General features: G+C 42.3%; 50 protein-coding genes, 1 pseudogene and 2 riboswitches. Of the genes and pseudogenes, 26 read left to right on the top strand and 25 right to left on the bottom strand.

Translation table 11 applies throughout. The features are described 5' to 3' along the window. Positions 1 to 247: 247 nt before the first annotated feature. From ABD734_RS09895 to ABD734_RS09875, 5 genes are all read right to left on the bottom strand, one after another. Positions 248 to 1,744 carry a phytoene desaturase family protein gene (locus ABD734_RS09895; protein ID WP_344703844.1) on the bottom strand — a complete coding sequence of 499 codons (1,497 nt, stop codon included), beginning with the start codon at positions 1,742 to 1,744 and terminating at the stop codon, positions 248 to 250. A 13-nt stretch (positions 1,745 to 1,757) separates the two neighbouring features. Beyond that, entirely contained in the window at positions 1,758 to 2,645 is an 888-nt protein-coding gene (locus tag ABD734_RS09890) for a phytoene/squalene synthase family protein (protein ID WP_344703842.1), read from the bottom strand. A 12-nt stretch (positions 2,646 to 2,657) separates the two neighbouring features. Further along, complete coding sequence (locus tag ABD734_RS09885) at positions 2,658 to 4,160, bottom strand: phytoene desaturase family protein (protein WP_344703840.1); 1,503 nt, start codon at positions 4,158 to 4,160, stop codon at positions 2,658 to 2,660. Position 4,161: 1 nt separating this feature from the next. Continuing rightward, positions 4,162 to 5,232 (bottom strand): type 2 isopentenyl-diphosphate Delta-isomerase, encoded by a 1,071-nt coding sequence (fni, locus tag ABD734_RS09880; protein WP_344703838.1) that lies wholly within the window; start codon positions 5,230 to 5,232, stop codon positions 4,162 to 4,164. 286 nt (positions 5,233 to 5,518) lie between these two features. Continuing rightward, a complete protein-coding gene (locus ABD734_RS09875; RefSeq protein WP_344703836.1) occupies positions 5,519 to 7,123 on the bottom strand; it encodes a BCCT family transporter in 1,605 nt (534 codons plus the stop codon). A 230-nt stretch (positions 7,124 to 7,353) separates the two neighbouring features. On the opposite strand from ABD734_RS09875, the gene ABD734_RS09870 reads away from it, so the two are divergent. Further along, the gene (locus tag ABD734_RS09870; RefSeq protein ID WP_344703834.1) at positions 7,354 to 8,571 is read left to right on the top strand and encodes an MFS transporter; all 1,218 of its coding nucleotides are present in this window, start codon (positions 7,354 to 7,356) and stop codon (positions 8,569 to 8,571) included. A gap of 58 nt (positions 8,572 to 8,629) precedes the next feature. Here the strand turns inward: ABD734_RS09870 and ABD734_RS09865 are convergent, their stop codons facing one another. Further along, entirely contained in the window at positions 8,630 to 9,094 is a 465-nt protein-coding gene (locus ABD734_RS09865; RefSeq protein WP_344703832.1) for a TspO/MBR family protein, read from the bottom strand. Positions 9,095 to 9,189: 95 nt separating this feature from the next. On the opposite strand from ABD734_RS09865, the gene ABD734_RS09860 reads away from it, so the two are divergent. Beyond that, positions 9,190 to 10,395, top strand: a complete 1,206-nt coding sequence (locus ABD734_RS09860) for an iron-containing alcohol dehydrogenase (protein ID WP_344703830.1) — start codon at positions 9,190 to 9,192, stop codon at positions 10,393 to 10,395. 51 nt (positions 10,396 to 10,446) lie between these two features. Here ABD734_RS09860 and dhaM read toward each other — a convergent pair whose 3' ends face one another. From dhaM to ABD734_RS09835, 5 genes are all read right to left on the bottom strand, one after another. Continuing rightward, on the bottom strand, positions 10,447 to 10,809 hold the full coding sequence (gene dhaM, locus ABD734_RS09855; protein ID WP_344703828.1) for a dihydroxyacetone kinase phosphoryl donor subunit DhaM: 363 nt from the start codon (positions 10,807 to 10,809) through the stop codon (positions 10,447 to 10,449). Further along, positions 10,802 to 11,386, bottom strand: coding sequence for a dihydroxyacetone kinase subunit DhaL (gene dhaL, locus ABD734_RS09850; RefSeq protein WP_344703854.1), 585 nt, complete (start codon positions 11,384 to 11,386; stop codon positions 10,802 to 10,804). Before dhaL ends, dhaM begins: the two co-directional genes overlap by 8 nt. Positions 11,387 to 11,399: 13 nt before the next feature. Then, complete coding sequence (gene dhaK, locus ABD734_RS09845; protein ID WP_344703826.1) at positions 11,400 to 12,365, bottom strand: dihydroxyacetone kinase subunit DhaK; 966 nt, start codon at positions 12,363 to 12,365, stop codon at positions 11,400 to 11,402. Between the two features lie 37 nt (positions 12,366 to 12,402). Next, positions 12,403 to 13,830 (bottom strand): aldehyde dehydrogenase family protein, encoded by a 1,428-nt coding sequence (locus tag ABD734_RS09840; protein ID WP_344703824.1) that lies wholly within the window; start codon positions 13,828 to 13,830, stop codon positions 12,403 to 12,405. Positions 13,831 to 13,956: 126 nt separating this feature from the next. Further along, positions 13,957 to 15,147: a YeeE/YedE family protein gene (locus ABD734_RS09835; RefSeq protein WP_425568409.1), complete on the bottom strand. Its 1,191-nt coding sequence runs from the start codon at positions 15,145 to 15,147 to the stop codon at positions 13,957 to 13,959. 244 nt (positions 15,148 to 15,391) lie between these two features. On the opposite strand from ABD734_RS09835, the gene ABD734_RS09830 reads away from it, so the two are divergent. The 8 genes from ABD734_RS09830 to proC all read left to right on the top strand — a co-directional run bounded on the left by ABD734_RS09830 (position 15,392) and on the right by proC (position 22,450). Continuing rightward, complete coding sequence (locus tag ABD734_RS09830) at positions 15,392 to 15,964, top strand: thymidine kinase (protein ID WP_344703820.1); 573 nt, start codon at positions 15,392 to 15,394, stop codon at positions 15,962 to 15,964. Between the two features lie 93 nt (positions 15,965 to 16,057). Beyond that, complete coding sequence (locus ABD734_RS09825; protein WP_344703818.1) at positions 16,058 to 16,795, top strand: methionine ABC transporter ATP-binding protein; 738 nt, start codon at positions 16,058 to 16,060, stop codon at positions 16,793 to 16,795. Continuing rightward, positions 16,788 to 17,471, top strand: coding sequence for a methionine ABC transporter permease (locus ABD734_RS09820; protein WP_344703817.1), 684 nt, complete (start codon positions 16,788 to 16,790; stop codon positions 17,469 to 17,471). The genes ABD734_RS09825 and ABD734_RS09820 overlap by 8 nt, the downstream gene beginning before the upstream one ends. Positions 17,472 to 17,495: 24 nt before the next feature. Then, positions 17,496 to 18,338, top strand: coding sequence for a MetQ/NlpA family ABC transporter substrate-binding protein (locus ABD734_RS09815; protein WP_344703815.1), 843 nt, complete (start codon positions 17,496 to 17,498; stop codon positions 18,336 to 18,338). A gap of 164 nt (positions 18,339 to 18,502) precedes the next feature. Continuing rightward, on the top strand, positions 18,503 to 19,168 hold the full coding sequence (locus tag ABD734_RS09810) for an HAD family hydrolase (protein ID WP_344703813.1): 666 nt from the start codon (positions 18,503 to 18,505) through the stop codon (positions 19,166 to 19,168). A gap of 68 nt (positions 19,169 to 19,236) precedes the next feature. Further along, the gene (locus ABD734_RS09805; protein WP_344703811.1) at positions 19,237 to 19,566 is read left to right on the top strand and encodes a hypothetical protein; all 330 of its coding nucleotides are present in this window, start codon (positions 19,237 to 19,239) and stop codon (positions 19,564 to 19,566) included. Positions 19,567 to 20,004: 438 nt separating this feature from the next. Further along, positions 20,005 to 21,513 (top strand): malate dehydrogenase (quinone), encoded by a 1,509-nt coding sequence (gene mqo / locus ABD734_RS09800; RefSeq protein WP_344703809.1) that lies wholly within the window; start codon positions 20,005 to 20,007, stop codon positions 21,511 to 21,513. Positions 21,514 to 21,661: 148 nt separating this feature from the next. Next, on the top strand, positions 21,662 to 22,450 hold the full coding sequence (proC, locus tag ABD734_RS09795; RefSeq protein WP_344703807.1) for a pyrroline-5-carboxylate reductase: 789 nt from the start codon (positions 21,662 to 21,664) through the stop codon (positions 22,448 to 22,450). Positions 22,451 to 22,560: 110 nt separating this feature from the next. Here the strand turns inward: proC and ABD734_RS09790 are convergent, their stop codons facing one another. Continuing rightward, complete coding sequence (locus ABD734_RS09790) at positions 22,561 to 23,688, bottom strand: trans-sulfuration enzyme family protein (RefSeq protein WP_344703805.1); 1,128 nt, start codon at positions 23,686 to 23,688, stop codon at positions 22,561 to 22,563. 368 nt (positions 23,689 to 24,056) lie between these two features. Here ABD734_RS09790 and ABD734_RS09785 point away from each other — a divergent pair, with 368 nt between their 5' ends. The 4 genes from ABD734_RS09785 to ABD734_RS09770 all read left to right on the top strand — a co-directional run bounded on the left by ABD734_RS09785 (position 24,057) and on the right by ABD734_RS09770 (position 26,902). After that, positions 24,057 to 24,809, top strand: a complete 753-nt coding sequence (locus ABD734_RS09785) for a hypothetical protein (protein WP_344703803.1) — start codon at positions 24,057 to 24,059, stop codon at positions 24,807 to 24,809. A 26-nt stretch (positions 24,810 to 24,835) separates the two neighbouring features. Beyond that, entirely contained in the window at positions 24,836 to 25,660 is an 825-nt protein-coding gene (locus ABD734_RS09780) for an SDR family NAD(P)-dependent oxidoreductase (protein WP_344703801.1), read from the top strand. An 80-nt stretch (positions 25,661 to 25,740) separates the two neighbouring features. Continuing rightward, positions 25,741 to 26,370, top strand: coding sequence for a hypothetical protein (locus ABD734_RS09775; protein WP_344703799.1), 630 nt, complete (start codon positions 25,741 to 25,743; stop codon positions 26,368 to 26,370). Next, complete coding sequence (locus ABD734_RS09770; protein ID WP_344703797.1) at positions 26,357 to 26,902, top strand: redoxin domain-containing protein; 546 nt, start codon at positions 26,357 to 26,359, stop codon at positions 26,900 to 26,902. Before ABD734_RS09775 ends, ABD734_RS09770 begins: the two co-directional genes overlap by 14 nt. A 168-nt stretch (positions 26,903 to 27,070) precedes the next feature. On the opposite strand, the gene ABD734_RS09765 is transcribed toward ABD734_RS09770, so the two are convergent. The 7 genes from ABD734_RS09765 to ABD734_RS09735 all read right to left on the bottom strand — a co-directional run bounded on the left by ABD734_RS09765 (position 27,071) and on the right by ABD734_RS09735 (position 34,012). Further along, positions 27,071 to 27,835, bottom strand: coding sequence for an arylamine N-acetyltransferase family protein (locus tag ABD734_RS09765; protein ID WP_344703795.1), 765 nt, complete (start codon positions 27,833 to 27,835; stop codon positions 27,071 to 27,073). Between the two features lie 254 nt (positions 27,836 to 28,089). After that, positions 28,090 to 28,869 carry a sulfite exporter TauE/SafE family protein gene (locus ABD734_RS09760; RefSeq protein ID WP_344703853.1) on the bottom strand — a complete coding sequence of 260 codons (780 nt, stop codon included), beginning with the start codon at positions 28,867 to 28,869 and terminating at the stop codon, positions 28,090 to 28,092. Then, positions 28,869 to 30,230: an MBL fold metallo-hydrolase gene (locus tag ABD734_RS09755; protein WP_344703793.1), complete on the bottom strand. Its 1,362-nt coding sequence runs from the start codon at positions 30,228 to 30,230 to the stop codon at positions 28,869 to 28,871. Before ABD734_RS09755 ends, ABD734_RS09760 begins: the two co-directional genes overlap by 1 nt. Before the next feature lie 51 nt (positions 30,231 to 30,281). Continuing rightward, positions 30,282 to 31,379 (bottom strand): DsrE/DsrF/DrsH-like family protein, encoded by a 1,098-nt coding sequence (locus tag ABD734_RS09750; protein WP_344703791.1) that lies wholly within the window; start codon positions 31,377 to 31,379, stop codon positions 30,282 to 30,284. 113 nt (positions 31,380 to 31,492) lie between these two features. Continuing rightward, the gene (locus tag ABD734_RS09745; protein ID WP_344703852.1) at positions 31,493 to 31,735 is read right to left on the bottom strand and encodes a metal-sensitive transcriptional regulator; all 243 of its coding nucleotides are present in this window, start codon (positions 31,733 to 31,735) and stop codon (positions 31,493 to 31,495) included. Positions 31,736 to 31,936: 201 nt separating this feature from the next. Next, the gene (gene argF / locus ABD734_RS09740) at positions 31,937 to 32,932 is read right to left on the bottom strand and encodes an ornithine carbamoyltransferase (RefSeq protein ID WP_344703850.1); all 996 of its coding nucleotides are present in this window, start codon (positions 32,930 to 32,932) and stop codon (positions 31,937 to 31,939) included. Between the two features lie 237 nt (positions 32,933 to 33,169). Next, positions 33,170 to 34,012 carry a prephenate dehydrogenase gene (locus tag ABD734_RS09735; protein WP_344703789.1) on the bottom strand — a complete coding sequence of 281 codons (843 nt, stop codon included), beginning with the start codon at positions 34,010 to 34,012 and terminating at the stop codon, positions 33,170 to 33,172. Positions 34,013 to 34,420: 408 nt separating this feature from the next. On the opposite strand from ABD734_RS09735, the gene aroF reads away from it, so the two are divergent. Both aroF and ABD734_RS09725 read left to right on the top strand, forming a co-directional pair. Next, positions 34,421 to 35,458, top strand: coding sequence for a 3-deoxy-7-phosphoheptulonate synthase (aroF, locus tag ABD734_RS09730; protein WP_344703787.1), 1,038 nt, complete (start codon positions 34,421 to 34,423; stop codon positions 35,456 to 35,458). 19 nt (positions 35,459 to 35,477) lie between these two features. Further along, positions 35,478 to 35,771 (top strand): chorismate mutase, encoded by a 294-nt coding sequence (locus ABD734_RS09725; protein ID WP_344703785.1) that lies wholly within the window; start codon positions 35,478 to 35,480, stop codon positions 35,769 to 35,771. Positions 35,772 to 35,828: 57 nt separating this feature from the next. On the opposite strand, the gene ABD734_RS09720 is transcribed toward ABD734_RS09725, so the two are convergent. Both ABD734_RS09720 and ABD734_RS09715 read right to left on the bottom strand, forming a co-directional pair. Further along, positions 35,829 to 36,746, bottom strand: coding sequence for a homoserine O-succinyltransferase (locus ABD734_RS09720; protein WP_344703783.1), 918 nt, complete (start codon positions 36,744 to 36,746; stop codon positions 35,829 to 35,831). Further along, positions 36,747 to 38,024 (bottom strand): O-acetylhomoserine aminocarboxypropyltransferase/cysteine synthase family protein, encoded by a 1,278-nt coding sequence (locus ABD734_RS09715; RefSeq protein ID WP_344703781.1) that lies wholly within the window; start codon positions 38,022 to 38,024, stop codon positions 36,747 to 36,749. A 70-nt stretch (positions 38,025 to 38,094) separates the two neighbouring features. Then, a riboswitch (SAM riboswitch) is annotated at positions 38,095 to 38,190 on the bottom strand. 128 nt (positions 38,191 to 38,318) lie between these two features. On the opposite strand from ABD734_RS09715, the gene ABD734_RS09710 reads away from it, so the two are divergent. The 3 genes from ABD734_RS09710 to ABD734_RS09700 all read left to right on the top strand — a co-directional run bounded on the left by ABD734_RS09710 (position 38,319) and on the right by ABD734_RS09700 (position 39,951). Then, positions 38,319 to 39,065, top strand: coding sequence for an alpha/beta hydrolase (locus tag ABD734_RS09710; RefSeq protein ID WP_344703779.1), 747 nt, complete (start codon positions 38,319 to 38,321; stop codon positions 39,063 to 39,065). 92 nt (positions 39,066 to 39,157) lie between these two features. Further along, positions 39,158 to 39,253: riboswitch (guanidine-I (ykkC/yxkD leader) on the top strand. Between the two features lie 46 nt (positions 39,254 to 39,299). Further along, positions 39,300 to 39,635: a DMT family transporter gene (locus ABD734_RS09705; protein WP_344703848.1), complete on the top strand. Its 336-nt coding sequence runs from the start codon at positions 39,300 to 39,302 to the stop codon at positions 39,633 to 39,635. Between the two features lies 1 nt (position 39,636). Continuing rightward, a complete protein-coding gene (locus ABD734_RS09700; RefSeq protein WP_344703777.1) occupies positions 39,637 to 39,951 on the top strand; it encodes a DMT family transporter in 315 nt (104 codons plus the stop codon). 95 nt (positions 39,952 to 40,046) lie between these two features. Here ABD734_RS09700 and ABD734_RS09695 read toward each other — a convergent pair whose 3' ends face one another. After that, positions 40,047 to 40,397 carry a YflT domain-containing protein gene (locus tag ABD734_RS09695; protein ID WP_344703775.1) on the bottom strand — a complete coding sequence of 117 codons (351 nt, stop codon included), beginning with the start codon at positions 40,395 to 40,397 and terminating at the stop codon, positions 40,047 to 40,049. A 188-nt stretch (positions 40,398 to 40,585) separates the two neighbouring features. On the opposite strand from ABD734_RS09695, the gene ABD734_RS09690 reads away from it, so the two are divergent. Beyond that, the gene (locus tag ABD734_RS09690) at positions 40,586 to 41,899 is read left to right on the top strand and encodes a Na+/H+ antiporter family protein (RefSeq protein WP_344703846.1); all 1,314 of its coding nucleotides are present in this window, start codon (positions 40,586 to 40,588) and stop codon (positions 41,897 to 41,899) included. Positions 41,900 to 41,959: 60 nt separating this feature from the next. Beyond that, a complete protein-coding gene (locus ABD734_RS09685; RefSeq protein WP_344703773.1) occupies positions 41,960 to 43,330 on the top strand; it encodes an MATE family efflux transporter in 1,371 nt (456 codons plus the stop codon). A gap of 60 nt (positions 43,331 to 43,390) precedes the next feature. On the opposite strand, the gene ABD734_RS09680 is transcribed toward ABD734_RS09685, so the two are convergent. Beyond that, entirely contained in the window at positions 43,391 to 44,749 is a 1,359-nt protein-coding gene (locus tag ABD734_RS09680; RefSeq protein WP_344703771.1) for an aldehyde dehydrogenase, read from the bottom strand. 294 nt (positions 44,750 to 45,043) lie between these two features. Between ABD734_RS09680 and ABD734_RS09675 the strand changes: the two genes are divergently transcribed. The 3 genes from ABD734_RS09675 (at position 45,044) to ABD734_RS09665 (ending at position 46,710) form a co-directional block, all read left to right on the top strand. Then, the gene (locus ABD734_RS09675) at positions 45,044 to 45,226 is read left to right on the top strand and encodes a hypothetical protein (protein WP_344703769.1); all 183 of its coding nucleotides are present in this window, start codon (positions 45,044 to 45,046) and stop codon (positions 45,224 to 45,226) included. Between the two features lie 117 nt (positions 45,227 to 45,343). Continuing rightward, positions 45,344 to 45,877, top strand: coding sequence for an NADPH-dependent FMN reductase (locus tag ABD734_RS09670; protein ID WP_344703767.1), 534 nt, complete (start codon positions 45,344 to 45,346; stop codon positions 45,875 to 45,877). 50 nt (positions 45,878 to 45,927) lie between these two features. Continuing rightward, positions 45,928 to 46,710 (top strand): N-acetylglucosaminidase, encoded by a 783-nt coding sequence (locus ABD734_RS09665; protein WP_344703765.1) that lies wholly within the window; start codon positions 45,928 to 45,930, stop codon positions 46,708 to 46,710. A gap of 14 nt (positions 46,711 to 46,724) precedes the next feature. On the opposite strand, the gene fdhD is transcribed toward ABD734_RS09665, so the two are convergent. After that, positions 46,725 to 47,519 carry a formate dehydrogenase accessory sulfurtransferase FdhD gene (fdhD, locus tag ABD734_RS09660; protein ID WP_425568407.1) on the bottom strand — a complete coding sequence of 265 codons (795 nt, stop codon included), beginning with the start codon at positions 47,517 to 47,519 and terminating at the stop codon, positions 46,725 to 46,727. A 519-nt stretch (positions 47,520 to 48,038) separates the two neighbouring features. Here fdhD and ABD734_RS09655 point away from each other — a divergent pair. After that, the gene (locus tag ABD734_RS09655) at positions 48,039 to 49,379 is read left to right on the top strand and encodes a sodium-dependent transporter (RefSeq protein ID WP_344703761.1); all 1,341 of its coding nucleotides are present in this window, start codon (positions 48,039 to 48,041) and stop codon (positions 49,377 to 49,379) included. A 219-nt stretch (positions 49,380 to 49,598) separates the two neighbouring features. Beyond that, the gene (gene glnA / locus ABD734_RS09650; protein ID WP_344703759.1) at positions 49,599 to 50,933 is read left to right on the top strand and encodes a type I glutamate--ammonia ligase; all 1,335 of its coding nucleotides are present in this window, start codon (positions 49,599 to 49,601) and stop codon (positions 50,931 to 50,933) included. A gap of 360 nt (positions 50,934 to 51,293) precedes the next feature. Here the strand turns inward: glnA and ABD734_RS09645 are convergent. Next, positions 51,294 to 51,409 (bottom strand): annotated as a pseudogene (locus ABD734_RS09645) (IS30 family transposase); the annotation flags it as partial.

The raw sequence follows: 51,409 nt of genomic DNA, 5'->3' as shown, positions 1-51,409 counted from the left end.
GCCCGTTTTTATTCCGGATTCTAAATCCTAAAACCTCGTCGACCTGATCTCCACTCCTACTATATGAAAATAGTACCACAGGACCTGGCCGGGTCCTGTGGTACTAATCTTAGTATGTTTTTATTGCCCGGGAAATATCCTTTCCCATTTTAAGTTCGATTTCTGAGGGATCTAAAGTTGATTTAGATTATCTCGCAGTTGAAATATTGAAAGAAGATGAAAAATGCTTTGATTGCGGGGGAGGATACTATTCACGATCTGCACTTTCAGAAATCATACGGCCCACCTGCTGACCGCTCAATGTGACCATCGGCATGCCTCCACCGGGGTTTACAGTCCCACCGACAAAATATAGATTTCCGATCTCGCGATCTTTTTTTGGATGTTTGAATCCCTTGTTTTTCTTTTTATCCGATACAGTGCCGTATATCGCACCATGATCGGAATTGTACATTTTTTCGATATCATGAGGTGTCAACATGTACTCTGTAACAATATGATTTCTTAAATTCTCAAGTCCCATCGATTCAAGTTTTTCAAGGACTGTACTTCGGAAGTTCATATAATCTTCTTTTGTATATTGTTCCTGCTGAAGAGGTGGGATATGTGGCAATATTTTTAGGTTTTCATATCCTTCAGGTGCTTGTGAAGGATCAGTCTTATTGGTGTTCACTACATAGATTGTAGGATCACCCGGTATGATTTTCTTTTCGAATACTTCTTCATAATTGCGTTTTGAATCGTTTGAGAAGAAGAAATTATGATGTCTCAATTGTGGATACTTGCGATTGACTCCGAGATGTAGGACCAGCCCTGAACTGGCTGGTTCAAATTGTTTTTCCAGCTTCTCGAACTTTTTCGGCATTCGGTCGAGTACATGCCTATAAAAGGGCAACACTTCCATATTGGAAACATAATAATCTGCTTCTATACGGCTTCCGTCATTAAGCAACAGAGTTTCTATGTTGTTTTGTCCATCAGTCAGTGCTGTCTCCACAGATACACCCGTATATAACTTGATCCCTATGTCTCGTGCCAACTGGGTGATTCCTTCAGCTAGACGATGAAGTCCGCCCTTTACATACCATACTCCTTGCTCATGTTGCATATGGGCCATCATATTCAACACAGCCGGGGCTCGGTATGAGCTTGAGCCGACATATTTTATGAAATAACCTAACATATCTCGCATATGCGGATTTTTAACCCTCTTGTTTATGCCGTGCTGCATCGTGGATGGGTAGTCGAACCCTTTAAATGCTTCGATTGGGCCATGGAAACGCAGCACATCTTTTAAATCATCAAGTCCTTTTTCGAAATATCCAGGGACCGTGGTTCTATCTATTTTTTTGGCATACTCAAGGAAGTTCCTATAATCGCTCATGTCTTCTTTTCCGAACTGAGGATTTTCTTCAGCCATCTTCTGAAGGTTTCCATATAGGTCGATATGGGAGTCATCAGGGAAGAAGGCGCGCCATTGGAGGGGTATTTCCTCAATTTGGACATAGTCATCCATAGCTTTTCCACTGCCAGTGAAAAGCCGTTCGAACACGTGGGGCATCGTCAGCAGTGATGGCCCGAGGTCAAAACCGAATCCGTCTTGTTCATGACGGTTCAGCTTTCCTCCAAAGTGTGTATTCTTTTCGTATAGTGTTACATCGAATCCCCTTTGTCTCAGGGAAATTGCTGCAGAGAGGCCTCCGAGGCCGCCACCTATTACAACCACTGTTTGAGATTCTTCCATGATGCTCCCCCAATCATTTGTCTTCAAGTGTCTTGATATATATTTTTTCCGCTTCCCTTATCTTTATCTTTTTGGCTAAAGAGACTGAGTTTCGCTTGGAGAAGCAGTCATATTCATTGTGGCGAACTTCATTCAAGATCTCACGGTATATGGAGAGTGAGAGGAGAAGCGGCAGCCTGGCTTCCGGTTTATAGTATGTAATTTCTTCACGGGCAGTGTCATATAACTGTTCAGCGGTTCCAGCAAGATCCTCCCACATAGCCCTGAAATTTTTGTTGATTTCGCCTGAGGCAAGCTGTTCTTCAGTGTAACCATGCTTTTTCAACACCGACTTTGGAATATAGATACGACCATGATCCCTGTTGTCTTCACCTATATCCCTCAAAATATTGGTGATTTGCATAGCAACACCAAGCTTTTCTGCATTTTGCCTGCGCGGACCTGTAAGGTCATTGGATAGTATAGGCAGAAGAAGCCTCCCGACAGACCCTGCAACATGATTACTGTAATTGATCAGGTCATCGATGTCTTCAGGCTGTTTAAAGCGGATATCCATTCTTTGGCCGTCCAGTTGAGTGTAGAGCATTGATGGATCGATATCATACCGACCCATCACATCGGCCAACGCACGCCACATGGGAGCTTTGGGGACGTTTCCGCTTAAGAAGTTATCCAGTTCCTTCTCCAGCCTTTCCAAATTTACGATGCGAGTTTCCATGTTCTTGGCATGGTCGATTGCATCGTCAGCTGTGCGGCAAAATGCATAGATTGCATACACTGCATCGGCATCTTTTTCGGGAAGGGTAGAAAAAGCATAATAGAAGCTCTTCGAGTGATGCTTGATTATATTTTGGCAATGGTTGTAATCATTTTTTAATGAAGGTTTGGAATGAGCCATCATGCTTCACGTCTCCTATTGGTGATTTTCATCTTTCAGCAGTTCTTCGACTGCTATTTTTGATGAGAGCAATACAATCGGTACGCCGGCTCCCGGATGAGTACTGCTTCCGGTAAAATACAGATTGTCGCAATGCGTCGCTTTACTCTGGGGGCGCATATGATTGCTTTGGGTGAGTGTCGGTCTAAGTCCGAATGTAGCACCATTGTAGGCGTTGAAACGCCCCTCGAATTCCGCTGGTGTCATAGTGGTTTCGACTACGATCTGTTCTTCAAAGTTCTCCATACCAGGTAGTTTACTGATTTTCGACATGATTTTGTCCCGGTACATATTGGAGGTTTCCTCAGTCCACTTATATTTCAATGTATGTGTGTCTGATACAGGCATTAATACATATATACCATCCTTGCCTTCAGGGGCGAGCGAAGGATCAATCTTTGAAGCGATATACATATAGAGTGATGGGTTTTCGATGACATCACCCTCAAAAATTTGATTGATGTTAGTATCAAGATCTTCAGAGAAAACAAAGTTATGGACGTTATCAAGTTCAGGGTATTTACGGTCCATGCCCAGATACAGAACGAAGCAGGAACATGAATAATCCATCTTATCAATTTTTTTGTCCTGATACTTTCCTTTATGCTCCGGCTCTTTGACCAGATTTTTCATGGCATATGGAAAGTCTGCATTACACATCACATAATCAGAAGCAAGCAATGAACCGTTGACCATGACACCTGTTGCTTTTTTATCTTCTATGACAATTTGTTCTACGCTGGTGTTATATGTGATTTTCCCGCCCATTTCCAAAAATAGGCGTTCCATGGCAGACGCCATGGTGCGCATCCCGCCTTTGATGAACCAGATACCGTATAGAAACTCGATCATGGGAATGATGGTGTACAGCGAAGGGCCTTTAAATGGCGATATACCGATATATAGGGTCTGGAAGCTGATCATCTGGCGCATGCGTTTGTCTTTGATGTATTTTTTCATTAAGTTTTCAGCATTGTTGAGAGTTTTCAACTTCATGCCTTGACCGATCATGAATGGGTTGTAGAAATCTTTCTTGTTTCTGAACGGACGTTGCAGAAAATGTTTTTTCGCAATATTGAAGCGTTGGTATAGATCTGTCAGATAGCGTAGAAATCCTTCAGCATCTTCATCGCTGATTTCTTCAAACATCTCTATATTTTTAACAAGGTCGTTTGTCACCTGATATTCTTTAGTTCCATTGTCAAAGTATCCACTGTACATGGGGTCAAGGCGCATCATCGGGATATAGTCATCAGGATTACGGCCTGTAATCTCGAATACTTCCCTATACAGTTCAGGCATCATCACAATGGTGGGGCCAAGATCGAATGCATATCCTTCAAGGTCAATCCGGTTCATTTTGCCACCAGGCGTCGACTCTTTCTCCAATATAGTGACTTGGAACCCTTCGTTCTGTAATCGGATGGCACTTGCAAGCCCTGCGACACCAGCACCTATAACAGTAATCGTCTTTTTCATATCAAAATCTCCCTTGCTGTTCCATAGACCGTTGCTGCTGCCATGAAATCAATTCAGGACTTAGGACAATCGGCCGGTTTCTCAGCTCTTCAATGTTTTTAGCGTTGGTTATTATAGCAATTTTCTTCATCTGATGGTGGAACTGATCCACGAACTCGATAGCGGCTTCGACACCAGAGTGTTCGACTTGTTCCAGCATCATTTTTGACATTCCTACAGCGCGGGCACCAAGTGCCAAGCATTTCATAGCATCAAGAGGTGTACGCACCCCTCCGCTAGCCAGTATATGCATATCTTGTTGGAAGGGTTTTGTTTCAAGAAGCGATGTGACTGTAGAAATGCCCCAGTTATCCATGTAGGACATCTCTTGATTTTTGCGTCTTGAATTTTCAATGGTTGCGAAGTTGGTTCCCCCTTTACCACTGATGTCTGCATACTTGATGCCGATATTTTTTAAAATCTGAAGTGTTTCTTTGCTCATACCAAAGCCTACTTCTTTAATGATTACAGGCATATCAATTTTTTCTGCAATCTGCTGGATGTTGTCACGCCAAGTTTTAAAATTACGGTCCCCTTCAGGCATGATCAATTCTTGAGGCGCATTGATATGGATTTGTAGTGCATCTGCTTTGAGAAGATCTACAGCTTTTTTTGCCCCTTCCATTGAAACATCCGCCCCTACGTTGGCAAAGAGAAGGCCATTTGGGTTATTTTCTCTTGCAATAGTGAAAGAGTCCGACAGCTCTGGTTGCTTTATTGCAGCATGCATCGAACCGACTGCCATGGGAATGCCTGTAGCTTCAGCGACAGCAGCAAGCTTTCCATTGATGGAGCGTGTCCATTCGCTGCCCCCGGTCATTGCATTGATATAGAGTGGCAACTCAAGACGAAAAGGACCGAGGTCTGTTGAGAGGTTCACATCATCCAGGTTGAAGGAAGGAAGTGACTGGTGGATGAAATAAACACCGTCAAAGTCGGATGGTGCAGATTGCAGAGATTGGTTTAAGGCATGCTGAACATGTTCGTTTTTTCTTTGGCTACGTTTATCAATCGGTTTGCTCAAGAGATTCATTCCTTCCATCCTGTCGTTTTACTTCCGGGTGTATGAACGGTTTTTAGATAGGGTTGAGATATTTACAGTTTTTTATATCTTGTAAAGCACCATAAAAAGAGTAAGCAGTGGAGCTGTTTCTTCATACTTACCCCTTTTATGGGGATATTGACCAAAACTTGTAAAGATGGTTCATCTTTAATGTGTATTAGTACGATTATCAATGATTAGGAGGCATTTTGCAAACTGATTGGAAGTAAATGAAAAAAGACATCAGAAGGTTCTGATGTCTTTTCGTCAGTGGAATCTAATTTAATTTTTGTTCCTCTTCGAGCTCCTCATCACGTTCTTTTTCAGATTGCTCCACATATTCTTGCATGCGATGTTTATTTGGAGTAATGGAAAGCCCCAGATGTTTACGTTCTTCATTGGCATCCTTATAGAAGGATACCAGTACGGAGAGGATGACGAAACTGAATGGGAATGCTGAAACGATGGCAGCTGATTGTAATGCTGACAACCCAGTTTCTCCTCCTGAAAGAAGAAGGATGAAGGCAATTGCAGAAAGCGCAACCCCCCAGATTATTTTAATTTTATTCGAAGGTTGCAGAGAACCATTTGAAGTCTGAATGCCTAGGACGTAAGTGGCTGAGTCAGCAGATGTTACGAAAAATGAAGCAACGAGCATCAATGCAATGATCGATAAAATCATGCTCATCGGCAATTCATTGAATATTCCGAATAGCATTGTCTCTGCAGGCATTTCAAAAATTTGCGGCGTCTCTTTAGCAATCTCGATGCCTGTAGTACCAAACGCACTGAACCATACAATGGCTACGGCAGTAGGAACAAGCAGGACGGCCATGACGAATTCACGGACTGAGCGGCCACGTGATACCCGTGCAATGAAGGTCCCTACAAATGGACTCCAGCTCATCCACCAAGCCCAATAATAGATTGTCCATGAATCGAGCCACACGCTTTTCTGTTCATTCAATGGTGCAACATCCAGACTGTTGAAAAGGAAAGTATCAAGCAGTGCGCCTGTCGATGTACTCATCATATTCAAAATCAGCATTGTCGGGCCGATGATGAGTATGACAATAAATAGAATGGTCGCAAGGCCTAAGTTTAGATTACTTAAATACTGGATGCCTTTATTCAGGCCACTCCAGGCACTCATTAGGAATAAGAAGGTTACGACAGCTATAATTGCACCTTGAACGCCGATGTTGATTGGAATTCCAAACAGATAGTTCAAACCACCATTGATTTGTAATGTACCAAGTCCAAGCGAAACTGCTACTCCGATAACTGTTGCGAATACTGCTAAAACGTCCACAGCGGTACCAATCGGCCCATCTACGCGATCTCCAAGTAGGGGGCGGAGTGTTTTGGAGAGCAATCCAACTTCGTCTTTTCTGAACTGGAAATAAGCAAGGGCTAATGCAATGACGCTGTACATTGACCATGTGTGGAAGCTGTAGTGGAAAAACGTTGAGCGCATTGCTTCGATCATAGCAGCATCTGTCTCTGGATCCGCAGTAGGAGGTGCGAGATAGTGCTGGATCGGTTCTGCCGCTCCGTAGAATACCAAACCGATACCCATACCGGCACTAAATAGCATAGCGAGCCATGGGAGCGTTCTAAATTCTTTTTCATGATACGGTTTGCCGAGTTTCAATTTACCGATAGGACTAAAAATGAGGAAGATACAGAAGAATACAATCCCTGCGGTAATGATCAGATAATACCAGCCAAAGTAATCCGTAACCCATGCTCCGGCACTTGCAGTGAATGCCCCAAATTCCTCAGGTAATACGGCACCTATGGCAACCATGATGCCAATGATGATTGATGCATAAATAAAGACATTGGATACTTTCTTTTCACCTTTTTTGGTCTTTGCCATTAGTTAAGCTCCTTTATATATACTTATTAAATTGTCCGCAGCGCCTCTATAAGTGTAATATTAGTTCAACAACTTATAAATAGTAACAAAGGATTTATCGTTTGGCAACCACTTGAATCAGATATGCGTGGTTGATTTCATTATACTGAGTCTATCGGTTTTCAAACATATACCCCAGGTGGTATTATACCCAAATATGATATGTAATTTTGTTCGGGAGGACCGGGATTATGGATAAAGTAAAAATAGGTATAAAGGAAAATCTGATGCAGTTCACTTTCTTGGTTGTAATGAGCTTTTTTGTCGGTTCTATGGTAGGAATCGAACGAACTGTATTACCTCTACTCGGTGAAGAGGAGTTCGGCTTGATTTCTACAAGTGCAGCACTCAGTTTCATCATTACATTTGGTTTCTCCAAGGCGGTAATCAATTATTTTGCAGGTGGTATTGCAGACCGGTACGGACGGAGACGTGTTCTTATAGTAGGCTGGATCATAGGTCTTTTTGTCCCGATCCTCATCATCACGGCAGGGTCCTGGTGGATCATAGTCCTTGCAAACATGATGCTCGGCATAAACCAAGGACTGACATGGTCCATGACGGTTAACATGAAGATTGATTTGGCAAGGAGCGACCAGAGGGGCACTGCAGTGGGATTGAATGAATTTGCTGGTTACACGGGGGTGGCGGTGCTCGCGGCGGTATCAGCCTCTATCTCTTCAAATTACGGAATGCGTCCGGAACCGTTTTATATTGGTATAGGAATTGCTCTGGTGGGGCTGCTGCTCTCAATCACCATTAAGGATACTGAACAGCATCTAGAACTCGAGGAACGAAATTCAGGTACAGAGAGTAATCATCTAACTGCAAAGCAGATTTTTAAACGGACGACACTGCAGGACCGGAACCTTTCTTCAGCAAGCCTTGCAGGACTATCGACCAATTTAAAGGATGGCATGGCCTGGGGTCTCTTCCCGATTTACTTTGTGGCTGCAGGACTGACAGTGCCGCAAGTGGGTATGATTGTGGCCATCTACCCTGCAGCTTGGGGTGTGTTCCAACTCTTTACTGGAACTTTAAGCGATAGATTGGGGCGTAAGCCATTTATTGTATCGGGTATGCTAGTGCAAGCTGCAGCTCTGTGGTTCATTATTTTTACACAAGGATATGGATTATGGATCACTGGAGCCATCATTTTGGGATTGGGTACAGCGATGGTATATCCGACATTACAGGCTGCGATTAGTGATGTTGCGGCGCCAGCTTGGCGTGCCTCCTCTATGGGAGTCTATCGGTTCTGGAGAGATAGCGGCTATGCATTTGGAGCATTATTCGCGGGTATCGCTGCAGATTTACTTGGTGTTGGCGCGGCGATAGGCATCGTTGCAATATTGCCGTTGCTATCGGGTATCGCCGCTTACATCAGAATGGATGAAACATTGAAATGATTATGGTCTGAAAATATAAGAACTGGCCTCGGAGCAATCGCTTCGAGGCCAGTTCCTGTCATTTTGCACGGTTTAGGTACCAACTGCCCAGTGTCAGATAAGCTGCAAATGTCGTCCATAATGTATACGGCAGCAATATGATGCCGGAGAGCCGATTTACCTTAAAGAATTTCGTTAATACGGCGTACATCGTAACCCAGATCATAACACTGTTGACCAAGGCCAATTGACGCTTTCTGAGTCGGAAAAATAGGAACGACCAAGTATAGTTGATCATAAGGTGAATCTTGAACAGTTTACTTGCTTGACGATTCCCTTTCCTATTGACGAGAGCATGGGCCAGTCCCATCGTCAGATATAGGAAAGTCCACATGGGCGCGAAGATTTTACGCGGTGGGGCAAACGGCGGTTGTTTCAGCTTCTTGTATTGTCTTGGAGCGGATCTAGTAGATAATTTACCGACTGTTTTACCTAGTATGAGCGGAGTGACAAGATGAAAAATAAACTGAATGATTGATTTCATGAGACATCCTCTTTTCGGAATTTGATGATAAGTATATGCTATATTTAAGTTGATGTAATAGCAATAATAATGTTGGATATAGAGGAAGTGATTGGATGACGGAACTATATTATAGAGCGTATCAATTTGTTGTAAAGCGGATAATGACCCGGCTCCCTTGGCGTGAACCATTAGTCGTCAAAGGCAAGGGCAGCCTTATGGAGTTGTCTCGGATGATTGCAGCGGCCCATTTGAAGAGCGTTCTCGTCGTCACTGATGAAGGAATTTCGAAATCGGGCCTACTTGACGAATTTCTTCATCAATTGGAGACGATGGGGATAAGGGCGCATATATATGATGATGTTCACTCAAATCCTACCATCAAGGATGCAGAGTCCGCAGCAAGCCTCTATAAGGATATGAATTGCCAGGGTGTCGTGGCATTCGGTGGGGGTTCCCCGATAGATTGCGCTAAAGTTGCGGCAGTACGCGTAACAAAACCGAATCAATCGATAAGCAAGATGCGTGGGATATTTAAGGTCAGAAAGAACATGCCTCCTTTTTTTGTCGTTCCGACCACGGCTGGGACTGGCAGCGAAACCACATTAGCGGCTGTCATCACCAATGATGGTACGGATGAAAAATATGCTTTGATGGACCTATCACTGATTCCTCATGTAGCAATACTCGATCCATTACTTACAATAGGACTTCCAGAAAAAGTTACAGCAATGACGGGGATGGATGCCTTGACCCATGCTGTTGAAGCATACATCGGATACGGCGGTACTGCGGAGACGGATAAGAATGCCAAAGAAGCGGCACAACTCGTTTTCAATAATCTATACCATTCCTTTAATGATGGGGGTGATATAGAGGCAAGGAGCAACATGCAGGAAGCGGCATATAAAGCAGGCTTTGCATTCACACGTGCCTTTGTCGGTAATGTCCATGCCATAGCCCACACGCTGGGAGGGTTCTATAATGTGCCTCATGGATTAGCTAACGCCGTTATAATGCCATATGTACTTGAATATTATAGCAAACTTGGTGTGGCCACTTACCAACTCGCTGAATTGGCGGATATCGTCAATATAACGCAATCTGACGACGGTGATAAAGAGAAGGCGCGCAAGTTTATTATTGCCATCAGAGAACTTAATGCTTCAATGGGTATCCCCGAAAAGATTTCCGGCATAAAAGACGCTGACATTCCACATATGATCGATAATGCTCACCGCGAGGCCAACCCACTTTATCCTGTGCCGGTCATATTCGGCCGAGCAGACTTTGAAAAAATCTACCGGATGATTAAAGAATAGTGAACAAGCCCGTACAGAGGCAGTACGGGCTTGTTCACATATAGCTAAAAATTATTTTTTCATGGATTGGAGTTTTTTACGAATCTGATCTGCTGTAGAACCTATGCTACTTTCTACAGCGGCCAAAAAGCTCCCTTCGACTATAGGGGCTTCAGTCAGGTAAATCGAATGGGGACCAGTATACATTTCAATCGCCATCTCAAGGTTCATCCTGCTTGAACCGATATCATAGAAGCAAAGAGTGTCGTCACTGACTTCATCCAGCATTTCAGTGATCTGATCGATATTAGTGCCGATTCCTCCATCCACTCCGCCTGAAGCATGAATGACGGTATTCTCAGCCATCTGTGAAATGAGTGCTTTAGTACCTTCCGCTATTTCAGCACTATGGCTGATGATAAGTATTTCAGCCATTCTGCACACCTTCTCCCAAAGCTTGGATGACGTATACTGCACTTTGGGCACCAGGATCAATCGTACCTTTGGAATTCTCCTTGAAATAGGCGGCACGCCCTTTAGTTGCAACCATATCTTCTGTATCATCTGCTAAAGCTTGTAGCGATTTCAAGTCGAGTGATCCTTTCTCCCGGAGTAGGTCTGCAGTTTTTGAGATAACATCGAACATTGTTTTTTCACCGCCCGAAACTTTCCCCTTCTCACCTACTGTTTTTGCAAACACCTCAAGTATGGTAGCCAAGTTCTCTGAGTCTATAGTATCTTCCGCCACTTCACTCATTTTAACGAAGCTGAAACCATATAGTGGGCCACTTGCGCCTCCTATTGAGCTCATGAGTGTCATGCCAGTTTGCTTTAAGATCTCCTGAGTGGAACCTTCAGTGACTTTTTCTGCCACGGCAGAAAATCCGCGTTTCATATTGACGCCGTGGTCACCATCACCAATCTCACGATCTAGCGCAGTCAATTCACTTTCTTTGTCATCAAATACTGCTTTCAGACCGTGGAGTTGTGAAATTAATTTCTCAGAATCCATCATCTTTAGCCTCCTAATTGAAATAATCCGAATTTGTTTCTGCTTCTAATGCTTTCATCAGCTCATCGGATGCATCGACTATCGTCAGAGAGAACCCTTGCATATCAAGGGAGGTCATATAATCCCCGACAAGCAGCTTTGCCATTTTCATATTTCTTCTTTTGAAGCTTTCCACAGTATATTTTGCAACAATGGAGAGTTCGCTTTGGGGCGTTCCGCCCATGCCATTGACCATCACGACAAGATCGTCATGTTCATTGTATTTAGAAAGTTCATCCAACAATCTTTCAATGATTTTATCGACAGGTTCTGCCTTTTCACGATATATACCTTTCTCCCCATGGATGCCGATACCGATTTCCATTTCATCATCTTGTAGATCGAAGCCATACTCTCCAGTAGTCGGAACCATGCAGGGATGGATCGCCATGCCTATGGAGTGGAGTGAAGTCATCATCTCTTCCACCTTTTCTTTAATGGTATTCAGGCTATGGCCGCTACTTGCCAGGAATCCTGCATATTTATGCACAAGTACTGTGCCGGCTACCCCTCTTCTTTGTTCCTCGTTTTCAATTGCGATATCATCACGCACTACTACGGCTTTCACCTCATGTCCATTCGCTTCAGCCATTTCCTGTGCTATTTCAAAATTCATGACATCGCCCGCATAGTTTTTGATGATGAGTAGTACACCGTCGCCATTATCTGCAGCCTCTATTGCGGCCAGCACCTTATCAGGTGTAGGGGAAGTGAATACTTCTCCACAGACTGCAGCATCGAGCATACCCTCGGCAACATATCCAGCATGAGCCGGTTCGTGGCCGCTTCCTCCACCCGAGATGAGCGCGACGCCGCTTGTCTTCTTATTGCGCCTGACGACTACGGTCTCTTCGATGACTTCTATCTTCTCATCACGATATTTGAGGCCATCCATCATATCTGCCAGGAAATGTGACTTGTCATTAATCAATTTTTTCATGATTATATCCCCTTCTTTTAAGCAATATGCTTTAATCCTATTTAAAGTACCCTTTGATCGATTTGACTTCAAGGAACTCTTCTATTCCGTAGTCTCCCCATTCCCGACCGAGACCTGACTGTTTATATCCGCCGAATGGCAGATCGGTACGTCCTTTAGCCACATTGATCTCAATTGTGCCGGCTTCGATGCGCCTTGCCACATACTGTAGTGTGTCCTGATCATTGCCGTATACATACCCAGCCAATCCATATTTTGTATCGTTTGCGATTTCAAGTGCTTCGTCGATGTCATTATAGGTGATTACGGACATGACCGGCCCGAATATTTCTTCTTGGGCGATGACCATGTCATTTTGAACATCAGAGAATATGGTCGGTTTGACATAGAACCCTTTGTCCAGGCCATCTGGATGACCAGTACCGCCATGATAAAGGGTTGCACCTTCCTCGCGTCCTTTTTCAATATAGGATTGAACCGTATCAAATTGTTTGCTGCTTACCAATGGTCCAACTTCAACGCCTTCTGTGCGCGGTTCTCCGACTTTAACTGCTTCCATTTTTTTCTTCGCAGCTTCCAAAAACTCTGTTTTCATGGAAGTGGGTATCAATGTGCGGGTACCTGCTGTACAGACTTGACCGGAGTTGCGGACCACTTTTTGGACAGCGACTTCAGCAGCTTCGTCTACGTCGACATCATCAAGAATGATGAGTGGGGACTTGCCGCCGAGTTCAAGGGATACTTTTTTGAAATCTTCACTTGCGTTCCTCATGATCTTGGCGCCAGTCGGACCGGAACCTGTGAATGACATCATGCGTACTTTAGGATGCGAACTGAGTGGCTCGCCTACACCTTCACCGTCTCCATTTACAAGGTTGAAGACGCCTTTTGGGACGCCGGCCGCTTCAAATATTTCAGCCAGGATAATTGCGGCGAATGGTGTTTCTTCTGACGGCTTCAATACGACTGGACTTCCCGCAGCAAAAGCAGCAGCGAGTTTCAATGAAGTCTGATTGGTCGGGAAGTTCCATGGTGTAATGAGCCCGGAAACTCCAACAGCTTCCTTCATGATGAGGTCGTCCCCGCGGCGTTCTTCAAACTCGAATGTATCAAGAGCATCACGAGCTGCAGTGAAATGGTTTAAACCGGCCTGGTAGTGGGTCTTCTCTGATAAACCGAGTGGTGCCCCCAACTCATCCGTCATCGTTTCTATCAGTTCATCTTTACGTTTCGTATATTCCTCAACGATGCGGTCCAGCATGGCGCGCCGTTCCTCAACAGGAGTGTGCCGGAATTCCAGATACACAGCATAGGCTGCTTCAACAGCACGATTGACATCTTCTTCGTTTCCTTTCGCAATCTTTCCGAAAGCTTCTCCAGTAGCTGGATTGATGACGTCCAGGGTTTCTCCGCTGGCACTATCGACCCATTCTCCATTGATGAATTGCTTTATTTGGTTTCTCATTAGTGGATGCTCCTTCTGTAAAGTGATATTGTTCTTTACCCTTATTTTTGATGTTCAATTTCCATTATGTGAGTAAAAATCAAATAAAAACAGCAAGACATCATTAAGCGATGCCTTGCTGTTGATTTAACATACTGAATCATTGGATTTAGGGACGGATAGTCCAAATAGAGGCCTTAGGTATAAAGCAAGAAACGTTCCGCCGAGCGCCATTATGCCCCAGATATATCCGTGCATGCTGAAGGAGGCGATTCCTCCAAAGTACGCTCCGATATTACAGCCAAACGCAAGACGGGCACCATATCCCATCAACAATCCACCGATGACTGATGCTGAGAAGTTCCCTAGAGTTATTTTGGTGAATTTGAATAATCCACCTAGGGCTGAAGCGATGAATGCACCTAGAATCACACCAAAATTCAGTATAGTGGTGCTGTCTGCAAATATAGAAGATTCAAGTGCAGTCGCATTTGCACCTTGCCAATATCCCCACTGGGCTACATCGAACCCAAGGAAATCAGCAACTTTTGAACCCCATAATGCAAATGCAGAAGTAATTCCCCAAGGTGTGCCGCGGGTCATCAAGGTCAAGGCATTCAATACAGCGAGAATGATGGCTGCTGTAAACAGGGGCCATGAGCCTCTAAATATGCGTTTCCATCCGCTCTCTGTCGGCAACGGAGCCATTTTAGGTGCATTTTTCCTTTTTTCTACAATCAACGTAATCCATGCGATCAAACCAAAGAGGGCGATGGAAAGAGCCCATGACCCGCCATATCCGAGGCCTGTGGATGTAGCGAGGGAAATGGGTTCGAATGCTGGAAGTTCCTCTGTCCAAAACGGCAGGTGATACGCACCGACTGTAGCACCAACGATAAAGAACAGTAATGTGATGAACATTACGGTACGGCCACCACCTATGGAATAGAGTGTCCCGGAGGCACACCCGCCACCAAGCTGCATGCCGATGCCGAACAGGAAGGAACCGACTATCAAGCTCACTCCGACCGGCGAAACATAACCTGCTATATCAGCGCCGAAGAACGATATGCCGAACGCCAGGATGGGGGCGAACAGTGTAACCGCAGCGGCTAGCATCAACATATGGGCTCTCATGGCCTGGCCATTGCCGACTGACATCATTCTTCTGAAAGCAGACGTAAACCCAAAACGCGCGTGGAACAATGTAAAACCGAGTGCTAATCCGATGAGCAGCAATACCGGCTGCATCATCGATTGTGTAGCAGCGAGATATATGAAGAGCAGAAGACTTGCTGCTATGCCTCCGCCAACAAGTGATTTTTGAACTGGATTCATGGCGGATGACTGTGTGGCTATAGAACTTTTCATCTTATTTACAGGATGAGCGATGGTGTTCATAAAATACGCCTCTTTTCATATCATTTAAGTAGGAATTTAAATCACTTTAATATATCATAGTAAATAAGTCAAGATAATGATTCCTACAATGACAAAGAGGTTATTGAAGTACACACAAATGTGGTATTATAATGTGCGCCGGGGTATACGGAAATCAATGGAAGAAAGTCGAGGGTGCACAGTGGCAAAATTATATTATCGTTACGGCACGATGCAAAGCAATAAGAGCAATCAGATCATCACCACTCATCACCAATATACAACTCAGGGGAAACGTTGCTTGGCGTACTCATCAAGAGTAGATACGAGAAGCGGATATAAAATGATCAAGTCGCGCATCGGATTGGAACTGATGTGTGAGTATATAACTGATAATATCTACGATGAAGTGCATAAGACCCATATGGAAGAAGAAGTCCACGCGATTGTAGTGGATGAAGCTCAATTCCTGTCCAAGAATGATGTCATGCGCCTCAGTGATATCGCGGATTACCTGGACATACCGGTAATCTGTTTTGGACTTAAGACTGATTTCCGCAATCAGCTCTTTGAAGGAAGCCGTACGCTGTTGGAACTGTCGGATGCAGTGGATGAGTTGAAGACGATTTGCCAATACTGTAATAAAAAGGCAACTTTGAACATGCGCCTGTTGGATGACCGTCCCGTAAATGTAGGGGAGAGCATTTTAATCGGTGACGAAGAATATGTGCCCGTCTGCAGAAAATGTTATAAGGAAAGACTGGAGCTTGTCTGAAATATTTTCTGTGACGGAGATATAGACGCATTAGATCATGAAGACAACGTTATATCGGCGATGTTTAGGAGGATCAATCAGGAGGCTTGAGAAATGATCGAGATCGAAACTGTTTCAAAATCCTTTACAGGGAGAGAGGGTACATTCAAGGCGGTCGATGCCGTGACTTTGAAGATTGCAGCGCGCGAAGTGTTTGGCATAATCGGAGAGAGTGGCGCTGGAAAGTCGACATTGATGCGCTTCATCAATGCCCTGGAAATACCAGACGAGGGGTCAGTCAAGATGGAAGGGGTCGATGTAGGTCGCTTGAAAGGAAAGGCGCTGAGAGATCATCAAAAAGATATCGGTATGATCTTTCAACATTTCAATCTATTAGGCAACAAGACGGTTGAAGAAAATGTACGGTTGCCCTTGATGCTCCATAATTATGAGCAGTCTCTATCGCTCGAAGAGGTGCTTGATTTTGTAGGTTTGGCTGATAAACGTAAAAATTATCCAGCGGAGCTCTCAGGAGGTGAGAAACAACGTGTTGGCATCGCTCGTGCCCTGATCACCCGCCCCAAAGTACTTCTCTGTGATGAACCTACTTCTGCGCTGGATGAAAATACTACATATGAAATAGTTGATGTGTTGAGAAAAGCCCAGAGGGAGTATGATATGACGATTATCGTGGTGACTCATGAATTGCATGTTATTAAAGCGTTATGCCATAGGGCAGCAGTCTTGGAAAAAGGAAAACTAATCGATACGGTAGAAGTAGTGAACAAACCGCATGAAAGAAGCATCAAATCATACCATGAACGGATATTGGAAGTGTTGAGGGATGACTGAATTCAACCGATATATCGAGAGGCTTATTGAGTATGCACCAAAGCTAGCTGTCAGTCTGTATGAAACCGGCATCATGATGGGTTTTGCCATGGCTGCAGCCATACTATTGGGCTTACCGCTTGGGACGCTGCTATTTCTCTCGGCTAAAGGGAATCCACTGGAGAACAGGTACATACAACAACTGTCCAATGTGTTTATAAATATCATACGTTCATTTCCTTTCCTATTGCTCGTAGTTGTCATGCAGCCTTTGATCCGTGCAGTATACGGAAGAGCTACTGGAGATCCGATTGCAGCATCATTTCCAATGATGCTGATTGCTATAGCATTATATGCACGTTTCGTCGAACAGTCTCTGCATGATGTGCCAAAAGGTGTTATGGAAACAGCGGAATCGATGGGTGCATCCACTTTACAGCTCGTATGGAAATTCCTCTATGTAGAGGCAAGGAGTTCATTGCTAATCGGCTTTACTACGGCATTTGTCAGCTTTATCTCCTACTCCACGATTATGGGAGTCGTAGGGGGTGGCGGTATTGGTGACTTTGCCATAAGATATGGGTATCAGCGATATGAGACCGATATTATGTATACGTCCATAGTAATCATAGTTATTTTCGTCATCATGGTACAATGGCTTGGTATGTATACCGCAAAAAGATTGGATAAGAGATGAGTCATATAAAAGGAGAGATATATCGTGTTTAAAAAAAGTATTTTATTGGGTAGCTTAGCTTTGCTTCTAGCTGGATGCAGTGATGGGGGAAGCGGTACTGAAGACTCGGCAGACGGTGGGAAATCGGAAGAAGAGAAGGTAGTGAAGGTCGCCTCACACCTGCCTCCAATGACGGATGTAGTCGAGATTGCTGGAGAAGCGATTGAAGAACCATATAAAATAGAGTTGGTTGAGGTGTCTGATAACATCCAATATAATGAGGCGCTCCTGAATGAAGAAGTTGATGCCAATTTTGCCCAGCATACGCCATTCATGGAAAATTTCAATGAGGAGAGGGGTGGCGATCTAGTGGCGTTACAACCCATATATAACGCCATTGTAGGATTCTATTCACCGACCTATGACTCCATTGATGAACTTGAAGAAGGTGCAGAAGTTGCAATTCCTTCTGATGGTACGAACGAAGCGCGTGCCCTGATGATCCTCGATCAGCATGATATCATTGGCCTGGCAGATGGGGCAGAACATACCGCCACTGTCGATGATATTGAAGAGAACCCAAAAAATCTAGAATTTACCCATATAGATCTGCTCAATCTTACAGGAGCATATGAAGATGGCGTGGAATTGGTCTTCAATTATCCAACTTATATAGCGAGTATCGATTTGACTACAGAAGATGCAATATTGCTTGAGGAAGATGAGAATGATACGTTTGCAATTCAGTTTGTAGCAAGGGAAGATAATAAGGATACAGAAGCAATTCAGGCAGCGAAGGAAGCATTCACCTCACAGGAAGTGTATGACTTTTTGGATGATTTGAGTGAGGAAGGGCATTTGGAACCGGCATTTGAACCAGGTGAATAGTAGAATTGATCATTCGTCAACATAGTATGTGTCAGATAATATATCATAAGCTTAAAAGTATGGAGAATTATGAGTGTTTCACACGAAACATAGGAGCACAGGAAAAGTGCCTCATATGTTAAAATACATTATAGGTAATGACTCCATAAGAAAGGAAATTTCAGATGAAAGTTGCCCTTTTTGATTTTGATGGAACTTTATATCCATACGAAACATTTAATATACTTATGGAACGCTTGAAAAATCATCCCCAATTCAAAAAAAACCATAGGCGTTTCATCAGTGCATTCGCGCCTGTATATATCGGCTATAAACTGAAACTCGTCAAAAAACATACAATGCAGCATAAAGCCATGGAATACTATCTGAGGTCTTTTAAGAGGAATTCGAGAAAAGAGATTGAATCTTTCTTTAGAGATGTGGCGAATGATATGATCGAAGATTTGAGAGTGCCACTTTTGGCCAAGATGCGGCAGCTGAAACAGGATAATTATTATATCATGCTTATATCAGGAGCCTTCAAACCTTTGCTGGAATCTGTATTCAAGGATTTCGATATAGATTGTGTAATAGGCTCTCAAGTTAATTATAGTGGCGAACATCTGGATTCGAAGTCCAAGTTTGAACGTGTCTATGCTGAACGTAAAATTGATATCATCAAAAAACACTTCGCAGATAAAAAAGTGGATTGGCAGAATAGCGAAGCATATAGCGATAGTTATGCAGACTTGCAGATGCTCGAATTGGTGGGGAATCCAGTAGCCGTAAAGCCCGACCCGAGATTACTTGCAGTAGCAACGCGTAAAGGTTGGAAAATCCATCAAGATTGACTTGAATTATTCGAATGCCGAAAAAAAGAGGCTATATTATCATATATTCTTTCAAGGAGTGAAAACCAATGAAACTGACAGAAATAAACGAGGATGAATTGTATCCTACGGAGAAGTTTGGACCTCATATCGAGGGCACGCTCATTTATAAAGTGGGCGAACAAACCCAGTTCAAAGGTGCTTATATAACGACTAACGAACGGATGATCATGAATGTGGACATGGGTGGAGAAAGCTATAGAAGGGTCTTCAGCTATAATGATATCGTAAGGGCTGCTTCTGAAAACGACACTCTGATTATAGAGTTCCCTGAAGGAATGGGCAAAATAGCCATGGTAGATGTCGTAGAAGGTGACATAGACGCATTTGTAGAATACGTCAACGAAAAAGTATCCTGACTAAATAAGGGCGCCTTGGAGAATGACCTCCTAGGTGCCCTTATTTTTATCCTTTTCCTTTATCTTGTCATAAACGAAACGTGCTGCCATGATAAGAAAGTAAATGAAAATACCCCCTGCAGCATTTTGTATATCTGTAATCAGAATGAGGAAAGCAAAAAGGAGAAGAGGCAGAAAAATATATATGAATTTAAAGGTCATGATAACAGCTCCAAAAGTATGTCATAAATATAAATTGTATGTCATATATAAGCCCCCTTTTATATGACTTATAAAAGGAGTATAATCAATATATGATGAATAGTGAATTTACAATTGCATTTTAGTATATCATCTATGCTTAAGTGGGCAACCCTAAACACCGGAGATGGATGATTGAAATGATGTTATCGTTTCAACAACAATATTATTGATATTGATAAGGAGCTTAGAGATATTATGAACAGTGTAATGAACAAGAGTGACATCATTATGATTGGCGGCGGCATCATGAGTGCGACTTTGGGCACACTTCTGAAAGAAGTGAATCCTGAATGGAACATGAAGGTTTTCGAAAAACTAGATGCTCTTGCGCAAGAAAGTTCCGATCCTTGGAATAATGCTGGCACAGGACACTCAGCGCTTTGTGAACTCAACTATACTCCTGAGCAGGCGGACGGATCTCTTGATATATCAAAGGCAGTACATATCAACGAACAGTTTCAGATTTCCAAACAGTTCTGGGCTCATCTTGTAGAAAAAGGAGACATGGAGCGTCCTCAAGATTTTATAATGCCGGTGCCCCATCTCAGTTTTGTCGAAGGTGAAAAAAACGTTGAATTTCTAAAAAAACGGGTCGAAGCGCTTTCTGAGAATCCACTTTTTGAAGGCATGGAAATTGCTGACGACAGCGAAACGCTGAAAGAGTGGCTACCATTGATGATGGAAGGCCGTAATTTTGATAAACCTGTTGCGGCTACAAGAATCAAATCAGGTACAGATGTTAATTTTGGCAATTTGACTAAAAAGTTGTTTGAAAATCTTGAAAAGAAAAATGTATCTATGCATACCAGACATGAGGTCATGGATATCCGCAGGACAAAAGGCGGAGAGTGGCAAGTTAAAGTAAAGAACCTTGATACTGATAAAGTAGAATATCATACATCAAAATTTGTCTTTATTGGAGCAGGCGGAGGCAGCTTGCCACTTCTTCAGAAGACTGGCATCCCGGAGTCGAAAAGCATAGGCGGCTTCCCGGTGAGTGGCATCTTCATGGTATGTCAAGATTCTGAGATTGTGGAGAAGCACGAAGCGAAAGTATATGGTAAAGCGAAAGTCGGTGCTCCACCAATGTCAGTGCCACATCTTGATACGAGGCATATACATGGCAAAAGGTCATTATTGTTCGGGCCTTTCGCAGGTTTTTCGCCTAAATTCCTGAAAACTGGTTCTTATTTTGACCTCATTAGTTCTGTCAAACCCAACAATGTGCTGACCATGCTGTCGGCAGGTGCGAAGGAGATGGGCTTGACCAAATACCTTGTTGAACAAGTGTTGCAGTCAAGTGAAGAACGGATGAAGGATTTGAGGGAGTTTATACCTACAGCCAAGAGCGAAGATTGGGATATCGTAGTGGCAGGACAACGTGTTCAAGTTATAAAAGATACAGAAAAAGGTGGCAAGGGGACACTTCAATTCGGTACAGAAGTCATAACTGCTGAAGATGGTTCCATCGCAGCCCTTCTTGGAGCATCCCCAGGCGCGTCAGTATCTGTAGATGTGATGTTGGATATTATGAAAAGGTGTTTCCCCGAGGAATATCCCAATTGGGAAGACAAGATCAAAAGTATGATACCTTCCTATGGTATGAAACTTACTGAGCACCCAGATAAATATAAAGAAATACATGATGCAGTCTCTGAGAGGTTAAATCTTAAGTCGCAAGAAGATGGAGCCCTCTTAAGTTGATGGAGTCCGATAGGCAGACCGATATGTTAGCGGTCTGCCTATTTATATTGCATAGCGATATATCGTTATAATGCATGGCGATATATTGTAATGCCGTAACTTAATAGAACTGACAATTGTAGCCTTTTAAAGGCTGAAAGGAGTATATATGAATAAAAAAATTGGATTTATCGGAGCTGGAAAAATGGTCGATCACATAGTAAGGGGGTTACTAATTTACCCGGAGATGAAAGATTCCATTATTGTGGTCGGTCGCAACCTGAAAAAACTTGAACTGTTCAATAAAGGAAAAGGGATTGAGATAGATACTGATTACAGTAGACTGCATGCATGCGACATCATTATAAACGGCGTAAGCTCAAGCCAAGTGCTGGATTCTTTTAAGCAAATTCAGCACTATACCAAAGCAGATGCATTATACGTATCAATTGCTGCTGATGTTTCTTTAGAAGAACTGGGAACTACACTACCAGGCTATAAAGTCGTCAGGAACATGCCCAATATTGCTGTGTCGTCACAAGAAGGGGTCATGATTATGACAGGGAATAAGCATGTTACAGAGGAAGAACGAAGTATTCTTACTGAGTTGTTCTCTACGATAGCTCTGGTGGAGTGGGTAGATGAGTCACTAATCAAGTACGCACCTTCCCTGACAGGTTCTTCCCCGGCTTATGTATTTATGATGATAGAAGCGATGGCCGATAAGGCAGTGAGTGTTGGTTTTCCGAGAAACCAAGCCTATAGGCTTGCAGCGCAGGCGATCAGAGGTGCAGGGAAGATGGTGATAGATACTGAATTGCACCCGGGTATGCTGAAAGATCAGATTACGACATCTGGTGGTTCAACGATACAGGGTGTCATGAAATTGGAGAGTCTCGGTTTCAGGAACAGCATCATTCAATCAATGGAAGAAATAAATAAAGCCAACAGTAAATAGAATACGATAGATGAAAAAATGGTGAAGGATGCTCACACACAAAAACACCTCTATGGCTGAATTTTGAAATTCAACACTAAAGGTGTTTTTATTGTTAAGGAGAGCTATTTTTAGATTGTTTCAAGAGCAGCTTGAAGGTCAGATATCAGATCATCCGAATTTTCAATGCCTACAGATAATCTGAACAAGCCATCGGTGATTTCCTTTTCTCTCTGTTCTGCTTCGGACAAATCTTTATGGCTAGAAGTTTTAGGATGGGACAAAATAGTTTCTACTCCCCCAAGACTTACCGAAATCAATGGAATTTTGAGGTGATCTGCGAATTTTTGTGCCTGACCTTCGTTCTTCAATTTAAAGCTGATTACGGCCCCTGCATGGTTGGCCTGACTCATATGCACCGAACTGTCTATTGGGTAATACACCTTTTCAACCTTTGCATGGGAGATAAGGAATTGGTGGATCTTTTCAGTGTTGCTAATAGATTGTTTCCATCTTATACCCAATGTTTTCAAGTGTTGGTTCAATGTCCAACAATCGTACGTGCCAAGTGCAAGTCCCATGACGACCTGAAGTTCTTTAAGAAGGGTACTTATGTCATCATCGTTTACAATGACTGCTCCGGCAATCAAGTCACTATGCCCACTTAAAAACTTGGTTGCACTATGAATCACTATATCAGCACCCAAATCCAGAGGGTTTTGTCCCAAAGGTGTCATAAAAGTGTTATCGACCAGTGTTTTAATATTATTGGCAGAAGTGAATTGGGTAATCGCTTTTATATTTGTCACTTTAAGCGTCGGATTTGACGGGGTTTCAATATAAATTGCTTTAGTGTTTGTATTGACCGCATCAGTTACATTATCTATATTTGTCTGATCTACTTCAGTGAAGCTCAGCCCAAACCGTTTTAAAATAGTTTTCACCAGCTGGTAGGTGCCACCATACATATCGGCAGGCATTATAATATGATCACCCGGTGAAAATGTCATCAAAGCGGCACTTATTGCTGACATCCCAGAGTTGAATGCATAGGCGTGTCTCCCATTTTCCAGGCTGGCAAGTTTTTCTTCGAGCTTATCCCTATTGGGATTGCCATGCCGTACATAAAGGTAGCCTTCCTCTGCGTTGAGGTCAGGTCTGAGAAAGGCAGTTGAATAATACAAAGGTTGGTTTGCGGTGCTGTAATCCAATCCTCGTTTATTATCTACGATCATTTCAGTTTCTTTTTTGTAACCCATGTAGAACTCCTTTATAAATAATATTTTTAATTCTAATGCACTTTCTCGATTAAAAATTAAAATCATCGAACATATATCCATTATAAACGGAATTAATGTATTACTAAAAGAAAAATCTGAATTGAATGATATTAAAAATGTTCAAGTGGCAATGATCATATAGCGTTATTAAAAACGATGAAATCATTTAGTTATAACGATATTATAATGTCTTATAAACTCAATTATAAAGGGTATTTAAATAAAATATAACGTATGTAGCACCATCGTTATTGCAACGATACGATGAAATGTGCTATTGTTATTTACATAAGAAAAGAAAATTACTTTTTTCAGCTATAATGACATTATGTTAAGGAGAAGATATCATGAAAGAATTAAACCAGGCGATATTTTATACGACTGCACAAGTTAAGGATAAAGTTGAACTTTCGGATCAGAACGTCCGTAAGTATGTAAGATTACTGGAAGACAGGAACTATGAAGTTGCCAAAGACGAGCATAATAGAAGATTATTTTCGCAGAATGATATTGCTGTCCTGCAAGAGTTCATTAAAACAGCTAAAAAACCAGGATATACACTTGAAACAGCTGCTGATGAAATAATTTCCCAAGTATCGGATATCGTCAATGAAAAAGAGAACAACATGCCTGCGAACGTCACTAATAATGACATCAATCATATGCTGGGAATTGTCATGGAAAAGTTGGAAACCATGCAGCAGGAAAACAGGGAACTTAAAAACAATGTACATAGATTGGTAGAGCGGTTAGATGAGTACGGCACACAAGCACAAACGCTTTCATTGAACTATAATGATGAAAATAGTGCATACGAAAGTCAAGGTGCTGCTACAGCAATTGAGGAGCACCAAAATTATGAGGATGTTGAAGTGGATGAGAAATTTGAAAAAACGGAAGAGGAATCTTCTGATACGCCTGTAGCAGTTGGCAATGATACTCAAGCGCCAGCTTCCGATGCTTCTTCGAACATAGATATGAACCAGTACAGCAACTATGAAGTACAGGAAGAAGCAGCAGAAGACCGCTCTGAAGTTGAACAGAGAGAAGAAAAAGGTGGGTATTTGAATAAATTATTTAATATGTTCAAAGGGAAATAAAGTTGAATAGGGTTAGGAGGCAGGCTGTGAAGAAGATAATTTGGATTACAGGCGCTTCAAGTGGTTTTGGAATGGCAACTGCCTTGAAGCTATTAAAAGAGACGGAGCATATAATCTGTGTAAGCGCCCGCCGTATTCATCTACTGGACATTCTTGTCAAAGAAGGCGCGATTGCCTTTCCTATGGACGTCGTCAATGCTGAAGAAATTAAAGAGACCCATCAGATGATAGAAAAGAAGATTGGTATCGTGGATGCAGTTCTAGTAAATGCTGGATACGGCGTCTATGGGCCGATAGAGGCTGTGCCTGGGAGTGAAATGAGGAGACAGTTTGAAGTGAATGTGTTTGGTGCTGTAGAAACCATTCGAGCAGTCTTACCTTCGATGCGTCGGCGCAGAGAAGGCAGAATCGTCATAACCAGTTCGTCTGCAGCGCATGTTTCGAGTGCTGGCATGGGATACTACGCTGCGACGAAGCATAGTATCAAAGCAATAGGCACTGCGCTTAGACAGGAAGTGAAAAATTTGGGTGTTGAGGTTGTGATGGTAGAACCTGGAGTTGTGAAAACATCGTTTGGAGAAACTGCCTTTAACCAGAATTATATGGAAGATGGAGGGGCCGACTATAGTGAACAGATGGAGAACATGAAGGCATTTATGATGAGGGCTTTCAACCGTGCGCCTGAGATGACGAAAACGCGGGATATAATGTATGATGCTTTATTAAACAATCGCGTTAAGTCTGTTTATAGGACAACACGAGGATCACTTGCCCTTAATTTAGCCAGCAAACTGCTCTCTACAAATATTTACGATAATATGGTGGGATTTGGGGTCAAGAAATTGAAATGAAGCAATATACTTTATTCACCGGTTATTTCGTGGGATGATTGAAATCGTCTTGATAAATCATAAAGAATTGGGTTGATGGCATGATCGAATCATTTAATATTGGAACTATATCAATACCGGGGATATATATTGTACTTCTATTGAGCTTGTTGGTCAGCTATCTGATGCTTTGGGAAGCTGAGTATAAGAAAGAACTGTTTAATGAATGGACAAACGCGCTTATAATGGTCTTTTTAATCCACAAAGGAACATACATATTATTCAGTTGGAGTGAATTTCTCAATAATCCGCTAGGTGTCTTTTATTTTGATGGCGGTCCTATCGGTCTCCTTATAGCTATGGTGGTTGCTTTCATATATATGTTCTATAGGATGAAAACACTGTTTCACGCAGAAGCGTACGCTATATTCATCGTTGCTTTCTACACCTTCTATGGCCTTCTTGAACTAAGGGCTTTCGGCCAATGGCATTACATCTTCCTGACCGTGCTGTCACTTGCTGCGCTTATCTTCATATACTTCAAATGGAAGCGCATAAGAGTTATATTGGGTACCGCTGTAACGTTACTCGTACTGCAGCTGATCGTGCGTTTCTTTATCTATAACGGTGCCGAAATATTCAATCTAAGCCTACTGCAATGGCTCATCGTCTTAAGCATCATCTATCTTTCTGTGACTGTAAATAGAGGAGGAGAAGATGAAGAAATATAGACATTATTTCATCGGTATAATAATCTTGAGTGCGCTCTTTTTCACCATCTATCAAACTGTTGCAGAAGATGCACAGGTAAACCAGTCGTTGGAATCCAACCCTGAAGCAGGGCTTGATATAGGGTCTGAAGCCCCTGATTTCACATTGCAGGGTTACGATGGCGAGACGATTTCGCTTGGTGCGATAGATAAGCCTGTAATGCTTAATTTTTGGGCTTCCTGGTGCCCACCTTGTAAAGCGGAAATGCCTCATATGAGGAATTTCTATGAGAAGAACAAGGATGAAGTTGAAATCGTAGCTGTGAACATGATGCATCAGGAAAGTAGTGATCAAGATATGGAGAAGTTTTATAAAGAATATGGATTAAACTTTCCTGTACCAATTGATGAAGATGGGATGGTGAGCACCACTTATCAGGTTGTGTCGATTCCGACGTCGTATTTCATAGATTCGGAAGGAATCATAGTATCTAAGTACACGGGACCTATGACAGAAACATCTATCTCAGAAACGTTTAAACGAATTAAATAATCAGCTACCATATTTTTATCTGAGATAATATATAAATTTTTCATCAGTATTGAAATTGCATAAAATTGATGAAAATGTCTGATTCGGATTCAACTAAAAACGGCCTGGAAATCTTAACTCAAGATTTCCAGGCCGTTCGTCTTATCTTTAAAGAACATTATACCTGAATTAAAGCAGTTGCTCTAATTTGATGCCAAAACATTCATCAAGTATGGACGATTGATCGTCCTCATCAACAGCAATCTTTTGTACTTCTCCTTCTTCGGTGGTAATTAAAGTATCTCCTGAAAGTGTGATACGCCCATTCAAAGTAGCTAAAGATACAATTTCTTTTTGTGTAAAATGAGATTCTGGTGAGTTTTGGTTAAAATGACATGCTTCTTTAAAATCAGTCAATTCTCGCGGTGTGATGTCAGCGCGGAATAACGTTCTCCATCTATGATCACTTTCTTTTCTCTGCAAGTCAAAGATCTTCTCTTTCACTTTGGCTACACGATAGACCCCGCTTACATCTTCCCTGATTTCACCTGTTAAAGGCAATGGCATTCTGGTAGAATCACCAAAACCAACATCGACCAGATAGGGTTGATCAAGCTCGACAATCAGAGAAGCATGAAGTCCTGGTTTTGCCCACGTTCCATCGGGACGTTTAACAGTAGCTGATATGAAGTAAGTATTAAAATCAAGATTCTTCAACAAAGAGTTAAATAGACCATTCAACTCATAACAAAAGCCACCACGCTGTTCCAATACAATCTTTTTATAATAATTCTCCACATCCAGCGGGATTGGGATATTATACATGACATTTAAGTTCTCAAAAGGAACATGCAGCATGTGCTGTAATTGCAGTTGCAGGAGAGTATCATAATTTGCATCCTCTATCTCCTTTAAGCCGATGCGTTGCAAATACCGGGTGATATCCAATTTCAAGGTCCTCCTTCATATTCGTCCTGATCGTAATTCAGGATGATTCATACAACAGACGTCTCTTATTGCACTTATCTGTCCACAATATAACGCCAAATATATTATTCAACAAGCAGCTTGCTTGTCATTAATTACATTGGGTCCTGAACTATCCAGGCACCAATAGAACGTATAACTGCTTGAATGCTGATATAACGACGATATAACACTACTGAAAATGAGAAAAAGTAAAAGGTCTGCCTAATTAGGCAGACCTTTTACATAACCACTTCTGTCCAAATCTTGATTGCTGTACCGAGAATGATCAGGGCCAGAATCCATTGTAGGACTTTTGTATTCATATTCTGTCCGGCTTTTGCCCCTAGCGGTGCTGCAAGAAGACTTGCAACAATCATTATGACTGCAGGACCGTAAAGCACCTGGTCGGTAACGACTTTACCTATGGTAGCACCAATCGAGGAGATGAATGTCACTGCAAGACTGGTGGCTATAGTGACCCGTGTGGGTATTTTAAGGACAACCAACATTATAGGTACTAGTATAAATGCTCCAGCTGCACCTACAATGCCAGCCGCTGCACCGGTAATCAAAGCCAGGCCAGCGGCCAGTGGACCATTAAACTGAAGATCATCTCCTGGACTAAAAGGAATCTCTTTCTTTGGAAGGAACATCATGACGACGGCTATAGTCGCTAAGATAGCGTAGACGATATCAATCTGGGTTTCTGTAAGGAACTCAGAACCATATCCACCTATCAGGCTACCAATCAGGATTGCGCCCCCCATATATGCGATTAACCTCATGTTGAGGTAGCCACTGCTTTTATAAGCCCACACTCCCGCTATTGTTGCAAAGAATACCTGAACGGCACTTATCCCTGCAACTTCATGGGAAGTGAAGGTTGCCACCCCCAGCAAAGGGGGGATATACAGCAGCATAGGATATTTGATGATGGATCCTCCGATTCCAACCATACCTGATATGAAGGAACCGACGAAACCGATCAGAAATATCACGATAATGAAAGATATATCCATCACTTCATCGCTTCTTTGATGCCGCCATAGCCTTTTTCAATATTGACGACGTTTTCAAAACCGCGTGCTTTCAACGCGCTCATAGCGATTGCTGAACGTACACCTGATTGGCAATGCACATAGATTGCCTCGTCAGTGTCGAACGGCACTTCTTTTTCATCGAGGTGGCCAAAGTGAACATGGTGTGCATTCTCCAGATGGCCTCCTTCAAATTCTGAAGTCGAACGGACATCGAGGATGTTTTTATCCTTGTAGTTTTCGACAAACTCTTCAGGAGATATATTATCATAGGAGTCATCGAAATATTTATCGGCTTTATCTTCAGGCACAATCAGTTTCAAATCATCAAAACCAATGGCTGCTAGATCTTCCTGTAATGTCTTGCTGTCTTCAGGATTCGCGATAACGGTCATTGGCTGATCAAAATCGATATACCACCCTGCGAACTGTAGGAATTTATCGTTGTAGGGAATATTTATAGCACCTTTTTTAAAGCCTTTTTTAAATGCTTCCTTACTTCTTAGGTCAAACACTTGGCCAGGTAATTCATCAGGTGTGTCTATCTCTACATCTTTCACTTTAAACTCTGGAAGTCCTTCTTTATTGACTTTCTTCATCTGCCCAAAATAGCTAGGTGGTTCGGGCTGGTCACTCGTCAATTCTTTGATGAAATCGTCTTTGTCCTTATAGTCAAACACCCAGTTATTCTTCCGCTCATATCCGAGGGTGGACAAAGGAACTGCGCCCAATGATTTACCACATGCACTGCCTGCACCATGTCCAGGCCATACTTGCATGAAATCTGGGAAGTCATTCATTTTCTTAAGGGAATCGAACATTGCGTTGGCACCCTCTTCAGTAGTGCCTTCCATGTCTGCTGCTTCTTCCAGTAGGTCAGGACGACCGATGTCACCAACGAATAGGAAGTCGCCAGTAAATATGCCCATTGGTTCTTCACTGCCGGCACCACGGTCCGTCAGTACAAATGAAATACTTTCTGGTGTATGCCCAGGGGTATGCATTACTTTCAGTTCTACATTACCTACATTGATGATATCCCCATCTTTTACATATACAGTATCGGTAGGCATATCCTCGTACTTCCAATCTTCACCGCCTTCGTCAGATACATATGCAGTGGCATTGAATTTTTTCGCAGCGTCACGTAGACCAGAAGCAAAGTCAGCATGGATATGGGTTTCAGCTACATGTGTAATGTTGAATCCCTCTGCGTTTGCAACTTCTTCATATTCATCAACAACGCGTTTTGGATCGATGATCATAGCTTCTTTTGTTTTCTGGCAAGCTACCATATAGGATGTCTGTGCAAGTTTCTTGTCGAAGAATTGTTTAAAGAACATTAATATACACTCCTTGAATTGATTGATTTTAAATGCATCGTATACTCCTAATTAGATGAACAGGTTCAAGTTCCCATTCTCGGCATCGCCAAGATAGGTACCTACTCCACCGAAATTAACATTAGGAAGCAGTTCGTCTTCTTCTACTGCCATTATATCCATACTCATTGTACATGCTACCATTTTGACGCCGAGTTTATCCGCTTTGTCTATCATTTCCGTGAGTGCATCCACACGTTTCTTCTTCATGACGTGCTGGATCATTTTGGAACCGAGTCCAAATAGATTCATGTTGGATATTGGAAGTTTAGAGGCTGATTTCGGCATCATCATGCTGAAGGCTTTATCGAGCCCTGTCTTTTTCTTTCTTGGGGCATTCGGGTCCTTGATGACATTTAGTCCCCAGAAAGTGAAGAACATCGTAACATCTTTACCCATGCTTTTAGCACCTGTGGCGATGATGAAAGATGCCAATGCTTTATCCAGGTCTCCACTGAATACGACCATAGTGGCCCCATCTTTGGTTTCAACCATCTGATGGCCTTCAGATGCAGTTTTCCCTTCAGAGTCATTCTTTTGAAGTACCACTACCACCTTATCGCCGACCTTTTCATTTTTAAGAATAAAGTGTCCCTTTTTACGGGCCCAGGCTTCAACGTCGGTACAGAAACCAAAATCGGTCACGGTCATTTCCATCTGTTGACCATCTTTTAATCCATCCATAACTTCATTTACCTTAAGAAGGGGACCTGGACATTGTAGACCACTTGCTTCTATTTTGACCCTATCAGGATCGATGGCGAGATTCTTCTCTAAAGACTGATTCCCAGCAGTCGTTTCATCAGCGCTATCATACTTTCCGTTGTACTGGCTATAACCTTCTTCAAGGTTTATCGCATCAAAACCGTTGCGCTTCAAGATATCTGTTGCATCAGCACCGCGTTTGCCTCTTTGGCAATATACGTGGATTCTCTGATTTTTAGGAAGTTCGTCTAAGCGCGACTCCAATTCATTTACTGAGATATTATCAGCGTTGGCGATATGTCCCATCTCATACTCGAAAGGCTCCCTTACATCGAGTAGATATTCGTTTTTTTCAACTAATTGATCTGCATCATTAATGTGATGCTTTGTAACTGTGTCGCTCATAATTGTTAATCGTCCTTTCATTTTTAAATACCTATAAGGGTATAATAGCAGGCACAATAAAACTTGTCAAATACCCAATGGGGTATACTGTAAAAAAATAAAAACAGATGAAATCATCTGCTCTTATTCAGGAGCTCTACTGCTTCCTTCACAAGATCATCTGTATTTTCATCTGGATCATTCATCGTTTCTTTTACGCATTGAACGAGATTATCACTGACAATGACATTCATAGTACGGTTTAAAGCGCTTTTTGCGGCACTCAATTGTGTGACTACATCCTTACAGTCTTTGCCTTCTTCCATCATCTTTAAGGCACCGTTAATCTGGCCCTGTAAACGATTTATGCGATTCATGACAGCTTTATCGTAAACTGTCTTCTCTTGGATTGAAGTCAAACCATCACCTTCTTAAATTAGTTATATATATTATAGAAGTTGTAATTTAATTTGTCAAATACCCCTATAGGTATAAAAGGGGGTCTGTTCGCCAGGTCAGGTGTACTCATCAAGTAGGAAAATTGGACAAAGTAAAGAAGCGGTGAAATAACCGCTTCTTCAGTATACGTCGCCGCATGTCGCTGCAAGCAGTGCTTTAATCGTGTGCATCCGATTCTCTGCCTGCTGAAATACTTTTGAATAAGGGCTCCTGAAAACTTCATCAGTAACTTCAAAACCATCCATCCCGAATTTGTTGAAAACGGTGCGACCCATTTCCGTTTTTGTATCGTGTATGGCAGGGAGGCAATGAAGAAATATGGTGTGAGCTTTACCTGTCATATCCATCAATGACTGATTTACCTGATAAGGGCGGAGAAGGGCGTGTCGTTCCTCAAGAGCATCTTCTTCCCCCATGGAACACCAGACATCTGTATAGATGACATCACTGCCATATACACCCTCTTCAATATTTTCAGTGACCAATGTGCTGCTTCCAGAGTCTTCCTTGATTCCATTGGCTAGTTTCTGAATACTGGTGCTCGGCTGCAGTGCTTTCGGCGCTACTATATTGATATTTACCCCGAGTATCGCGCCTGTAATAAGAAGGGAATGTGAGATGTTGTTTCGGCCGTCTCCGACAAAAGTTACGGTCTTCCCATGAAAGTCCCCTAGATGCTCTTTGATGGTCAGAAAATCGGCAAGCATCTGCGTAGGGTGCCATTCATCGGTGAGTGCATTCCATATAGGCACTCCTGCATGTTCTCCAAGTGATTCGACCGTTGCCTGATCAAATCCTCGATACACTATGCCGTCAAACATCGAACCCAGTACTTTTGCAGTGTCTTCTACAGATTCTTTAGCCCCAAGCTGAATATCATCCTTATTTAAGTACTCTACTTGCGCACCAAGTTTACCGGCAGCTACTGTGAAAGCTGAGCGTGTACGCGTCGACTGCTTTTCGAAAATCATTGCGAGGTGTTTGCCACTCATGAAGCGTTGTGGAATACCGTGCTTTTCTTTAAGCTTCAAATGTTCAGCGAAGTCGATGAGTAATTCCAGTTGTTCCCTTGAGAAGTCGTGCTCCTTTAAAAAATTTCTATTGTGGAACTGTATGAGTTCTAATTGTTTTGCCGTCCCAAATAATCATCCCCTAATTAAAGTTATTAAAGTAATTATACATAAAAATGCCGATTAATCAAATAAATATTTAATATATTGTATAATAATTAGTTTATGGACTGTTTGGTGATGAAATATATTTATGTTGTTCCATACGCCTGCTTGGAGTGACTAATGAAAAAACCATGCATACAATGCATGGCACTCAATATTTTTATTCAGTGATGTGATTTAGTTGTGCAGATCATGATACCTGTTTCGTGCTTCAATCATCATTTCTTTCATTGCATTGAAATCCTCATTCTCAATGGCCTCTGATAGGTGGTTTAGCTGATCTTTAAAGCGTCCTATATGCTCCCTCAGGTAATCTTTATTCATCACAAAAAGTTCAGGCCAAAGCGCTTCATTGATATTGGTGATGCGTGTCAAGTCCCGGTAGCTGTCACCTGTATATCTTTTAGTTTCTCTTTTTGGGTCGTCGCTGTTGATGAGCGAGAGTGCTATGACGTGTGCAAGTTGACTTGTGAAGCCGATGACTTCGTCATGGAATTCAGGCGTAATCAAGGAAACTTCCTTAAATCCCATCTGTTGAACCAGTTCTTTAATGGTGTTGATGTTCCTGCTGTCATTCCGTTCTGTAGGGGTTAGGAGGTAGTTTGCACCTTCAAAAACTTCAGCACTTGAAAAATGCAGGCCCCGATTCTCACGGCCAGCCATGGGATGACCGAAGATGAAATCCACTGTGGCCGGCAAAAGTGGTTCGATTTGGTTGATCAATGCCCTTTTGACGCCTGTTACATCGGTAATGATGGTATTCTCTTTCATGTAAGGAGTGTATTTCTCGATCAGCGATTTTAGAATTCCAGGGTAGACTGAGAATATGATGATATCGGCTGCTGGAATAATATTTTCAGGGTTCTGATAGCCTTTAGAAATTATATTCTGCTGTTCTGCATAAAGGAGTGCCTCCTTATCGACATCAATGCCGAACACCTCATGTTCAGGTAAATGTTTAGCTAGGTTGAGTGCGAATGACCCTCCGATGTTACCAAGGCCGACGATGACTATTTTCATTGAATACCTCCATTTTAATGTCTTAAAGTAGTATAAGCATAAAAAAAATCTAAATCAATCCATATAATTCTGACAATTCTGTATTGACAAATAAATGATGGGTGGTTATAATTGCTCTCAACACATCTCAAAAGAGACGATTATAATGGGACACATAAAACACCAACAACATAATCGATTTTATTTTAGCTATTTTTGATGCCGTTTGTACTCATCATTGCGTACAAACGTAAAACATATTCTGTTTGTATCAATGATGGCTAAAGTATTTTGAGATGTCTAGCCATTTATATAAAATAAGTGGCTAGAATTCGGCAATATAATCTTATTCAACTTGAATCGCCACTTATTTATATAAATAGGTGGCGGTTTTTTTATCAAAATTTTATCTAATGGGAGGTTTTCAATATGATCATTCATGTTGGACAAGGTGCAGAAGAAAGTGAAATACAGGAACTTATACGTAATATAGAAGGTGCAGGATTCGGGGTGAATCGATCTGACGGGAGAAACCGGACTGTTATCGGACTGATAGGAGATACATCTAATGTTACAGAAAATGATTTCGCGAAATATAGGATTGTGGATGGTGTCCATCGTATACAAGCTCCATACAAAAAAGCCAATAGATTGTTTCACGAAGATGACAGTGTCATTGATATAGATGGTGTGAAGGTAGGTGCAGAGAATTTCATGGTCTGTGCCGGCCCATGCTCCGTTGAACATGAAGATGATATGGTGGCACTCGCCCAAAAGCTTAAAGCAACGGGTGCAAACACATTCCGAGGCGGAGCGTTCAAGCCAAGAACCTCCCCATATGCATTCCAGGGGCTTGGTCTCGAAGGATTGAGGATCCTCGATGTTGTAAAGAAAGAAACTGGCTTGCCAATCGTATCTGAACTCATGTCTACAGAATACATCGATGAATTCGTAGATACAGTGGACGTCATCCAGATAGGTGCGCGGAATATGCAGAATTTCGATCTTCTCAAAGCAGTAGGTGAGACCGATAAACCTATATTGCTGAAGAGAGGGATGTCAGCAACGATGAAGGAGTGGTTGATGTCTGCAGAATACGTCATGGCTGGGGGCAATGATAACGTCATTTTCTGTGAGCGTGGTATAAGAACTTTTGAAACGGCCACACGAAATACTTTGGATATTCAGGCAGTGCCAGTCATGCAGAAAGAATCCCATCTACCAATCATTGTTGACCCGAGTCATGCAGCGGGAGTCAGACATGTCATCCCTTCAATGGCGAAGGCAGCTGTCATGGCAGGTGCCAACGGGTTGCAGATAGAAGTTCATGAAGAACCTGAGAATGCGTGGAGTGATGGCCAGCAGTGTTTGACGCCTGATGAACTCGGTGACTTGATGCAATCGATAAACATGTTACTCGACATCGAAAAGAAAACCGCCAATAATCAACAAGTTATCCAACAATAGGATAAAGGAGGGGAACGCCATGAACACCCATGGAAAGTTGAGAGGGAAAATTGATGAGATAGATACAGAGATGATCGCTCTGTTTGAAGCACGCATGGAAATTGCTGAGGAAATAGCAGAATATAAAATTGCACAAGGCATACCAGTGTTTGATGGCACACGGGAAGAAGAAGTGATATGCAGGAATGTAAATAAACTTCAGGATGATGCCTTGAAAGAATACGCCAGCTCATTTTTCAAACATCTCATGGCGCTCTCCAGAAAAAAACAGCAGGAAAATTTTGAAACAAGCAAGATCTCCCATGAAATATAAAAACCGTTACGTATAAAGCCTCTGAAACTGGATCCAGTTTCAGAGGCTTTTCCGTTATTATTCCTCAAGGTGTGTGAGGTCGTAATAAGTATTTTGATATGTTTCATTGATCCAATTACTGAAAAGGAGATGGGCGTGGCTCTTCCAGGAGAACAGAGGTCTGGAAGTAGGGTCATCCTGGATGAAATAATTGCAGGGTGGCAGAATTTTTCCGCCCGTGCGCAAATCTCTTTCATACTCCTCCCCTAAAGTGTTTCGCCCATATTCCAGGTGACCGAGGACGAAGAGGTCACGCTGATCACCAGTACTCATTATGTCTGGGCCAAAGCGGTCGTTACTAGTCAATATCTCAAGCCCCTTTGTATGCTGAACCGCTTTATAATCTATTTGAGCATGCCTGGATTGAGGGACCCGGTAGACATCATCAAACCCTCTCAGTAAGGGGTGACCAGGTTTGAGGTTATCATAGTCGAATACACCGAACAGTTTGTCTGAAAGCAAAAACTTCTGAATGCCAAAATAATGGTTCAATGCGAATTGAGCTCCCCAACAGATGAAGAATCTTGAAAATACATGAGTTTCGGACCACTTCATCATATCGCGCAGTTCGTCTATATAATCCACTTCGTGAAAATCTAGTTTTTCGACTGGCGCGCCGGTCACAATCATACCGTCATACCGCCTGTCAGTTATTTCCCTGAATGTGTGATAATACTTTTGAAGGTGGCTGGTGTGTGTGTTCTTACTGATATGGCTGTTCATATGCATGAAATCCACATCGATCTGCAGTGGCGTATTGCCTAAGAGACGGAGAAGCTGTAACTCCGTCTCTTCTTTTTTAGGCATCAGATTCAGAATGAGAATGCGTAGTGGGCGAATATCTTGAGTATGTGCACGATGCTCTTCTATAGTATAGACATTTTCATTGTGCAAGTGTTCCCTGACAGGTAGACCTTCGATTATTTTTATAGGCATTTAAATCGCATCCAGAGCTTTTTCGAGGTCACCGATGATATCATCGATGTGTTCCAACCCTATAGATACTCGGATGGCTTCAGGTCTGACGCCGCCTTTCAACTGTTCAGATTCGTCGAGTTGCGAGTGTGTCGTTGAAGCGGGATGGATCACCAGAGATTTTGCATCGCCGACGTTAGCGAGTAAGGAGAAGAGCTCCAAAGATTCAATGAAACGTTTTCCAGCTTCATACCCTCCCGTCACACCGAAAGTGAATATGGCGGAGGCGCCCTTTGGAAGATATTTTTTCTGCAGAGCGTTATATTTACTGGATTTAAGCCCCGCATAGTCCACCCATTGTACTTTTTCATGAGCTTCGAGGTATTCTGCTACCACTACTGCATTTTCAACATGTCTCTCCATCCTCAAGGATAATGTTTCGATGCCCTGTATCAGTAGAAATGCATTGAAGGGGGATATCGCAGCGCCTGTATCACGTAATAACGTAGTTCGAAGTTTGAACACGTAAGCGGCCGGGCCGAATGCTTCGGTAAAAACAAGCCCGTGGTATGAGTCGTCAGGTTCAGTAAGCCCCGGGAATTTGCCGTTGTTCCAATTGAAATTCCCGCCGTCCACAATCACCCCGCCTATAGAGGTGCCATGTCCGCCGAGGAATTTAGTTGCAGAATGGACAACAACATTGGCTCCGTGCTCAAGTGGACGGCAAAGGTAAGGTGTGGCAAATGTATTATCGACGATGAGAGGGAGGCCATGAGTTGAAGCAATCTGAGCCAATGCTTCAATATCCTCTATATTGCCCTCAGGATTGCCGATTGTTTCAATGAATATCGCTTTTGTATTATCTTTAATTTCACGTGAAACATTGTCAAGATTCTTTGTGTCGACAAAACTTGTCTCGATGCCGAATTTCGTGAAGGTATGGCTGAATAGGGTGTGTGTGCCTCCATATAGGCTAGTCGTTGAAATGATATGGTCTCCGTTACCAGCAACACCTTGGATGGCATAGGTGATGGCAGCCATGCCTGACGCGACAGCCAAGCCTGCAACCCCGCCTTCAAGATCGGAAACCCGTGTTTCAAGGGCTGCAGTCGTAGGGTTCATGATGCGCGTATATATGTTGCCGGCATCCTGAAGACCGAATAGATCGGCCGCGTGCTTAGTATCATCGAATACATAAGAAGTGGTTTGATAGATTGGGAGCGCGCGTGATTTGGTGTCCGTATCGACTTCTTGGCCTGCATGCAATTGCTTTGTTTCAAAACGATAGTGTTCCGACATTTCCATACCTCCAGATAATATATTAAAATTAAAAAAGAGTCTGCCCAAAGATAAAGGGAGACTCTCGAGTCGCTCATCTTTCAGGACATGCCTGTTGGATTTAGCACCTTACTTAAAAGGTTGCCGGGTTTCATAGGGCCAATCCCTCCACCGCTCTTGATAAGTGAATATTGAATTAAAAGCTATAATACTATAGTCAGTATTTAATTGTCAAATATTTTAAAAAACTTTAAAAATGTTTGGTAGAGTTCCTAATAAGGAAAACGAAATAAAATAACGAAAAGGGGAATGAGCATGAAGATTGTCAAACCTGCTCCTATATATCATGAAGGTGGTTATAGAGCGATCATCCTATTGCATTCTTTTACGGGTACAGTAAGAGATGTGAAAACCTTAGCAGAACATTTGAAGAATGAAGGCTATACGGTATTGGCGCCCAGTCTGGCAGGACATGGCACGGGTCCCGATGCAATGGCGGAAGTTGGTCCTCGAGATTGGTGGCAAGATGTAGAAAAAGCTTATGATAACCTCAAGAAAGATGGCCATGACGAAATTGCGGTTGCTGGTGTCTCTCTTGGGGGACTCCTTTCCTTGAAAGCGGGCGAAGAGCTTGAAGACATAAAAGGAATAGTGGCGATGTCGGTGCCTATGGATAAGGATAGTGATGGCATCAACAGAAGATTGATAGATTACACGCGGAATTTCATGAAGTTCGTTGGGCATTCGGATGAAGAGATAGAAGAAAAGGTTAAGGAAATTGAAGAAGCGCCTATGGAAGGTCTAAAAGATTTCAAAATAATGATGGATGAAGTACATGGACGGTTAACGGAAATCGATGTGCCCGTATCGATAAAATACGGTGAGAAGGACGCTGAATCCTATAGACATAGTGCGCAGCAGATTTATGATGAACTGCAGATCGATGAGAAACATATCAAAGGATATTCAGATACAAGCCATCTCATGACTCGTAGCCGGGAACAGGAAACACTCTTTGAAGACATTACCAGATTTATGGATGGTCTCCCGTGGAAGCGCTAAAAATATCGACGATATAGCTGCAAAGTGAATGACTCCAAAGCTCGTGCGCTTGAAAATCTCTAGGAAACCAGTTAAACTTTACATTAAATTCATATGAAGCCGTCTAGGGTTCCGCCATCTAAATGGGACTGGTCCAAGAGATGGCGCATGAGCGGATCATGACACGGAGGGATAAAAGCCTGGGAGAGAAATCTATTTTCTCCCAGGCTTTTTTTACGGACTAGGAGGAGAATGATGAATATACAATGGATAAAAGTATTTATTGCGAGTGTTTTTGAAGTGGGTTGGGTGATTGGTTTGACCCATTCAACTTCATGGTATCATTGGCTGTTTACAGGCATTGCAATTTTTGTCAGTTTCTACTTGATGATTAATGCGGGGGAATATCTACCTGTAGGTACAGTCTATGCGGTTTTTGTAGGACTGGGTGCATTTGGGACTGTGCTCTCTGAAATCATCTTATTTGGGGCGCCCTTTATACCATTGAAGATCACTTTGATTTCATTAATATTGGTGGGTGTAATAGGTTTGAAGATAGTTACAGATGACAAGGAAAGGCAGGGGGATTAGTATGGCGTGGATATCACTTATAGTTGCCGGAATGTTTGAAGTATGTGGTGTGCTATCTATCAATAAATTGCATAAGGACAAATCGCTTCCTGCCTTGTTGCTCCTTCTCCTATGCTTTGGCCTGTCTTTCTTCTTTCTGGCAGTCGCACTGGAAACATTGCCGATGGGAATGACATATGCAGTGTGGACAGGGATAGGAGCTTCAGGAGGGGCACTTCTTGGAATGTTCTTCTTCGGAGAATCTAGGGATTGGCGTCGCATATTGTTTATACTATTGATTATTTCTGCCGTTGTAGGACTGAAACTTATTTCCTAGGAACCGTCTAGGATCAGCGGGAGCTTTAGTTAAGCTGTTCAAAGACGAGGGATGTAGAAGTAGAGGCCGCTTTCAATAAAGGCGGCCTCTACACATCAGTCTAGATACTTTTCCAGATCGGTATTATTTGTCACGATTAAAACTGTCTCCCCCTCATTGGAACTAGTTGCATAACGCTCGGCTTCATCTTCGCTGAAACCGAAATCCTGGAACTGTTTTCTCATGGTTGTATCCTTGTCTTCTAAAGTAGCTTTTATACTTTCTTTGACTCCCATTTCAATGACACCGGCTGTGTTGATGCCCATCTTGCTGACAATTTCCTTGGTATAATCATAATCATATGAAAGGATATAGATATCACTGCGATTTACATCGTTATTGATAAGCGTGTCTACGGCCTGTTGGAAGACATCCTGATCTTTATAGAGTCTAATGAATGGTTTCATGAAATTTCCTCCGATCCATTTACATAATTCCTATTAAGTTCCCGGTAGACAATCCACCTAAACATAAGAACTCCCACCATAATTTTAAGCTACATTTACAAAAGTGTGGCTATATACAAACATTGACAAAACTTTGGCCACTCTTTAGTATTACAATATTATAAATCCCAAAGAACGGAAGGTGTCTGATTGTGAACGCAGTCCTTATAGCAGTACTGGTAATGATATTATTGAGCCTCTTCAGATTGAACGTAGTATTGGCCCTTTTCATAGGCGCGCTTGCTGGTGGACTTGTGGCCGGTATGGGGTATGGAGAGGTTATCAGCATTTTTACGGAAGGAATCGTTGGTGGTGCAGAAATAGCATTGAGCTATGCATTGCTTGGCGGATTTGCAGCTTTAATCGCCTATAGCGGCATCACTGAAGTGCTGGTGGGTTTCATCATCAGAACCTTGAAAAAAGAGCAATCCAAGAAAGCACGGATTGTCGCCAAAGTGTCGATTGTTTTTGCTTTGTTGGCAATCTCCATAATGAGTCAGAACTTGATTCCGGTACATATTGCCTTTATCCCCATATTAATCCCACCTTTGTTGAGTCTGATGAATGAACTTGGATTTGACCGTCGTCTCATCGCAGTCGTTTTGACTTTCGGATTGACTTTTCCCTATGTTGTACTGCCGATCGGGTTTGGACAAATATTCCAGAATACCATCGTGACCGGGTTCCAATCAGCAGGGGTGGACATTGCTTTTAGCGAAGTCGCTCCTGCGCTTATTATACCGGCGGCTGGCTTTGTAGCAGGGCTGGCAGTGGCACTGTTCTTCTATAGGAAACGCCGTTATTATAAAACGATTGAAATTGGTGACGACACACCTAAACAAATCAACAGCAAGACCATAACCATTGCGATAATCGCAATCATTATAACATTCAGTGTTCAAATAATGACCGATTCCATGATATTTGGGGCGTTGGCTGGAATAATGGTCTTCTTCTTATCTTTCCAGTTCAAATGGCAACAGCTTGATGATGAATTGGTGTCCGGCATTAAAATGATGGCGTATATCGGCATTGTAATGCTTGCAGCAAATGGATTTGCGTCTGTCATATCAGAAACCGGACATGTCAATTCATTGGTTGATGGCATCGCAGGTGCATTGGAAGACCAAAAAGTCCTGATAGTCATTTCGATGCTTCTCGTTGGACTTGTCGTCACTATGGGGATAGGATCATCATTTGCTACAATACCGATCATCTCAAGCATTTTTATTCCGATGGGGATGGAACTTGGACTATCGATTACTGCCATTATTGCAATCATTGGCACCGCTGGTGCTCTTGGAGACGCAGGCTCACCTGCTTCCGATTCGACACTTGGCCCGACGGCAGGGTTAAGTGCAGATGGCCAGCACAATCATATATGGGACACTTGTGTACCCACCTTCGTTTTCCTTAATATCCCAGTCCTCATTGCCGGATTTGTTGCAGGAATGGTTCTATAGGTTGGTGGAAAGCGTCTGCTGTACAAATAGTGGATTAATGGAGAGTTGAGGAGTGACGGAATGTATCATACAGAATCTAAAAGAGAAATGTGGCAGCAATTCATCACGATATTATGGCCGATACTGATAACACAGGTGCTGCTATATTCCATGAACTTGGTCGATACGATGATGTCGGGAAGGGCAGGGGTGGCTGACTTGGCAGGGGTGGCAATTGGTTCTAGCTTTTGGGCCCCTGTTTCCACTGGGATCAATGGCGTTCTTTTAGCCGTTACAGCGATTGTTGCACAACTGTTAGGTGCTGGCCTGAAAGATGAAGTGAATCACACAGTGAACCAAGCGATGTATATTGCCGCTGCTTTAACTGTTTCCGTGGCTGTATTAGGTTTCTTTTTCCTCGATGACTTGTTGGTTCTGATGTCATTAGATGCTTCAGTTCATGATATTGCGTACAAATACCTTGCAGCCCTTTCTACAGGTATACTGCCGTTATTCTTATTCAGTGTATTGCGCAATTTCATTGATGCACAAGGTTTAACGCGTATATCGCTATACGTTATAGCGACATCATTACCGTTGAACGTACTCTTCAACTATGCATTCATATTCGGTAAATTTGGACTGCCGGCACTTGGTGGTGTAGGGGCAGGTGTTGCCACAGCGATTACTTATTGGCTGATATTATTCATCGCAGCCGGCATGGTCTTGAAAGTCGAGAAGTTGAAAGACTTTCAAGTACTAAAGCGGTTCACTCTGCCTGACTTCAGCGTCATAGGCCATCATCTTGCAGTCGGCATACCGATTGGCATACTTATATTTGTAGAAACGAGTATCTTCTCAATGATGACACTGCTGATTGGTATCATGTTCACGACGGAAATCATTGCTGCGAACCAGATTGTCTTGAATTTTACAACGATGCTCTTCATGCTGCCACTCAGCATCTCGATGAGCATGACTATTGTTGTTGGCTTTAGTGCAGGCGGGGGACGATTTGAAGAAGCAAAACTATATAGGACGATGGGAGTTGCTTCGAGTCTTGGGTTGGTAGGTGTGGCTTCCATCATACTGTACTTATTCAGGGAACCCATTTCATATCTGTACACCAGAGATCCTGATGTGGTTATGATAACGATGCCGCTATTCCTGTTTGCCATTGTCTACCAGTTTTCTGATGCTTTGCAGGCAGCTTTCCAAGGTATATTGAGAGGTTATAAGGATGTAGTCTGGCCTTCCATCATTGCAATCGTATCCTATTGGTTTATAGGAATGACTACAGGATATATTCTTGCTGCCTATTCAGCGTTCGAATTCTACGGACTCTGGATTGGAATCATAGCAGGGTTGACTTGTGCAGCCATTGGATTTTATTTACGTCTCAGGCTTATTGAGAAGAAGAAATTACAAGAGCATCTACAAGAGGGATTATAGGTATTCAATTGAAATTGAGTATAAGAAAATAAAGGCGGATGCTTTGGCATCCGCCTTTATTTATTTCCATATATACTTGATGACTTTTGAGAAGATTTTTGAACTGGGATATCTGAATGGGAAATCAAAACAGGTTGTCTGGTCAAGCACACTCTTTTTATGTGTAAAGGTATCGAATGAATATTTGCCATGGTAATTTCCCATACCGCTGTTACCGCGTCCACCAAATGGGAGATGTGGATTGGCCAGATGAAAGACGGTATCGTTTATTGCACCACCGCCGAAAGGAACAGCGCGCACTACACGCTTGGCTTCAGACTTTTTATCAGTGAATATATAAAATGCCAATGGGTCGGGGAGGTCTCTTACATCTAATAATGCTTTATTCAGTGAATCGAATTCAAGGACAGGGAGTACTGGGCCGAATATCTCCTCCTGCATCGCTGGGTGATCAAAATCAGCATTGTCTATAATGGTAGGCTCGATGGCAAGATCATTGCTGAAGGAGCGCCCGCCGTAAATGATATCTCCTTGTATAAGACCTTTTATTCTGTCGAAGTGGTTTTTGTTTACAATGCTCATGTAACGCCCTTTATTGAAGTCTTTGTCATAGAATTTCCTTGTGTAATACTTCATGTGGGTGATTAGTTGCTCTTTTACTTTCGAATCGACATAGACAAAGTCTGGTGCCACACAAGTTTGGCTGGCATTTAGAAATTTACCCCAAACAATGCGCTTAGCGGCTAATTTGATGTTGGCATGCCGCGTTACTATGGCAGGAGATTTCCCCCCCAGTTCTAAAGTGACCGGCGTCAAATGTTGTGACGCTTTCTCCATTACAATTTTCCCGACATGTGAGCTACCGGTATAGAAGATATAATTGAAAGGGAGATCAAGGAGTTCCTGATTGGTCTCTATTCCGCCTTCAACAGAAGTGACATGTTTTTCTGGAAAAGCCAGTGCCATAATATGGGTGATGACTCGGCTCACATGAGGTGTATGTTCTGAAGGTTTCAGAATTGCTGTGTTACCGGCTCCAAGAGCACCAATAAGTGGTGATACGGTGAGATTGAATGGATAGTTCCACGGTGCGATAATCAGCGTTACTCCGAAAGGCTCTTTGTGGATTTTAGAAGTTGAGCCAATATGTGTTGGAGGTGTCTTAACTTTCTCCGTTTCAGCCCATTCTTTGAGATTTTTAATGGTGAAATTGATATCGTTGTAGACATAGCCGATTTCAGTCAGATATGCTTCAGATTCGCCCTTGTTGAAATCTGCTTTCATAGCTTCAAGGAGCATTTCTTCATGGTACTTGATGCTGCGTTTTAACTGCTTGAGCGCTTCTATTCTGAAAGGTATAGGAAGCGTTTTTCCGGTTTGGAAAAATTGCTTTTGTCTTGCGAACAATGATTCAATCATTCAATCACTCCTTCTTCATATATTTAAACCCTACCCGTTTGTACCTTTAGTCAGTCATTTTTCATTAAGGTAACAATCTATATAGAATACGTATGTTCAATTGGAAATCTACTACATTTACTTAATTTTTCTTATTGAAGGCATTGTTTTACGGAGACATGTATACTTTATAGATGCATGTGACCTTATCTTGTGGATTCCTAACAGATGTATCTTCTTTAAATTACCCTATAAAGATGGACTTGTGGTATAATTAATTCTAATCTTACGAAATTGATTGAGGAAGGTGAATGTATGGATATTGGTGTAAACTTCGATCTGATGACCGAAAAATTGACGGCTTATCAAATAGGTAGGGCGGTCGACATTTCTGTTGATCAGGCTCAATCAATAATAGATGGCGATGTAAAGATTCATGAATTAGATGAAGAAACAGTGGCAAAACTAAAAAATTTAAACGATAAATTGATGAACTGAGGTCGGCTGCTGCCAATCTCAGTTTATTTAATACAACCTTTGACGGGTATAATTTAACTGCCTATGATGCTATCATGATGTATAAATGCAAAATAATGGGCAAAGGAGTCTTTCGAGATGAACTTATTGATTCTTTCAGGGAGTGCTTTTCCTGGTTCTCATACACGTTCAGTTGCAGAAACTATTGAAAGTCTCGTAGGACAACCAGAACATGAAGTCACGCATATAGATTTGCGGGAGTTAGACATCCCGATCTTCGGGCAAGGTAAGACGGATGATACAGAGTATTTGAAGCGCCTTGTGGAAGATGCGGATGCGGTCATTATCGGCACACCAAATTATCACACTTCATTTTCCGGAATATTGAAGAACGCATTGGATCATTTATCGATTGATGAGTTCGAGATGAAGTTCGTGGCACTATACTGCAACAGCGGTGGCATGCGGAATTCCGATCCCCTTACGCAACTCAGAATGGTCATGAGAGGGGTTCATGCGATGGTGATCCCAACTCAAGTCTGTACATGCAACGAAGATTTTGAAAAGACTGAAACAGGGTATACACTTAAGAATGAAGCACTCAGAGAACGCTTGAGCGTGATGGTTGATGGATTGATTAAACAATCTAATTCAGAGAGGGTGAGCATCTGATCTTCAGATGCTTTTTTAGATGGATAAACTGGATGTATGGAGAAAAATAAATGAACAAAAAACAAAGAGAGAATATACCTATTTTGATACTGATGGGTATCATAGCGATATTTTTCTTGTCTTTTGTGGATTCGGAGACGAACTTTATCAAAAAAAATAAAGATTCAAATTCATTCGAAGATGCTTTGGATAGACAGCTTTCAAGCGATGCGCTGCATTTAAAATTACAGGAAGGGGCCACTCGAAAAGCAACACCGGAAGAAATCGAAATGGCGATGGAATTACCTGGAGATGGCCTTCATTACCAATTTTTGGTGCTGACAGAATCTGTGGAGACATCAACAGAGGAACTGGATGAAATTCTAGAAGGTAAAGGGATATTGGAAGGACAGGGCGGGGCTTTCATGGAAGCCCAGTCCAGGTACGGAGTGAACGCATTATATCTCATCAGCCATGCACAATTGGAAACAGGAAATGGACGTTCACAGCTTTCTCAAGGCCAGGAACTGGAAGGGGAGCGCTATTACAATTTCTTTGGTATTGGGGCATTTGATTTTGAAGCTGTAGAGGCAGGAACGAGCTATGCAGTACGTGCAGGATGGAATGAACCGGAAAAAGCGATTTTAGGAGGGGCTGATTTCATCAAAAACAACTACTTGGATAAGGGTCAAAAGACCCTCTATGCAATGCGGTGGAATCCTGAATCTCCAGGCGATCATCTTTATGCTTCCGATATCGAGTGGGCGAGTAAAATCGGCAATATCATGAAGGGGCATTATAGACAGTTGGATCTGGAAGGTCACAACTTCATCCAAGATTATTATGATGAATAAGAAAAGAGTCCAGCCTAGTAGCTGGACTCTTTTCTTATTCGCCAAGGGTGGCTGTAAATATTGAAAGAATCTCCCCTTATAAATCCAACTGCAGTAATATTCAAATCTTCAGCCATCTTTATGGCTAGATTCGTAGGAGCGGACTTGCTTAAAACAATACCGACACCAATTTTAGCAGCTTTTGTCAACACTTCCGATGAGATCCGGCCGCTGAATATGAGTACCTTATCTTTTACGGAAATACGGTTCGTGAGGCAATGACCGTATAGTTTATCCAGTGCATTATGCCTGCCGATATCTCCCCGATGGAGAAAGGCGCCATCTTTAGTGCCAAGGCTTGCGTTGTGGATACCACCGGTCTTCTTGAAGATCATACTGCTAGATTGCATTTCTTGCATTAAACTGATGCATGCAGAAGGGGTAAGTGTGGTTCGGGACATTGAGATTTTAGTGGTTTCCGCATCATTCTGGAAATAGAATTGCCGGCTTTTACCACAGCATGAGCCGAGCACTCTCTTTGAATAGGTGAAGTGATCGGTCACGACTTCATGAAACAGTCGGACATGACAGAAGCCACCTCTGTCATCCAAGTTTATTGATTCAATTTCATTAAAATGCCTAATGACACCTTCGGAGGCAAGAAATCCAACCACCAGTTCTTCGAGGTGCTCAGGAGAGCACACCAGTGTAGCAAATTCGATATCATTTATATATATTGTGAGAGGGAATTCTTCAACGAGTGTATCCTCGATGTTTGTAATCCCTGCACTGTCGTAGCGGGTAATGGATCGCTTGGTCGTAATTTTCAAGGCAGTTTCCCTCCTCATCTTCGTGTTAAAAACGAATTCGTTCCTGCACCAACAACTTTGCCATTTCACATTTTCACCTATTATCTAACACTGCTTTTTTCTGGAATGAAAGTCAGTATATCTATGACTAGTTTAAAGCACAAATGGACTTATTAGTAACTAAACTGCTCTTTTATCACCATGCAAAACATGGCAGATCTGTCACTATTGCTTGACTTCATTTAGAATAGTCATGACCTAATATAATCATAAATGAATTTCAATCATCAGCATACCTAAAATTATTTGCTGGTGGCAAGAGTATCCTGATACTGATAAATTTATAATTCATATTCTAGGAAATAGGGCGGATAATGTTCGATATGATGATTTAAAAATGATACAGGCAATAGAATATTCATTGGACTATAACAGTCGATTTATGATGCAGAGTATTCAAACATCTGGAATATGTGCTAATATATTAGGAACTGTATGTGTAAAATCATATTGAATATACCTATAAAGTGAGGTTAGTGTATGAATAGTTCCAGATGGGGATCTAAATTAGGTTTTGTGCTCGCTGCAGCAGGTTCAGCAATTGGCTTGGGCGCGCTTTGGCGTTTTCCGTACATGACAGCTGAGCACGGGGGTGGCGCTTTCCTTCTTGTCTTTCTTCTAATGACACTTTTTATCGGCATGCCGCTTCTTCTATCAGAATTCGTCATAGGTAGAGCCAGTCAGCGTAATCCCATTGAAGGATTCGAATACCTCGGAGGGAAAAAATATTACCGTATATTCGGTTGGCTTGGTAATATTGGTGTCTTCCTGCTTTTGTCTTTCTATAGTGTCATCGGAGGTTGGATTCTGATATATCTGGTCATAGCACTCGGAGAGAGCATCAATATGATTCAGATTGACAATTATGGGGCGGCTTTCGAAGGCATAATATCCAACCCGCTCTATGCTGTGATCGGGCAAGGTGTTTTTATCTTCCTGACAGCCTTTATAGTGGCAAAGGGTGTACAAGAAGGGCTTGAGCGCGCATCTAAAGTGATGATGCCCCTCTTGTTCATTCTATTTTTGATTGTAATCATCCGTTCCGTAACTTTACCGGGAGCTGTGGAAGGAATCTCATTTTTCCTGACGCCAGATTTGAGTGAAATTGATTCGACCGCAATATTATATGCATTGGGTCAATCATTCTTTGCTTTGAGTATAGGTGCAACGACTATGATCACTTATTCTTCCTATCTTGGAGAAGAGCATAATCTGACTAAATCAGCGCTTTCCATTGTTCTTATGAATGTAACAATATCCATAATGGCAGGGTTGGCAATATTTCCAGCAATTGCATCTCTTGGCATGGAAGCAGCAGAAGGTCCAGGGCTCGTGTTTATAGTGCTACCTCAAGTATTTGCCGAGATTCCTCTTGGATTTCTATTCTATATTCTGTTCCTTGGAGCATTCCTGTTTGCGACTTTGACTTCTTCAATTTCCATGATTGAGATAAATGTGGCGAATGCGATAAAGGGCAATGAGAGGAAACGCCGCAGTATGGCTTATATATTCGGTTTCTTTGTATTTTTAGCCGGTATACCTTCTGCCCTCTCCTACGGAGTTTTGAGTGATGTATTGATATTCGGCAAGTCGATATTCGATAGCGTGGATTTCCTGGTCTCAAACATCATGTTGCCAATCGGAGCGCTTGTCTCCACTCTGTTCGTCGGATTTGTAATTGACCGCCGTGTCACCATGCACCAGCTCAATGTCGATAAAACTAGTGGTATGTATGGTTTCTACAAATTGTGGATGGTTATGCTCAGGTTTGTATTACCTGTCATAATATTGATAGTCTTTGTAGTAAGTATAGTAGGATAAATAATCTAAAGACCGTTGATTGAAGAACAATCAACGGTCTTTGTCTTATGACGTCATCAGTTTTAGATTGAATTTATGTTAGATTTCTGAAAAATCATGTGCTAGTATATTAATATGATTTGGGAAGCGGACATTTTGGTGGAACATCAACTGCTGTAATGACGTATATGATCAAATTTCAATGCAGATAAAGTCTTATAATTTATGGGAGAGTGAATAATGAGTCAGAGAAAAAAGCAGGACATCATCAACATGGCGCAAAAAGAAAACGTCAGGTATATCCGTCTACAGTTTACAGACATTCTCGGAACCGTCAAGAACGTTGAAGTGCCGACAAGCCAACTGGGTAAAGCGCTCGATGGAGAGATGATGTTTGATGGCTCTTCAATAGAAGGCTTCGTTCGAATTGAAGAGTCTGACATGTATCTTGTTCCAGACTTGGATACTTGGAGTGTTTTTCCATGGACCGCTGGAAAAGGTAAGGTCGCAAGACTCATTTGTGATATTTATACGATAGAAGGCCAACCCTTTGAAGGAGACCCAAGATCTAATTTAAAACGTGTGCTGAAAGAAATGGAAGAGCTGGGCTATAGTGCGTTCAACTTAGGGCCTGAGCCTGAATTCTTCTTGTTCAAACTAGATGATAAGGGTCAACCGACTACTGAACTTAATGATCAGGGAGGCTATTTTGACTTAGCCCCGACGGACTTGGGGGAGAATTGCAGAAGGGACATCGTACTGGAATTGGAAGATATGGGTTTTGAAATAGAAGCGTCACACCATGAGGGTGCTCCAGGACAACATGAAATCGACTTTAAGTATGCGGATGCCATTACTGCATGCGACAACATACAGACTTTCAAGCTCATAGTCAAAACTGTTGCGAGAAAGCATGACCTTCATGCAACGTTTATGCCGAAGCCGATATTTGGTGTAAATGGTAATGGGATGCATTTCAATGTATCGCTATTTAAAGGGAAGGATAATGCTTTCTATGATGAGAGTGAGGCTTCGGGCCTTAGTCAGGATATGTCCTACTTCATGGCAGGAATTCTAGAGCATGCACGAGGATTCACAGCCATCTGCAATCCCATCGTAAACTCCTATAAAAGATTGGTGCCAGGCTATGAAGCGCCAAGCTACGTGGCTTGGAGCGGTAAAAACAGGTCACCATTATTGAGGATTCCATCTTCCCGAGGGCTTTCAACGCGTGCAGAAATCAGATCCGTAGATCCAGCAGCTAATCCATATTTGGCATTGGCGGTCATACTAAAAGCTGGGTTGGAAGGAATCAAAAATGAAGTGGAACTTCCCGAGCCGGTCAATGTAAACCTCTATGAGATGTCTCGTGCTGAGAGGGAAGCTGTAGGAGTTGAAGACTTGCCTTCTACGCTTTATACAGCTTTGAAGGCACTTAATGAAGACGAGATTGTGAAAGAGGCACTTGGAAACCATATTCATAAGCATTTCGATAAAAACAAAAGTTTGGAATGGGAAATGTACCGTTCACAAGTAACGTCATGGGAATTGAAGCATTATTTAAAACAATACTAAAAATACGGGGCGGGAGCCCCGTATTTTTCATTTAATAATGGCAGTCGTTATAACGACCGGCATAATAACGGGCATAAATATTTTTTTGTTTCTCCATAATACGTGGTTTTTATCGGTAACGTAATGCGATATCAAGAGCGACAAATATGGTGGCGTTATAATCAGGTGGATATATTAAAAAGATTAACATCAAAAAGATGATTTGATATAAATCTTTAAAATTGCTCAGCCTCTAGAGTGGGGTTACGAACCTATTGAGGTGTACCCAGTTATCTGTGTGACAATGCGGAATGCTATCGCGGAAGAGGAAATTTTTATCTTATGATCAATTTTGGGATAAGAGGGATATTATTTCGTTTGTCAAAATAAGCTAGACAGTTCCTTTTCACCCATGTAACTCAAAAAGACTTCCAATGGTGTCCGGTAGTTCAATGATTTTCTCGGTATGTGGTTTCTTCTTGAAGCGACAGACGAGA

The organism is Salinicoccus jeotgali, assembly GCF_039538805.1.
GTDB classification, from domain to species: domain Bacteria; phylum Bacillota; class Bacilli; order Staphylococcales; family Salinicoccaceae; genus Salinicoccus; species Salinicoccus jeotgali.
This window is presented reverse-complemented; position numbering and strand designations above follow the sequence as displayed.

Excerpts from the sequence above, each read along its gene's own strand:
- ABD734_RS09695 (WP_344703775.1), bottom strand. The coding sequence starts at position 40,397 with ATGAAACCATTCATTAGACTCTATAAAGATCAGGATGTCTTCCAACAG.
- ABD734_RS09655 (WP_344703761.1), top strand. The coding sequence starts at position 48,039 with ATGAATAGTTCCAGATGGGGATCTAAATTAGGTTTTGTGCTCGCTGCA.
- ABD734_RS09725 (WP_344703785.1), top strand. The coding sequence starts at position 35,478 with ATGAACACCCATGGAAAGTTGAGAGGGAAAATTGATGAGATAGATACA.
- ABD734_RS09745 (WP_344703852.1), bottom strand. The coding sequence starts at position 31,735 with ATGAATCGCATAAATCGTTTACAGGGCCAGATTAACGGTGCCTTAAAG.
- proC (WP_344703807.1), top strand. The coding sequence starts at position 21,662 with ATGAATAAAAAAATTGGATTTATCGGAGCTGGAAAAATGGTCGATCAC.
- dhaL (WP_344703854.1), bottom strand. The coding sequence starts at position 11,386 with ATGGATTCTGAGAAATTAATTTCACAACTCCACGGTCTGAAAGCAGTA.
- ABD734_RS09735 (WP_344703789.1), bottom strand. The coding sequence starts at position 34,012 with ATGAAAATAGTCATCGTCGGCCTTGGTAACATCGGAGGGTCATTCGCA.
- ABD734_RS09775 (WP_344703799.1), top strand. The coding sequence starts at position 25,741 with ATGATCGAATCATTTAATATTGGAACTATATCAATACCGGGGATATAT.
- mqo (WP_344703809.1), top strand. The coding sequence starts at position 20,005 with ATGAACAGTGTAATGAACAAGAGTGACATCATTATGATTGGCGGCGGC.
- ABD734_RS09885 (WP_344703840.1), bottom strand. The coding sequence starts at position 4,160 with ATGAAAAAGACGATTACTGTTATAGGTGCTGGTGTCGCAGGGCTTGCA.
- ABD734_RS09760 (WP_344703853.1), bottom strand. The coding sequence starts at position 28,869 with ATGGATATATCTTTCATTATCGTGATATTTCTGATCGGTTTCGTCGGT.
- ABD734_RS09685 (WP_344703773.1), top strand. The coding sequence starts at position 41,960 with ATGTATCATACAGAATCTAAAAGAGAAATGTGGCAGCAATTCATCACG.
- ABD734_RS09700 (WP_344703777.1), top strand. The coding sequence starts at position 39,637 with ATGGCGTGGATATCACTTATAGTTGCCGGAATGTTTGAAGTATGTGGT.
- ABD734_RS09870 (WP_344703834.1), top strand. The coding sequence starts at position 7,354 with ATGGATAAAGTAAAAATAGGTATAAAGGAAAATCTGATGCAGTTCACT.
- ABD734_RS09835 (WP_425568409.1), bottom strand. The coding sequence starts at position 15,147 with ATGAATCCAGTTCAAAAATCACTTGTTGGCGGAGGCATAGCAGCAAGT.
- fni (WP_344703838.1), bottom strand. The coding sequence starts at position 5,232 with ATGAATCTCTTGAGCAAACCGATTGATAAACGTAGCCAAAGAAAAAAC.
- ABD734_RS09875 (WP_344703836.1), bottom strand. The coding sequence starts at position 7,123 with ATGGCAAAGACCAAAAAAGGTGAAAAGAAAGTATCCAATGTCTTTATT.
- ABD734_RS09680 (WP_344703771.1), bottom strand. The coding sequence starts at position 44,749 with ATGATTGAATCATTGTTCGCAAGACAAAAGCAATTTTTCCAAACCGGA.
- ABD734_RS09805 (WP_344703811.1), top strand. The coding sequence starts at position 19,237 with ATGAAACTGACAGAAATAAACGAGGATGAATTGTATCCTACGGAGAAG.
- ABD734_RS09705 (WP_344703848.1), top strand. The coding sequence starts at position 39,300 with ATGAATATACAATGGATAAAAGTATTTATTGCGAGTGTTTTTGAAGTG.
- ABD734_RS09825 (WP_344703818.1), top strand. The coding sequence starts at position 16,058 with ATGATCGAGATCGAAACTGTTTCAAAATCCTTTACAGGGAGAGAGGGT.
- ABD734_RS09755 (WP_344703793.1), bottom strand. The coding sequence starts at position 30,230 with ATGTTCTTTAAACAATTCTTCGACAAGAAACTTGCACAGACATCCTAT.
- aroF (WP_344703787.1), top strand. The coding sequence starts at position 34,421 with ATGATCATTCATGTTGGACAAGGTGCAGAAGAAAGTGAAATACAGGAA.
- ABD734_RS09710 (WP_344703779.1), top strand. The coding sequence starts at position 38,319 with ATGAAGATTGTCAAACCTGCTCCTATATATCATGAAGGTGGTTATAGA.
- dhaM (WP_344703828.1), bottom strand. The coding sequence starts at position 10,809 with ATGGCTGAAATACTTATCATCAGCCATAGTGCTGAAATAGCGGAAGGT.
- ABD734_RS09750 (WP_344703791.1), bottom strand. The coding sequence starts at position 31,379 with ATGAGCGACACAGTTACAAAGCATCACATTAATGATGCAGATCAATTA.
- ABD734_RS09865 (WP_344703832.1), bottom strand. The coding sequence starts at position 9,094 with ATGAAATCAATCATTCAGTTTATTTTTCATCTTGTCACTCCGCTCATA.
- ABD734_RS09720 (WP_344703783.1), bottom strand. The coding sequence starts at position 36,746 with ATGCCTATAAAAATAATCGAAGGTCTACCTGTCAGGGAACACTTGCAC.
- ABD734_RS09820 (WP_344703817.1), top strand. The coding sequence starts at position 16,788 with ATGACTGAATTCAACCGATATATCGAGAGGCTTATTGAGTATGCACCA.
- ABD734_RS09675 (WP_344703769.1), top strand. The coding sequence starts at position 45,044 with ATGGATATTGGTGTAAACTTCGATCTGATGACCGAAAAATTGACGGCT.
- ABD734_RS09860 (WP_344703830.1), top strand. The coding sequence starts at position 9,190 with ATGACGGAACTATATTATAGAGCGTATCAATTTGTTGTAAAGCGGATA.
- ABD734_RS09790 (WP_344703805.1), bottom strand. The coding sequence starts at position 23,688 with ATGGGTTACAAAAAAGAAACTGAAATGATCGTAGATAATAAACGAGGA.
- ABD734_RS09715 (WP_344703781.1), bottom strand. The coding sequence starts at position 38,024 with ATGTCGGAACACTATCGTTTTGAAACAAAGCAATTGCATGCAGGCCAA.
- ABD734_RS09895 (WP_344703844.1), bottom strand. The coding sequence starts at position 1,744 with ATGGAAGAATCTCAAACAGTGGTTGTAATAGGTGGCGGCCTCGGAGGC.
- ABD734_RS09785 (WP_344703803.1), top strand. The coding sequence starts at position 24,057 with ATGAAAGAATTAAACCAGGCGATATTTTATACGACTGCACAAGTTAAG.
- ABD734_RS09770 (WP_344703797.1), top strand. The coding sequence starts at position 26,357 with ATGAAGAAATATAGACATTATTTCATCGGTATAATAATCTTGAGTGCG.
- ABD734_RS09665 (WP_344703765.1), top strand. The coding sequence starts at position 45,928 with ATGAACAAAAAACAAAGAGAGAATATACCTATTTTGATACTGATGGGT.
- ABD734_RS09670 (WP_344703767.1), top strand. The coding sequence starts at position 45,344 with ATGAACTTATTGATTCTTTCAGGGAGTGCTTTTCCTGGTTCTCATACA.
- glnA (WP_344703759.1), top strand. The coding sequence starts at position 49,599 with ATGAGTCAGAGAAAAAAGCAGGACATCATCAACATGGCGCAAAAAGAA.
- dhaK (WP_344703826.1), bottom strand. The coding sequence starts at position 12,365 with ATGAAAAAATTGATTAATGACAAGTCACATTTCCTGGCAGATATGATG.
- ABD734_RS09840 (WP_344703824.1), bottom strand. The coding sequence starts at position 13,830 with ATGAGAAACCAAATAAAGCAATTCATCAATGGAGAATGGGTCGATAGT.
- ABD734_RS09890 (WP_344703842.1), bottom strand. The coding sequence starts at position 2,645 with ATGATGGCTCATTCCAAACCTTCATTAAAAAATGATTACAACCATTGC.
- ABD734_RS09810 (WP_344703813.1), top strand. The coding sequence starts at position 18,503 with ATGAAAGTTGCCCTTTTTGATTTTGATGGAACTTTATATCCATACGAA.